Below are 57,671 nucleotides of genomic sequence, written 5' to 3' on the forward strand. Positions count from 1 at the left end.
TGGATCATCCGTCCGCCGCCGAGGTAGAGACCGACGTGGTGAATGTCGCCGCCGATCTTCCCGTAGAAGATCAGGTCGCCGGGTTGGGCCCGGTTCAGCGGCACCCGCGCTGTCTCGGCCCACTGGTAGTTCGTCTGGTGGGTCAGTCGCACCCCGGCTTGGGCCCAGGCCATCTTGGTCAGTCCGGAGCAGTCGTACCCGTGGGGTCCTTCGCCTCCCCAGACGTAGGTCTTGCCGAGTTGTCGGGAGGCGTAGCTCAGCGCGGCGGCTGCGCCGCGGTGGGCTACGGGGATCGGCCCGTTCGCTCCGCTGGCCTGCCGGATGGCCTGTTCGATCGCGGCTCGGCTGGCGTTCTGTTGCTGGACGAGACGGCGTTGGGTCTCGGCTTCGACGGTGCTGTTCTGCGCGGCGGCCAGTTCGGCGAGGAGTGCGCTCTGTCGGGCGACGATCTCGGCCCGGGCCGCTTTGGCGGCTTTCAGTTCGTTCTCCGCCGCGGTGGCCGATTCGGTGGCCCGGGCGGCTGCGGCTTCCTGTTTCACCTTGGCGGCGGCGGCTTTTCGATGGGCTTCGGCCGCCGTCGCGGAGGCTTTCTTCGCGTCGTCGAGCACTGAACCGCGGTAGGAGGTCAGGAGGTCCAGCCCGGCGGCTCGGTCGGCGACCTTGGTGCTGCCTTTGTCGTCGAGGAGTACTTCGAGACCGTCGAGGGATCCGCCGGACATCCACAGTCGGGCGGCGAGCCCGTTGACGTCCTGGTGGGCCCGTTGGGCTTCGGCGCGGGCGCTCTCCTCGGCCTGCTGGGCCTTCTGCGCCTCGGCGGTGATTTTCTGCAGTTCGACGCGCGCGGCGTTGGCACGTTCGGCGGCGATGCCGGCCTTGGTGTTCAGTTCGTCGAGCCGTTTGTCGGCGGCGTCGAGGGCGGCGTTGATCTCGGTGACCTTGCGGCCGACCTCGGCGGTGCCATTCCGGCCGTTGCCTCGGTCATCGGGAGCGGCCTGGGCCGGGGGTGCGAAGGCGATGGTGGCCCCGCAGGCGAGTGCGAGGGCGTAGGAGAGGGTTGCGCGCAGCCGACGGCCCGGGCTGTGCGGGTGGGAGTCGGAAGAATCGTGGACTCGGTGTTCCGGAGAGGTCACGCAGACGACCTTTCGAGGAGTTCTCGACATGGGACCTGGGCGTTACTGTCACTCGCTGCCCCTTCACTGCAACGATGACGCAATTCCACTCCGATAGCTAGCATCCCAAGCTGATAGGCGTGGTCAGATTCGGCAGACCCAGGATCTGTCGTCCTCTTCGGCGGCCTGCCGGACAGGTTGAGCAGGTGTTCTGCGTCGGCACCGGGATTCCGCGGGCAGCACCGGCCGTCCTCCGCCCGGGGTGGTCGGCGCGGGTCGTCGCCCGGCTCCCGGGCGGAGAGCGGAGTGGTTCCCTGGTGGGATCAGGGCAGGTCGATCCCGACCGGTCCGGCGGCCCGTTCCCGGACCCACTGCCGGTGGAAGGGGGATCCGGCCGCCAGTTCGTCACGCCGGTCGGTTCTGCCGGTGACTGCGGCTCTGACGTCCACGTCGCTGCTGATCCGGTGGGTGCGCGGTGTCACCGGCAGTTCCTGTCCGGCGAAACCGGCCAGGACCTCCGCGACCGGTTTGCGCCGGTGGTCGGTGGTGAACAGGCCCAGGTCGTACTCCCGTTCGGGGAAGTCGGCCAGGCTGCGGGAGATGTCGTGGGAGCTCCACCAGGTCACTCCGAAGAGGCGGGGTTCGTCGACGACCCTGCGGAGGACCTCGTCGGCGAAGAGGGCGGCCCGGTCGGCCGGCACGTCCGGGCCGGGGGCGCCGACTTCCTGCAGCCAGACCGGACGGGTGGGGTCGGGGGACGCGGCCAGGGCGAGTTGCATCAGATAGTCCGCCCAGCTCAAGCAGCTTTCGTCGTCGTAGGGGGCGAGGGCGCTGGGTCCGTTGAAGATCCAGGAGTGCACGGTGGTCCAGTCGCCGACGTCGACGGCTTCTGCGGGGGTGAAGGGGTGTCCGGAGACGGTCCAGGCGTCGGAGAAGACTGAATGCAGGGCGGCGGCTCGGGGTGCGGCGGAGCGGATGACCTCGGTCAGTTCCTGGGCCCAGGCGAGGGAGTCGCGGGCGGTGGTCTCATTGGTCGGCCAGAGGTTGTTGACCTCGTTGCCCGTGGTGACGGCGAAGAGGGCCGGGTGGTCGCCCAGCGCGGCGCACATCGTTTCGGCGTAGGCGGTCAGTCCGGCGCGGGCCTGCGGGTCGGTGAACAGGCTGCACCGGTGCCAGGTGGAGATCCATGAGGGGAGGAAGTCGAAGCTGGACAGGTGCCCTTGGATCAGGTCGAGGCAGACCTTCAGTCCGCGTTCGTGGGCTGCGTCGAGCACTGCAGTGACATCGGTGATCGCTTGGGGGCGCAGGTGTGTCCGGTTGGGTTGGATCCACGGCCAGATGGGGAAGAGGCGGATGTGGTCCAGTCCGAGTCCGGCGAGGTCGTCCAGGTCTCTGCGGGTCTCGTCGAGGTCGAGGTCGAGCCAGCTGTAGAACCAGGCTTGGCTGGGCACGTAGTTGGCACCTACCCGCAGGGTGCGGGTGTTGGGTGCGGGGGCGGCTTCCTGCGGGACGGTCATCGGTCCTCGGTTCTGCGGCCCTCCGTGGCCGCGGTGTGGACGGCCTCCACCAGGAAGCCGTCAATGGTTGATATCCGACATTTCACTGCAAAACCGGTTCAGAAAGTTGTAGAATATTTGGGGACGAAGTGCTCTCCCGCACGACCAGCTGAGGACGCTCCGCCATCACCGTCGGCGGCTCCCCCGACCCGGCGAGCCCCTCGCACAGGGTCCGCGCGGCGAGCTGCCCCAAGGCGAAGACATCACGATGCATGGCGGTCATCGCCGGGTGGATCGACCTGGCCAGCACCGAGTCCTCGAAGGAGACCAAGGAGAGCTCCGAGGGCACCGACACCCCCATCTCATGGGCCACCCCCAGACCGGCCACGGCCAGCAGATCGCTGTCGTAGACGATCGCGGTCGGCCGATCACCGTGTCGGCTCAGCAGCTCCCTGGTCGCATCAGCCCCCTGCACGTCGGAATAGTCGGTGGGCACCGACTCCACCCGCTCCAGCCCGAGCCTGACCCCGGCCTGCTCGACCGCGGACATCCGGCGACGGGTGTGCCTCAGCGCCCGCTCCCCGGCGACCAACGCGATCCGGCGGTGGCCGATCGCCGCCAGGTAGTCCATGATCCGAGCCATCGTGCCTTCGTCGTCCGCGCTGATCACCGCCATGCCAGGGCACTCACCGGGATCGGCACCGACGACGACCGAGGGCAGACCCAGCTCACGCACCGCCGACATCCGACCGTCACCGTCGTGCACGTCGACCAGGACGACACCGTCCACCCGCTGGGCCTGCCACCACCGCCGGTAGACCTCGATCTCGGCGTCATGACCGTCGACCACGGCCAGCTGCAAACCCATCGACCCCTCGCGGAGACCGTCCTGCAGCCCGGAGACGAACTGACCGAAGAAAGGCTCGGCACCCAAGGTCCGGGCCGGGCGGGAGAACACCAGGCCCACCATGTCGGCCCGGGCGTGCGAGAGCGCCCGGGCCGCGCTGTGCGGCTGCCAGTGCAGCTCCGCCGCGGCGGCGAGCACCCTCGCCCTGGTCTTCTCGGAAACTCCCGGTCGCCCGTTCAGCGCGAATGACGCGGAGCTCTTGGAGACCCCTGCCCTGCGAGCGACATCGTTGATCGTGACCCTCCCCATGAAAGAAATCGTGACATAGAGTCGAACCGCTTGACAGCGATAACCGCTAGGTCCATAGTCAAAAAACTGAACCGGTTTTCATGCCGGGTCGAAGGCGCCTGGAGAACCTCCCACAAAAGATGTATCCCTTCTCATAGGAGAGAAGACAAGGATGAGCAAGCGTTTCATCGCCCTGTCCCTGACGGCCGCCGTCGTCGGACTCACCGCAAGCTGTGGGCTCAGTGCGGAAAACCAGAGCCAATCGACCAAGAGCATCGACACCTCCGGAGAGCTGAGCGGAGAGGTCTCCTTCCAGAGCTGGTCGCTGAAGTCCAAGTTCAAGGACTACTTCGACGCCCTCATCAAGGACTTCGAGACCAAGAACCCCAAGGTCAAGATCAACTGGATCGACCAGCCCGGCGAAGGCTACGCCGACAAGATCACCAGCCAGATCACCTCGAACAATCTCCCCGACGTCGTCAACCTCCCCCCGGACATCGCCTACAGCGCGGCCAAGGCCGGCGCCCTGATCGACGTGAAGAGATCCATCCCGGACCTCGAGCAGACCTACCAGAAGTCAGGCCTGGACGCCTATACGTACCGCACCCCCGAGGGCACCTTCGGACTGCCCTGGTACCTGGGCACCGACGTCAGCTTCTTCAACAACGAACTGATGGCCAAGGCCGGGATCGACCCGAAGAGCCAGGCGCCCACCACCCTCGACGAACTGATCACACAGGCCGCGCAGGTCCACGAGAAGACCGGCGGCGAAGTCCTCCTGATGAGCCGCAAACCCAATATCGCCGATATCGCCAGCGCAGGCGTGTCGATCATGGACGACCAGCAGAAGAAGTTCGTCTTCAACACCCCGGAAGCCGCCGCGATCATCGACAAATATGCCAAGGCCTACCAGGCCGGCTACATGCCCAAGGGCATCCTGACCAACGAATACCTCGGCAACTCCGACATGTTCAAGAAAGAACAGGTCGCCTGGACCACCGCCGGTGGCAGCTTCATCGAGAACACCGCCCAGACCGACCCGCTCCTCGCGCCGAAGATGGTGCCCGCCCCCGCCGTCGGGGACCCCCAGCTGTACGCCCAGGCCCTGTCGGTGAACGCCAAGTCCAAGAACGCCAAGGCCGCCCTGGCCTTCGCGAAGTTCGTCACCAACGACGAGAACCAGATCAACTTCACCACGAAGACCGCGGCCAAGGGTTACTTCCCCGGTTCGAAGGGGAAGAGCAGCGACGAGACCTTCTCCCGCTCCGACGGAAGCGCCCACCAGGATGCCACCGTCATCGCGTGGAAATCGCTGGCGAAAGCGAAGATCCCGGCACCGCCGCTGTGGAGCAACCCGATGGAGAAGTACCTGGGCCAGCAGATCGCCGACGCGATGACCGGACGGATCACCGCCCAACAAGCCGTCGACAACGCTGTCCAGAAAGCGAACTCACTTCTCAACTACTGAGTTAGGCACCGACGCGCCACAACGAGGGAAGGACGCACGGATGCGTTTCCACCGCTGGTACGCCCCCTGGCTGATGGTCATACCTGCGCTGATCCTCCTGCTGGTCTTCAGTATCTTCCCCGCGATCAACACCGTCGTGCTCTCCTTCACGAATGTGAAATTGCTCGGTGGCGGCCAGTTCACCGGGCTGGCCAATTACGAACGGATGCTGAACGACGACCAACTGCTCAACGCGATCCTCAACAGCGTCATCTACATGCTGGTCTGTCTTCCCCTGTTGACGATCCTGCCGCTGTTGCTCGCGATGCTCGTCCAGAAGAACCTGCCGGGCATCGGCTTCTTCCGCACGGTCTTCTACTTCCCGGTCGTGGCCTCCGCCGTGGTGGTCGCCCTGATCTGGCAGTGGCTGCTCGACGACCGGGGCGTGATCAACGGACTCCTGAAGGCGGCTGATCTCATCTCCAGCCCGCTGCCCTTCCTGCAGGACCGTTGGCTGCTCATCTTCTCGGCGATCAGCCTCACCGTGTGGAAGGGCCTGGGCTGGTACATGGTGATCTACCTGGCCAACCTCGGCGCCATCGACCGGACCCTCTACGAGGCGGCCGCCGTCGACGGGGCAGGGTCGATCCGCCGATTCTTCACGGTGACCCTGCCCGGAGTGCGCCCCACGATGTTGCTCGTGTCGGTCATGATCACCGTGTCGGCCCTACGGGTTTTCACCGAACCACACATCCTCTCCGGCGGCCTCGGTGGCCCCGGCGGGCGAGCGTCCAGCGTGGTCATGCTGATCCAACAGAACGGCGCCGGAGTTCAAGGCCACCTCGGCTACGCCTGCGCCCTGTCGGTCCTGCTCTTCTTCATCTGCCTGGGGCCGCTGCTCCTCCTGGCCCGGATGCGGGAGAAGTGATGAACGGCCGGATCAAAGCACGCGAATACCTCTGGCGTTACACCCTGCTGGCCTTTCTCGCCGTCGTCTCGTTGGGGCCGATGATCTACCAGCTGTCGACTTCACTGAAGAGCAAGTACGAGAACGTCAACTCGGCCCGGCCCAGTCTCATCCCCGAACAGCCGACCTTCGAGAACTACGTCGAAGTCGCCAAGGTCATCCCCGTCTGGTCCTATATCGGCAACTCCCTGGTCATCGCCGTCATGGTCGTCGTCGGGAATGTCGTCGGCTGCACCCTCGCCGGATACGCCCTCTCCCGACTGGAGTTCCGCGGACGCAAGATCGTCCTCTGGCTCTTCCTGTCGACGCTGATCCTGCCCGGCGAAGCGACGATCATGAGCCAGTTCCAACTGATCAACAACATGGGACTGAGCAATACGCTCCACGGCGTGGCCCTGCCCGGTCTGATCGGCGCGGTCAACGTCCTGCTCATGTACAACGCCTTCGACCAGATCCCCATCGAACTGGACCAGGCCGCCGTCGTCGACGGCGCGAGCGTCTGGCAACGTCTGATCTACATCGGCATCCCCAATGTGACCGGGACGATCTCGATCATCGCCATCTTCAGCTTCATCGGCGCCTGGGACGACTTCCTGTGGCCGCTGCTGGTGCTCCAGGAACCGTCCATGATGACCCTGACCGTCGGGCTGGCCCACCTCAAGGGCAGCTTCGTGAACAACCCCCGGCTCATCGCCGCCGGAACGATGATCGCGTTGATCCCGATCGTCCTCTTCTTCGCTGCTCTGCACCGTTTCTTCTTCAAGGGCGTCTCGGAGGGCGCTGTAAAGGGATGATTCCAATGACTGCTGTTGCTCTGGCCTCTGCGCGTTCCACCTGGTGCTTCGTCAGCACCCCTGACGGGGCGGCACAGGTCGTCCAGGCCGAACTCGACGCCCCGGCCCCCGCCGCGGCCCGCCTGCAGGTCCGCGGGGAAGGAGTCTCCGGCGCCGTCGAGATCGCCGCCGGTGACGGCCCACGGATCGACATCCCGGTGGAGGTCGACAGCCGGTACGAGGTCGGCATGCGCGTCCCGGTCACCGTCACCCTGACCGCCGAGGACGCCCCGGAGGCCTACGACCCCGATCGCTCGGTCCAGGAGATCGACCTGGAGATCGCCGAACCGGGATGGACGATGACCCTGGTCAATCACTTCCACTACGACCCGGTGTGGTGGAACACCCAGTCGGCCTACACCGACACCGGTGAACTCCTCGGCGACGACGGGACGACCCGGCGGATCTGGGAGCACAACGGCATCGAACTCGTCCTGAACCACCTCGCCAAGGCCTGCGAAGACCCCGACTACTGCTTCGTCCTCGCCGAGGTCGACTACCTCAAACCCTTCTGGGACACCCACCCGGCCGAACGGGAGACCGTCCGCCGGCTGCTCGCCGAAGGCCGCCTGGAGATCATGGGCGGGACGTACAACGAACCGAGCACCAACCTGATCTCCTCGGAGACCACGATCCGTAACTTCGTCTACGGCCGCGGCTACCAGCGCGACATCATGGGCGCCACCCCGAACACCGCCTGGCAGTTGGACGTCTTCGGCCACGACCCGCAGTTCCCCGGACTGGCCGCCGATTCCGGCCTGACCAGCACCGCCTGGGCGCGCGGCCCGCACCACCAGTGGGGGCCGGGGTCGACCGGGTGGAAGACCGAGGACGGCGACATCCGCAATATGCAGTTCCCCGCCGAATTCGAATGGATCTCCCCCAGCGGTCGCGGCGTCACCACCCATTACATGCCGGCCCACTACTCCGCCGGCTGGTGGATGGACTCCTCGGCGACCCTGCAAGAGGCCGAGGACGAGTGCTACAAGATCTTCGTGGACCTGGCCTCGGTGGCCTCCACGAAACACACCATGCTGCCGGTCGGCACCGACTACACCCCACCCAACAAGTGGGTCACCGAGATCCACCGGGACTGGAACAGCCGTTACGTCTCACCGAAGTTCGTCTGCGGACTGCCCCGCGACTTCTTCGCCGCCGTCCAGGAGGAACTGGACAGCCGCGAGATCGCACCGACCCCGCAGACCCGGGACATGAACCCGATCTACACCGGCAAGGACGTCTCCTATATCGACACCAAGCAGGCGCAGCGGGCCACCGAGGTCGCCGCGACCGACGCGGAGAAACTGGCCACCTTCGCCGAATCACACGGGCTGGGCTCCTATCCGCACGCGGCGATGGACAAGGTATGGCGGCAGCTCGCCTACGGGTCGCACCACGACGCGATCACCGGCAGCGAATCCGACCAGGTGTACCTCGACCTGGTCCACGGATGGCGGGAAGCCCACGACCTGGCCTCCGACGTCCGTGACCAGGCCCTGCAGGTGCTGCTCGGCGCCGTGGACACCAGCGGTGAGGGCCAGGCCCTGGTCGTGGTGAACACCCTCGCCCACACCCGGACCGACCTCGCCCGGGTCACCCTGACCCTCCCGGAGGACACCGGCCTGCGCATCCTCGACGAGGAAGGTGCGGAGGTGCCCTTCGTCGTGGAATCCCGGGAGGAGAGCACCGGACAGACCGTCGTCGCCTTCGTCGCCCGGGATGTCCCCGGTATCGGGCATCGCACCTGGCGGATCGACCAGGTCCAGGCGCCGCTGCCCCGCTGGGCCGTCGCTGAGGACCGGACGTCCGGGCAGGACGCCGACGCCTCGACGCCGACGCTGCCGACGATCTCCTCGGAGATCTTCGAGATCGTCGCCGACCCACAGCAAGGTGGCGCGCTGACCAGCATCGTCGACCGGCGCACCGGGCGACGCATGTTGCAGGACGGCGGGTTGGGCGCGGAGCTGCGGCTCTACCGCGAATACGACGCCCACCCCCATTTCGGAGAGGGACCCTGGCATCTGCTGCCCACGGGGAATGTGACGTCCAGCGCGGAGCGACCGGCCGTGGTCCGGGTCGAGAGTTCCCCCGCCGGTGAGCGGTTGATCGCGACCGGTCGGGTCGGGACGGTCGACTACGAACAGACCACCACCTGCTGGCGTGGGCTGGACCGGGTCGACTTCAGCACCCGCGTCGTCCGTTTCGAGGGCCGTGACCAACTGCTCCGGGTCAAGTTCGCCGGTGACATCCCCGGCGGTCGCGCCTTCAGCGATATCGCCGGCGCCGTGGTCGGACGCCCGTTCGCCTTCCCCGAGGTGGACAGTGCCGAATCGCCGTGGACGCTGGACCATCCGGCGCACACCGTTTTCGGTCTGGGTTCGACGGCCAAGGTCGCCCTGCACGACCTGGAGGGTTCCCCGGTCGGTGACCTGTCGATCGCCATCGCCGAGGTCGTGACCCCCGACCTGGAACAGGCCGCCCCGGTGGCCCGCGACCTGGTGGTCGCCCTGGCCAGGGTCGGGGTGACCGCGACGACGACGGTCGCCGACGGGAACCGTTACGGCTGGTCCCACGCCGACTCGAATCTGCCCGATGTGCGGATCGTCCTGGGCGGGCCCGGGCGCAACTCGCTGGCCGCCCGGATCCTGGAGGGGCTCCCCGAGGCCGGCGAACTGGCCCGCCAGGTCGCCGAGCACGGCCACGGCCGGGTATTCGTCCCGGCAGAGGAATCGGTCGAGGACTCGTGGAAGCCCCGGGCGGATCTGCGTGGCCCGCGGGCCCTGCCGGTGGTGATCCTGGACGCGGACGGTGATCTCGCCGAGGCCCTGCGCGTGGAGACCGCCGAACTGGTGGCCGGTTTCGCCGCCGACGCCTCGATCGGGGTGCCCTGTCTGTCCGCGGGGTCGACGAAGCTGCTCGACGACCAGACGATGGCGATCGCCTCGTACGGCATCCCCGGATTCGCGGTCTCCCCCGAGGGGGGACTGCACCTGTCGTTGATGCGTTCCTGCTCGGGGTGGCCCGCCGGAGTATGGCTGGACCCGCCGGTGCGTCGGCTGCCCGACGGATCCTCCTTCCAGTTGCAGCATTGGACGCACGAATTCGACTACTGCCTGTTCGCCGGGGCCGGCGACTGGCGGACCGGACACATCGCCCACCGCGGACAGGAATGGTCGACGCCCTTCCTCACCCGGGTGGAGTCGGCGCACGACGGGTCGATCCCTGCACGGCACGCCTTCCTGTCCGTGGCACCCGAGGGCGCAGTGCACGTCCAGGCGGTGAAACCCCGCGGTAACGCCCTGGCCTGCGGAGCGGCCCGACCTTCCGGCGCCGAGGAGGGCATCACCGTCCGTTTGTCGGCCTTGTCCGGCGAACCCGTGGAGGCCACGGTACGTCTGGACCGCCCCTGGTCGCAGACCCTCGAGGTCGACCTGCACGAGGACCCGATCCCCGACTGCCCGGACCCCGGTCTCGCGGAGGACGGCCGGGTCGTCCGCCTGCCGATGGAAGGCTCCCAGATCCGGACGATCATGGGAATCCCCGCCCAGAGCGCCCCGATCTGCGACGACCTGCTGGGACCGGCGGGTGAACCGGTCCAACCGGTGTACGCGCGGTACTGGCTGCACAACCGCGGCGCCGCCCCGATGGGATTCCTGCCGGTCAGCCTGACCTGCACCCCGACCGTCCTGCGAGCCGAGGACGGCGGCCGGGTCACCACCGAACTCCGTCTGGCCAGCCAACTGGTCGACGCCTCCGTCGCCTCAACCGTCGAGGTCGGGCTCCCCGAGGGATGGTCGTGTCTCTCCGGCGAGGGCGCCGTCGACCTGCCCCCGGGCGGGCACCTGGTCCGGCCGTTGGAACTGGACGTTCCGGCGGACGCCCCCGCAGGCCTCCACCTCGTCGAGGTCCGGGCCCGGTTCGGCGAGGACGTCCTGGAGGAGATCCTGACCGTCGCCGTCGGAGACGTGGGCGAGCTGCTGCCGGCCCCGCCCGGCCCGGAGATCGACCATCAGATCCAGATCGAAGGTCTGCCCCGGACGACCGGACGTCCCACCGGGCTCACCGTGGTGAGCATGACCGAAGAGGTCGTGCTCCGCCCGGGCGATTCACGCTCGGTGGAGGTCGTGCTCCGCAACGATCTGCGGTCCGCCGTGCACGGCGAGGCCGTCCCGGTGAGCCCGTGGGGAACCTGGGGCCTGGTCGGGCCGGCCGCTCAGCCCTTCACCGTCGACCCCGGCGCCACGACGACCGTGCGCTTCGACGTCGACACCGATGCGCACTCCCGCAGCGGGAACTGGTGGATGACGGTGAAGCTGATGTGGGCCGGTCGCGTCCAGTACACCCGGGTGCTGCCGGTGGTCGTGGACGCCGGGTGATCCCGAGGAAAAAACGCTGATCCTGCGCTGTGCCCGGGCTGCGACGAGATCGTCCAATCTCCGCCGCGACCCGGGCACAGCGGGTCCTCCGATCTGATCGGAGACGACCGGGGACTCAGTCGGCCAGGCCTTTCGCCGCAGTGGCCTGGGAGGACCAGATCGAGACGATCGGGGCCGGTGCCCGCCGGGCCGCGCCCAGGTCTCGCCCCTCGTGGCTCCACGGCGGCGGATACGCGGTGATCCCCTGGTCGAGAGTGAGCCGGCGTACTTCGTCCTGCCAACCGCGCCACCGCATGTGCGCGGCGAAATCGTCCAGTCCGGTGGTCAACGCCCATTCGACGAAGGTGGCGTGCCCGGCCTCCAAGGGCACCCATTCCAGCGTGTCCGGGCCGAAGTAGGCGACCTCGCCCTGAGCGGCGGGCAGGGCCCCGGCGTTAACCCCGAAGAGCCCGCCCAGCACGTCATAGGCGACCACCAGCAGCCCTGGTGCGACAGCCTCCTGGCTGCTCTCCCCCAGACCGTTCATCTCCGCCAGGCTGGGCAGACCGGGCTCCGCACCGGCCGGCTGTCCTCCGCCCAGGAGCCGCAGCCAACCCTCGTCGACGACGATGCCCCCGCACCGGTAGGCCAGCGAGCCCAGCACCGAATGCGTGGTGACCTGCAGGGCGTGCAGGGTCTGCGTGCGACCCTCCGCATCGCCGGGCAGAATCCTCGCGTCTCGTGCCGCCGCCCACTGCTGTACCAGCGGCCAGGCCTCGTCCTGACTGATCAGGCTCTCGACGGGCTGTTCGCCGATCATCGTGTCCTTCGTCCTCTCGTTGGCATCGGCGCAGACCAGCCCAGGCCCCGGCCCGTACGACTCGCGTCCTTCCGCTGCGGCCCGGCGGTCCGTCGCTGGCCTATTCTTCCAGGGTGAGTGGCCCATCACGGCGACATCTCGCGCTCGCGGTGTATGCGCCGGTGGCGCTCAGCGGGATCGGGCTCGGTGCTGTTGCTCCGGTGCTCCCGCTGTCGGCGTTGGCCCTGGGTGCTTCGCCGGCGCAGGCGGCCATGGTGTTGACCTTGGAGACGGTCGGGTCGTTGGGGGCGTCCCTCCCGGCGTCGGTGTTCACCGCGCGGGTGGGCGAGCGGGTGGCGATGACCTCGTCGGCGCTGTTCAGCGCGGTGCTGTTGGCGTTGATGGCCGGATGTTCCCAGTTGTGGGCCCTGATGGTCCTGGTTCTGCTGCTCGGGGCGGGGATGGTCGTCTTCGGGTTGGCCCGTCAGACCTATCTGACGGAGGCCGTCCCGGCGTCTCATCGGGCGCGTGCCCTGTCGACCTTGAGCGGGGTGATGCGGGTCGGGATGTTCGTGGGGCCGTTGAGCGGTGCCGGATTGCTCGGGGTGGCCGGTCGTCCTGCGGTGTTCGCGTTGGCGGCGGGTTCGATGGCGGTGACGGCCGGTTTGTCCTGGTTGTTGCCTCCGCTGCCGGTCGGCGCCCGGTCGGTGTCCTCGTCGGCGGGGCCGGGTGCCGAGCCGGGAGAGGTGGCGGGATCGGGCGAGGGTCCGTCGGGTCGGGTGCGGATCGTCGAGGTGGTGCGTGACCACCGCTGGTTCTACGCCACGTCGGGGGTGGGCATCCTTCTGCTCGCCGCGGTGCGGAGTGCCCGCCAGTCGGTGGTGCCGTTGTGGGGTCACCATCTGGGTCTGCAGGACGCCGAGATCTCCTTGATCGTGGCTTTGTCCTGGGGTGTGGACACTTTGCTCTTCTATCCGGGCGGGTGGTTGATGGACCGTTACGGGCGGAGGGCGGCGGCGGTGCCGATGGCCGCGGTGATGACGGTCGCTTTCGCTTTGTTGCCTCTCGCGGACGGTTTCTCGACGTTGGTGGCGGCGGCTGCTCTGGTCGCGGTGGGCAACGGTCTGGGGTCGGGCATCGTGATGACGATCTCGGCGGATGCGTCGCCGGACCGTGGGCGCCCGCAGTTCCTGGGGGTCTGTCGTTTTCTCAGCGAGTTGGGCGCGGTGGGTGGGCCGGGTGCCGTCGCGGTGTCGACCGCGGTGGTCTCCTTGTCCGTGGGGATCTGGGTGGTGTCGGCTTTGGCGTTGGCCTGCGGGGTGGTCTTCGCGTTCTCGTTGTCCGGGCGGCGGGGCGGCGTGGTCGGCGGGCCGACGCGGGTCAGCCCATGAGGAGGCCGGGCACGCCCTTCGTGGTGGTGCCGACCGGTCTCAGGCCGGAGGGGACGGCGACGCCGACGCCGTAGGTGCCGCCGAGGACTGCGGCGGCTCCGCCGGAGCGGTGCACGATGAGTCCGCCGTTGTTGCTCACGCGTCCGTCGTTGCCCAGGCAGGTCATCCGGCTCAGGGCGGTGGCCTGGTTGAGGGCGGGTCGCGCTGCGGTCAGGGTGATGGGTGCATAGGGGAGTCCGTCCGAGCGGACGATCACTTGTTTGAGGGCGCCTCCGTGGACGAGGAGGACGCGGGTGGCGTCGGGGTCGGCGGCGGCGACGCCGTTCAGGTGGAGGGGGTCGACCTTCAGCGCGGTGACGCCGACGAGCCCGGTGGCGAGGGTGGTCGGTGCGGAGAGTCGGGGGGCTTCGGGTTTTCCGTGGAGGAGGTATCTCTGGAGTCGTCCGGCGGCGTCGACGGCGTAGATCTCGCCTCGTCCGTTGGTCGGCATCCAGGTGCGTCCGCCGAGGGCGGTGATTCCGGAGAATCCGTGTCCGATCAGGACCGGGGTGACCTCGGCTGCGGTGGATCTGCCGTTGCCGGGGCCGGTGACGGTGGAGCGCAGCAGGTGGAGTCGGCCTTGGGCGTCGGTGGCGACGAATTCCGAGATGCGGTTGCTGATGTCTCCGCCGCCGCCGGTGTAGGCGGCGCGGACGGGGCTGAAGGGGGCTCGGCCGAGGGAGAAGGCGTTTCCGACCGTGGTGTTGCGGATCTCGTGCCAGTTCAGGGAGCGTCCGTTCGCGGAGACGACATAGGAGGTGCAGCGGCCTGAGCCGAAGGAGGACTGTGCGGGGCGTGGGGCGTGCCGGGCCGGTTTGGCGATACGGCGCGGGCTGTTTTCGGCGCGTTCGCGGGAGTGCATCTCGTCCACGGGGGTGGGTGCCGGGGCCGGGGAGACGATCGGCGCGGAGACCACGGGGGACGGTGTAGGAGTGCCTGAGCTCGTCGCGGTCGGTGTGTCGCTGCTGCACCCGGAGCTGGCGACGACGAGTGCTCCGACGACGGTCAACAGGAATGCCGACGTGGCGCGCCTGTTGGCGTGTTTCTTTCGAGCCCACATGGTTGATGACTCCCCGTGGTCTGTCGGATGCCCTCCTGGCCGGCCGACATTCATGTGTTGCGGTCGGCAGACATGTCTGCGCTTTTCCGCAGGACCGTAATATCACACCGTGTCGGAGCGGCTTGACGAAGGTGTGGCCTATCTGTTCGTGACGACGTCGGGGAGATGAGAGCGGCCGGCTGGTTCGAGGCACCCTTCGGGCACGCCTTTCGAGGTCAGCGCGAAATTTTATGGCTGGCAACAGATCCCGGAGGCTTGCCTTGACCGGACGAGGAGTCTTCGAGTTCCGTCTCGCAGCCGGGTCGGCGGGTTTCTCGAGTCATATCGAGGGGCTGTCGCCGGTCGGGGACGCACGAATTATCAGCTTTTCCTCAGCGGAGGAAATATCCCCTTCCTTCATCCGACAAAGTGCCCTATTCAGCTCGTCGATCCTCTCGGATTTTTCGCATGTCACGGATTCTTCGGGCGGGGGTGGGGTTTTCGTATCCGTACGGTTCGGGCTCTTTTTCTCATGCGGAGCCCAGCTCTGGAGAGCCACGCCATCGCCTCTGTCCTGCCGGCGCCCCGGCCCACAGGTGCCGCGCTCCCGGTCCTTGTCAGGTCGGGCGGTCTTCTGCGCCATTTCCGGGCCTGCCCGAGAATCCCCCACCCGAGAGGATCTTCTTTTTTCACCTTTTCATCCGATATTTCCCGGCGCCGTGGTCGACATATTCCGAGCAGACACCCCGCGCGTCGACCTTGCCGACCGGGGCCGCGGTCATGCCGTGGTCGTCACGCCAGGGCATCCCGACCGGGCTGCCGCCGCAGCAGATCCAGACCCGGGATCGACGCCCCGACGGCGCATCCCGCGGGCACAGTCTGGCGGGGCACCCCATCCGGTCGCGTCACGAAGACCGCCGAGATCCGGCCATCTGAGCAGGCACATATCAGCAAAAGCCCCTACTTCGGATAAAAGGAGCATAACAAGATGGAGGGGTCAAAATTTTGTAACATTTATTACAAGAATATGTAAAAAATATGGTCATTCCGACGGAATTCCCAGAGTATTGCCAACGGGCTCACAGAAGAGCTCACATACCCCTCCTGACAGGAGTGATCGCCTTGACTCGCCGTTTGTTGCGCGTGGCCTCGGGGGCTGCCGTTCTCGCTGCTGCAGTCACCTTCGTCCCGCTCAGCGCCGCACATGCCGCCTCACCGGCTGCGCCGTCCGCCGTGGCTCCGGCCTCGTCGGAAGCACCGTCCAGCACCACCAACCCCGGGGGGATACTCGGGGTGAAGAACGTCAAACTTCCTGTGGTCCAGGAAAACCGACGCCACCCGGTGCGCCACAACATTCTCAACCCCTCGCCGGTCTGCAATGCCTGGCAGGACACCCGCATCACCATCACCAAGGTCCACGCCCACTTCAAGCCCTCGGGCGCCATCGAGACCACCAACAACACCACCGGTCCGCTGCCGCTCACCCAGAACCTGACCAAGACCAAGACCTTCAATGCGTCGATCTCGGGAAGCTTCGGCTTCGACGTGTTCTCCGCGGTCAAGGCCACCATCAGCCCCGGGCTGTCGTTCAGCATGGCCTGGAATGTCGGGCAGACCATCGGCCCGTACCAGGTCCCCCCGGGCAAGACCGCCCGCGCCAGCTACGGCTTCAACACCATCTCCTTCGAAGGCACCCGGCAGGGCTGCAATCTCGACGGGACATGGGCCAAGCCGACCTACACCAGGGGCACCGCTCCCGTGGCCAGCAATGTCCACGTGCAGTTCTACGACAACCCGGCCGATGTGATGGCGACGCGCTCGGCGGAGAAGGTGCCCACCACCGTCGTCCCGGCAGCCAAGCCTCAGGGCTGACCCACTGCCGACCCGCCCGAACCCGGTGCGCGACCGATCGGCCGTAGGTCGACCGCACCGCCGAGGGTGACACTGCTGAGGCCTCAGCCGACGAGAGCCGGTTGGCGACGTGACGACGTCGCCGACCGGCTCTCGTCATGCCGTGAACAGGTTTTCCCCTTTCCGTCCCGTTCGATCAGGACGGCCTGGTCCGGGTAAATGGAGCATAATCGGACCAAAAGGTCAACGATTGATAACATTTATCAAAAGAATATGTAAAAAATATGGTCAGGTGATGCGTGGGTCACGGAATGTTGCCGGGGATCTCGCAGATGAGACCCCTTCAGCTCTCCATACAGGAGTGATCGCCTTGACTCGCCGTCTGTTGCGCATGGTCTCGGGTGCCGCAGCGCTCGCTGCCACCATCACCTTCATCCCCTTCACCACCGCACACGCCGCCTCACCGGCCAGTGCCCCCGCATCGCACCCGACCTCCACCGCCTCCAGCATGAGCAATCCCCACGGGATCCTCGGCGTGAAAGAGGTCGCCCTGCCCTTCGTCCAGGAGAACCGGCGCAAGCCCCAGAAGCGCAACATCCTGAACCCCCGGCCCGTCTGCAACGCCTGGCAGGACACCCGCATCACCATCACCAAGGTCCACGCCTACTTCAAACCCTCCGGGGCCATCGAGACCACCAACAACACCACCGAACCACTGCCGCTCACCCAGAGCCTGTCCAAGACCAAGACCTTCCGCGCCTCGGTCTCCGGAAGCTTCGGATTCGACCTGTTCTCCGTGATCAAAGCCACGATCACCCCCACCCTCGAACACTCGATGTCCTGGAACGTCGGCCAGACCATCGGCCCGTACAAGGTGCCGCCGGGCAAGACCGCCCGCGCCAGCTACGGCTTCAACGTCATCTCCTACGAAGGCACCCGGCAGGGCTGCAATCTCAACGGAACCTGGTCGAGGCCCCGCGCCACCAGCGGCACCGCACCGCTGACGAATGCCGTCAAGGTCCAGTTCTACGACAACCCCACCGACGTACTGGCCACCCGGGAAGCCGAGAAGGTGCCCACCACCGTCGTCCCGGCCACCGCAGCCGCAGCGCACCGGGCCGGCGCCGCCGCTCCGACCACGCCGAAACCCGGCGCAGTCAAGCCCGTCACGCCCCCGGCCGTCGCACCTGCCCTCACACCGGCAGCGCCGAAACCTGCCGTCCCGGCTGCCCCCGCACCGGCAGTGCCCGCGCCGAAACCCGCAGCCCCCGCACCGTCCGCGGCAGCCTCCCCGGCGGCGTCGGCACGACCGGCCGCTCCCGCGACATCATCCGCGCCGGTGACACCGCGCACCTCGGCCCCGGCCACACCGTCCGCCGACAAGCCGATACCCGCCGCGCCGGGATGGTCGTCCGGTTCTGCCCGACCGTGACCCGGCACCAGAGCTGATCCTCGCCGGCGACAGAACCGGCCCTCGCGCTGCTCGGAGATGCGGACCACCCCGCACCTCCGAGCAGCGCCCACAGCACTCCGAGAGCCCGCTGAGCTCACTTCATCCCCAATGAGATCGGGCGGCGACGCAGCCACCATTCGTTGACCCACGAACAGTGGAGCACCGTCGCCACGACCACACCGATCCGCATCCACGGCCCGTCGGCCACCGCGAGCGCACCCGCCACCGCCCCGCAGAAGACCGTCACCTTCACCGGATAGCCGTGGACCCGCACCGCCCGGGACAGCGAACAGCGCAAAGCCCACCAGACGATCAGCGCCCCGGTGGCGATACAGCAGAAACCGACGACCGGTGACTGCGCGAAGACCGGACTGTCCGGGCCGTATCCCGCTGCGAAGACCGTCAGGACGAAGACCGACCAGGCCGCCTCGGGCAGCCCCTCGACGACATGTGGCCGGTCGGGTGCTCTTCTACGCCGCGGCATCCTTTCGTCCACCGGCGTCCACCTCCTGAGCGTCCTCGCCACAGCCGTCGCGAGGCAGACCTATCAGGAAGGCGACATCGCTCCAAGCACGACACGGCAGAAGAGCGGAATTCCCCGCCGGTCCGAGCGTGATCGCTGGTGATGCGGGCCTCCGCGCTCGGGGCAGACCCTCGGAGAGATGGTGGTCGGGAAGCCTGTGGTCGAGGAAGCTACGCGACTGGGGGCCTGTTCTGCTCACTGAATGCCGTAACTGATGCGGCATTCAGTGAGCAGAACAGGCCCCCAGTGACGAAAGTACGGGCGGACGCGAGGTCACCGGTGTGAGGAGCAGGCCGCTGCGAGCGCCTCGACCACTCCGGGCACGGAATCCTCCACGATGACTTCATCGAGGACCGCCGGCGCGAGGAATCCCTGGCCTTCGATGTGTTTCATCGCGGAGAGAAAAGGCCGCCAGAAGCCGTCCGCGTCCAGGAAGGCCACCGGTTTGTGGTGGTAGCCCAACCGCTGCCATGTCCACACCTCGACGATCTCCTCCAAGGTGCCCAGGCCGCCGGGGAGGGCCAGGAAGGCCTGCGCGCGCCGCGCCATCGACGCCTTACGTTCGTGCATGCCCTCGACGATCTCGCATTCGGTCAGGTCGTCGCGTCCCCATTCCCATTCGACCATCGACCGGGGGATGACGCCGACCACCTGGCCGCCGGCGTCCAGCGCCCCTTGTGCGAGCGCGCCCATCACTCCCTTGCCGCCTGCGCCGTAGACCACCTGGATCTCTCGTCCGGCCAGGAAAGAACCCACTTCGTATCCGAGACGTTCGTACGCGGGGTCGGCTCCTGGCGACGAACCGCAGAACACGGCGATGCTGCTCAACGACATGTCGTCCAGACTGACACGCCGTGTCACCGGCGCCTCCTCCCGGTCGGCCCGGTGGCGGTTACTCTTCGACTCACGCGGCCGGCCCAGGGACGGAACCGACCATCGGACATCGGCACCCCGTAGCCCGCCAGGACGGGTCGTCCGACTCGGGGGTTCTCGAGTGCGACCCGGGCGTCGGGGCAGCCAGGCTCGACGAGGAGCACGCCATGGCGTCTCAGGCCCGCCCCACGGACCATCAATACGAAAATTATTGCGGCAGAGGTGGATACGATCGAACAACATCGTCTGCCCGCAGACTCTCCCGACGGCGCGCAACCGTGGCCGTAGCCCTCGCCGCGGCCCTCATGTTCCCGCTGTCCGCCGCCTCCGCACCCGCCGGTGCGACACCCGCCCCGGAGACCACCACCAGCCGGAGCACCTTCCTGGTAGGCCGCGGACTGGCCGACATCACCGGCGAACCCGCAGAGAACGGGATGGCCGGTTACGGCGACGGCAAACAGCTGACCTCCGGGATCCACATGCGCCAACACGCCCGGGCCTTCGTCATCGCCGACCCTGCCAGTGGGAAACGGCTGCTGTACATCCTCGGCGACATCCTCACCGGGGAATCCAAGATGCGCCGAGAAGTCCTCGCCCGGCTCGCCGCCGTCTACGGCGACCGGTACGGAGAGACCAATGTGATGATCGGCGGCACCCACACCCACGCCACCCCCGGCGGCACCGGCGAGTACAGCCTGTACAACGTCACCACCATGGGCACCCACCGGGACACCTTCACCGCGCTCACCGACGGGATCCTCGCCGCGGTCGCCCGGGCCGAAGCCGACCTGGCCCCGACCAGCATCCACCAGAGCACCGCCACCCTCACCGACGCCTCAGCAAACCGCAGTCGACTCGCTCACGAACTGAATCCGCCCGCGGTGAAAGCAGAACTCCCCGGTGGAATCGACCCCCGGTCGGACACCCTCACCTTCGTCCGGGACGGCCGGACCGTCGGCGCGCTCAACTGGTTCGCCGTCCACTCCACCAGCCTCACCGCGCAGAACACGTTGATCTCCACGGACAACAAGGGTTACGCCCAATGGTTGTGGGAGCGGCGCACCGCCGGAGTGGACTACGAAGCCGTCGCCCAGGGCGCTTCCCCGGCGATGGTCGCCGGCTTCGCGATGAGCAACGGCGGTGACGCCACGGCGAACCTGAAGCTCACGCCGGGCAACGGCCCCACCGACGACCCCTTCGAGAACGTGAAGATCATCGGCGAGCGCCAGTTCCGGGCCGCGCACGACCCGGCTCAGAAGGAAAGACGCGCCGTGACCGGCAGCATCGACGCCCGCATCGTCTATCTCGACATGCAACATCAGGACGCGTCGTCGGCCCACACCCGTAGCGGCCGCGACGAACACACCTGCGAGGCGATCCTCGGGGCGTCCTTCGGCGCCGGCAGCACCGAGGACGGCAGCGGCGGCCCGTCCTTCCTCACCGAAGGCCCCGACGGCAACAGGCCCTTCGAGTCGCAGACGAACACCGCTTATGCCTTGGATCCCGCTTTGGCCCGCTGCCAAGCGCCGAAGAAGTTCCTCTTCCGGTCCGGGCTGATCGACGGCGTGCAGACTGTCCTGCCCGTGCAGATCTTCCGTATCGGCGACATCGTCCTGCTCGGCATGCCCGGCGAACCGACCGCTGCCGCGGGAGTCCGCCTGCGTCACGCCCTGGCCCGCGCAGCCAAGGTCACTCCTGACCGGGTGTTCCTGCAAGCTGTCACCAATGCGTACGGGCACTACTTCACCACCCCGGAGGAGTACACCCGACAGGATTACGAAGGGGGCGCGACAGTTTTCGGCCGGTGGACGGTGCCCGTCTTCGAGGGAGTGGTCACCCACTTGGCCAGTGCGCTGCGGAAAGGCACGCCGGTGACGGCCGGAGCCCCGCCCGCGCCTCAGGTCACCGTCGAAAGCACCGCCGGGAAGGTCCTCCACGACACCCCCATCACCGGGAATGCCTTCGGAGAGCAGCTGACCGGCCCGGGCCTCGAAGGACACCCCTCGCACCTCTCCCCCGGTTCGACCGTGCAGGTCGACTTCGTCGGCGCACACCCGAACAACAGCGTCCGGCAACGCACCAGCCTGATGCGGGTCGAACGACGAACCTCTGCCGGGTGGGAACGCGTCGCCGATGACAACGACCCCGACACCCGGTTCAGCTGGGCCCGGGTCGGTGTCTCCGCCTCGAAGGTCACCCTGCGCTGGGATATCCCGGCAGGCACGCCGTCCGGGGAGTACCGGTTCGTCTACACCGGTGAGGTGAAGGTCGTCGCGGACCGGGTCGAAGCGATCACCGGGGAGAGTCGGCCTTTCCGGGTGGGAACGTGAAAATGGTCCGGAGCTCTAGAGTCGTGCCCTACGGACGCCCCAGGAGGACACGATGTACGAGTACAAGGTGGTCGAGCTGCGCGAGGGCTTGATCGGCGGCAAGTTGAGCGGCGCGAAGCTGGAGCGGGTGTTGAATGATCACGCTCGGGAGGGTTGGCAGGTCAAAGCGATCACGTCGGGCGATGTGAAGGGCCGGATCGGGCCTGGCGGCGTGGAAGGGTTGCTGGTCACTTTCGAACGCCTTGCTCAGTGATATAGCAGGCCTTTCGAGGGGCCTCCGGCGGCCGGGGCGGGGGCGTCAGCCCTGGTGAAGGCCGACGGGTGCGCCCCGGCCGGGGCGTGGTGGTTCAGGCTTTCTCGGCTTCGGTTTTGAAGCGTTCCAGCGCTTGTTCGATGTAGTCGCCGAGTTGCTGGTCGAGGCGCAGCACAGCTGACAGGAATTTACTGAGCAGGGTCTTCGGTTTGCCGATGAAGGTCCAGGTCAGGTCGGTTCCGCCGTCGACAGGCGTGATGTCCAGGCGCAGGTCGTGGGTGGATCCGCTCGGCTGGGTCATGGCGAACAGCAGGTCGACTCGGCCGGGTTCGCTGGCGACGATCTCCATCCGCCCTTCACCTGCGGAGGAGTCACCGGCCCAGGTGTAGACGGCACCGACGCCGCTGGTCGCACCCGGGTAGGTGTGTTGCACTTCGGGATCGAGTTGTTCCCACGGGGTCCACGATTCCCAGTGGCGCAGGTCTTCCACGACCTGCTGCACCCGCTCCGGGGTGGCGTCGATGTGCACGGACCGGGTGATGGTGAAGTTCGCCATGGTCAGTGAGTCTACGAATCGGTTTCTGCGGCGAAAACGCAGGTCGGAGTAAGCGGGAGGAACACCGTGTGCTGCGCGGCCCGTTTGTCGGGCAAATCGGGGATCGCGGGTCGAACGACGAGGCGTATCGGCCGGACCGGGCGGGACTCGACCGACACGCCTCGCGGGGGGGGTGTTCCCGGTCAGGCGTGCCCGTCGGGTTTGCCGGTGCCGGGCTGGACGGTCCATGCCGGGGGCTCGTCGTTGCCGGAGTCTTCGTCGGCTTCTGAGTCGGCCTGGGTGGCGTGGATCTTGCCCTGCGCGTGGTGGACGGGTGCGTAGACGGCGTAGAGCCGCATGGGTTCGTCGCCGATGTTGGTGACGTTGTGCCACATGCCGGCGGGGACGAAGATGGCGTGCCCGTCTTCAACCTCACGTTCGAAGTCGAGCTGGTCTTCGGCGGGGCCCATCTGGACGCGGCCGCGGCCGCCGTCGAGGCGGAGGAACTGGTCGGTCTCGGGGTGCACTTCGAGGCCGATGTCTTCACCGACGGGGATCGACATGAGGGTCAGTTGGAGGTATTTCCCCGTCCAGGCGACCTGTCGGTAGTGGTCGTTCTCGAGGGTGGCGTTTTCCAGGTCGAAGACCTGGGGTGCGGGTCCGATGTCGGTGATGTCCACGACGACCTTCCTTCCGGGTGGCGGTCTGTTCATCCTTGCATCGACCACTGACAGGCGGCTGGGTTCTCGGTGGGGAATGACCGGTCTGCCCGGTCGAATCCGCCAATCGCTGCGATAGCGAATTACTTTGCCGTTCCTCTTTTTTCGTCGACTTTTCGGCAGATTTGCCGGGTGACCTGGGCGTCTTCCGGAAGGTCCCGGTCAGGCGAATCGCCCTTTAGGTTAGGCTTTCCTTGCTTTTGTGAACTTTCCAACAGGACAGGACTCCCGTGAAGCTCAAACCGGCCCTCGCGGTGGGACTCATCTCCACCTCATTCCTCCTCACCGCCTGTGACAATGCCACCGGAAACGGTTCCGCCGCCGGTAAAGGCACCGCTGTCACCGTCACCGACGCGGCCGGCCGCACGGTCACCTTCGACAAACAACCGCAACGCGTCATCTTCGGCGAACAACGCCAGGCCTACGCCAGCATGGTTCTCAACAAGGAGAACCCGATCGACAAGGTCGTCGCCTGGGGTGCCGACATGGAACGCGCCGCACCCGACATGTACCAGCGCCTCCTCAAGACGACGCCCAAGGCCGCCGAGGTGCCCAAGATCGGTGCCGTCCGCTCCAGCGACCTCTCCGTCGAAGCCCTCCTGGCCCACAAACCCGACGTCTACGTGATGACCCTGGACTCGATGCGCGCCGCCAAACAATCCGGCCTGCTCGACCAGTTCGACAAGGCCGGACTCAAGTACGTCGTCACCGACTTCCGCGTCGACCCGACGAAGAACACCGAGGTCACGATGCGCGCCCTCGGGAAGATCCTCGACCGCAACCAGCAGGCCGAAGACTTCCTCACCTACTACAAGAGCGCCGTCGAACCGATCATCAAGAAAGCCGAAGGCGCCACCAACAAGCCGACCACCCTGATGTGGCGGGCCCCCGGCCTGAAGCCCTGCTGCTCCACCTGGAAGGGCAGCAACTTCGGCCTCATGCTCACCCAGGTCGGCGGCACCAACCTGGCCGATGCGATCCTCACCGGTGAAGAAGGCGATGTCACCCCCGAGCAGATCATCGCCGACCAGCCCAAACTGGTCATCGCCACCGGCGGTGCCTGGGCGAAGCAGAAGATCGACGAGAAATCGAAGACCACCTTCGTCGACATCGGCTACGACACCCCCAAGGAGAAGGCGGTCGCCTCGTTGAAGGCCCTGCAGCAGCAGCCCGGCTTCGAGCACCTCAACGCATTCAAAGAGGGTGCCGTTCACGGCATCTACCACCAGTTCTACGACGCGCCGTACAACTTCGTCGCCTACCAGGCCTTCGCGAAGTGGCAGCAGCCCGAACTCTTCACCGACCTCGACCCGGAGAAGAACTGGCAGGAGTTCTCCGAGAAGTTCATGCCCTTCCCCGCCGAGGGAACCGTCATCGCGTCGGTGAACTGACCGGCGATGACGCACCGGTCCACGACGGCCGAGACCCAGGCGGCGGGAAACAGCGAGATGCTTCCCGCCGCCTGCGGTGACTCCGCCGCACCTACCGCCGCCCCTGACACCGCCACGCCTGACACCCCAGCAGCCGACGCCGGCGCCCAGGAACAACTCCGTATCGTCCGACGACGAGCCGTACGACGCTCGCTCACCCTGATCGCCCTGGCCGCCCTGGTCGTCCTGACCTTCCTCACCGGGATCGCGCTGGGCCCGCTCGGGTACACCCTGCTCGACGTCCTCCGCGCGATCGTCACCCCGGACGCCGTCGACGCCCAGACCAGCACCGTCGTCTGGAACCTACGACTCCCCCCGGCCCTGCTGGCCGTGCTGGTCGGCGCGGCGCTCTCCCTGGGCGGCCTGCAGATGCAGACCATCCTCGACAATCCCCTCGCCGAACCGTTCACCCTCGGGGTCTCCGCCGCTGCCGCCTTCGGCGCGGCCTTCGCCATCGTGGCCGGGCTGACCGTGCCCTTCCTGGAGGACCACACCCTGACCGTCTTCGCCGGGGTGATGGCATTGACCGCCGCCGCAGTGATCTCCGCCGTGTCGATGTGGCGGGGCGCCAGCACCGAGACCGTGGTCCTCTTCGGCATCGCGATGGTCTTCCTCTTCCAGGCGCTGTCGGCGCTCATGCAGTACAACGCCAGCACCGAGAGCCTGCAGCAGATCGTCTTCTGGAGCATGGGGTCGATGCAGCGGGCGACCTGGCCGGCGATCACCGTCGTCGGGGTGGCCTTGGCGCTCGCCGTGCCGGGTTTCGCGGCGAACGGGTGGAAGCTGACCGCGATGCGTTTCGGTGACGCCCGGGCTGCGGCCTTGGGTGTGGACGTCCGTCGGGTGCGGATCGTGTCGCTGCTGGCGGTGTCGCTGCTGGCGGCGGTGTCGGTGTCCTTCGTGGGGATCATCGGTTTCATCGGCCTGGTCGGTCCGCACGTGGCGCGGGTGCTCGTCGGGGAGGACCAGCGGTATCTGCTGCCGGCGTCGCTGTTGACCGGGTCGGCGCTGTTGTCGTCGGCGCATGCGCTCAGCCTGGTGATCGTGCCGGGTGTGGCGGTGCCGGTGGGCATTCTCACCGCGACGGTCGGGGTGCCGGTGTTCGTGCTGATCATCATGACTCGCCGCCGTAATTCCTTCGGAGGTGCCCGATGAGGCTGTCATTGCAGGATGTCCGGTTCTCCTACGGGCGCCGGGTCGCCTTGGCCGGGGTGTCCATGCCGGTCACGGGCGGGGTGGTCGGCGTGCTCGGACCGAACGGGTCGGGCAAGTCGACCTTGATGAAGTTGATCGCCGGGATCCACCACGGCGAGGGCCGGATCTCGGTGTGCGATGCCGATGGTGGCGAGTTGTCGGCACGGCGGCGCCGGGACGTCCTGGGTTATGTGCCACAGGATCCGCCGGGTGATGTGGCGTTGACGGTGCTCGAGTCGGTGTTGGTCGGTTTGCGGCGCAGGTCGTCCTGGCGGACCAGCGCGGAGGAGATCACGGCGGCTCATTCCTGTCTGGACGAGCTGGGCATCGCCCATCTGGCGAACCGTTATCTCAACGAACTGTCCGGTGGGCAGCGGCAGTTGGCGGGTATCGCGCAGATGACGGTACGTCGTCCGCAGGTGATGTTGCTGGACGAGCCGACGTCCGCGCTGGATCTGCACCACCAGATCAACGTGCTGGGTTATGTCCGGGCGCGGACCGCTGCCGTGGACGGGGTGTCCTTGGTGCCGATGCACGATCTGAACCTCGCGGCGCGGTTCTGCGACCAGCTGTTGATCATGCGGGACGGGACGAGTGTGGCCTTCGGTGCGCCGTCGGAGGTGTTGACCTCGGAGACGCTCTCCGCGACCTATCGGGTGGAGGCGAAGGTGCTCTCCGACGGGGGCGTGCCGGTGATCGCCCCGGTGGCGTCGAGTTGATCTTCGCCCGGGCCTGGGCGCGGTAGGGGGACGCCCAGGCCCGGGACGGATCGCCGGTTCCGCCGTGCGGGGGCCAGGTCAGCGGCGGGAGGCGTCGTAGGCGGCGAGTTGGCTCTTCAGCATGGTTTCCAGGTCGTCGTCCGGGCTCTGTCCGATGCCGGCGCCGAGCGAGCGGACGATGCCGGGCCCTGATCTGACCAGGTGGGCGGTGGAGTCGAGTCCTTTCGTGGAGCTGAGGTGCACTCCGGCGCTCTGGTCGCCGAGGTGGGGTACCGGCGTGGTCGTGACGGTCCATCGACGTCCGTCCTCGTCGGTCCATTCGGTGCAGCGGGTGAGGTTCTTGGTGATCTCGTCCCAGGCGGCTTTCGCGTGATGGTCGTCGACGTAATGGGACATCTGGATCTGCATCATGGTCAGCCCGAGACCGCCACTTTTCGCGAATCTCCTCCCGGTGGAGGCGCTTTCTTTGGTGGCGAGATTCTCCAGCCCGCACATGGTGTTGTCGACGGTGCCGGTGGTGGTGGCGGCAGGTGCCGGGCGCTGTGCGGTGCTCCATCCGGGTGGGAGGTCTTCGGCGTTCAGGAGGACGGCGTCGAGATCGTCGGCGGTGAGTGTTCGGGAGGCGACGGCGGGTGGGGTGGGCTCGGGTGTTGCCCCGACCACTGTCTGGCCGGCGCCGGGGTCTCCGCAGCTGCTGAGCACCGCCAGGAGGAGGGTGGGGACGGCAGCGGCGGGGAGGAGAGGTCGACGGGTGCCCATAGCCCGGATCTTGGTCACCTGCGTTGTGGGCTTCCTTGCCCCCGCAGGCATGTCGGCTTTTGTGACCGGAATGTGATGAAGGTGCTTGATGTCCTCGCATCAGGCTGTGGCTGTGGCTGTGGCTGTGGCTGTGGCTGTGAAAGCCTACGGCCGGGAAAAGTGCGGCCTCAGTTCCAGATGGCCATCCCCATGGAGAGGTCGCGGCGTTCGCTGAAACCGTGCCTGGCGTAGAGCGGGCGCCCGGGCGGGTCTGCCATGAGGGAGATGAACGCGCCGGGTGGCGCTTCTTCCCGGATGCGGGTGAGCAGCCAGGTGAGGATGGCGTCGCCGAGGCCGCGGCGCTGATGGTCTGGCAGGACGGCCATGTCGACGATGTGGAAGTACCAGCCGCCGTCGCCGATGACTCGTCCCATCGCGACGGCCGGCCCGTCGCCGTAGGCGGTGACATGGCAGGCCGCCCAGCTTCCAGGCAGTCCGGCTTCAGCCTGTGTGACGGTGCGGGGTGTCAGCCCGGAGTCGCGGCGCAGTTTCAAGTAGTCCTCGAGGTCGGGCGGGCCGGAGTGGAGGGTGTAACCGTCAGGGATCGGCATATCGCGATGCTGCCACGGATACAGGTACTTTTTGGTCGTTCTTCCACTCCGATGGCGGCGGGCCGGTCAAGACGAAGGCCGACCCGCCGACCGGTTTCAGGCTGCGCCCCAGCGAGCTCGCCCATCCTTGGGGGAAATCCTGCAGATCATGGCTCTTCCTTTGGCGCTCACTCCCATCGAACCTTCAGGGCTGCAGAAGGAACCGGAACGAACATGGTTTGCCGGGGCCGGAGCTGGAGCTGGCGCTGGCTCCACAGGAGCAGGTGGAGGAGGGGCTGGAGCTGGAGGAACAGGCGGAATTGGCGCTGGCACTGCAGGTACAGGTTCGGGCACCACTGGGGCGGGAGCTGGTGGCAGGACCTCTGTCGGAGCAGTGGGCGCTTCTGTTACAGAAGCACTTTCGGTGGGGCGAGAAGTGGTGGGCGATGCAGAAGGCGTTGTACTCGTGGAGATGGGCGGGGGCGCGGCGGGCTTGTTCTCTGATGGTTTCGGTTGCGGCTCGATCATCAGTCCACCGAGAACGAACAGGACCATCGCCCCCAGCGCCAAGGGCACGGAAAGTCTTCGATAGCGCCACTTGTGTGTCCACGGGACCCCTTTGAATATGAGCACCATGACAGCGAACGCGAATAAAGAAAGGGACTGGAGAATAAATAAAATACCTATGAGAGACATGTCCGATATATTACGACTCTCTCAATATTTCTCCGACCCCAAGGAGATCCATGTAGATAGCCCCAATAATCACTTATATTTGAAATGACCTAAATAGGACTTTTTTCCTAATCGAGAAATTGGTCGATCGTCAGACGCAGTCGGGTGGACATGCTGGCAGCTGGCGGGCTGGGGCACTCGGATTCGGCCCGTCAATGCCCGACCGGGACCGCGGCGAGGCCTGCCAGGTCACCACTCCGACGATGCGCGGACTAAAGATGCCCAACGCGGCCATTCCGAGCAGCTGTCACCGCATGCGAGCTGGAAGAGCGCCCGGCAGCACGATCGGGGCGATGAGACTTGTGCGCCCAGACGCCGAGGATCTATCCCATGAGCACGCGGAAGACGATTCAGCTCCCAGGAAGTCCAGCTTCGGCCTGTGTGACGGTGCGGGGTGTCAGCCCGGAGTCGCGGCGCAGTTTCAAGTAGTCCTCGAGGTCGGGCGGGCCGGAGTGGAGGGTGTAACCGTCAGGGATCGGCATATCGCAATGCTGCCACGGATCAACTGGCAGCTCAGCCCTTTTCGTGGGATAGACATGGCGGGAGCCGAGCAGCGCGTCGGGTCGAGCCCACCATGTTGGTTGTGCGCAACTTAATTGCACGCAATACTTAGCGTGTCCATCCCCTCGCACCGAAGGACAACCACCATGGCCTCCCTGCACGACTTCACCGCCACCACACTCACCGGAGACACCAAGAACCTGTCCGACTACGCCGGGCAGGTCGTCCTCGTCGTCAACACCGCCTCCCGGTGCGGCCTGACACCCCAACTCGAAGGCCTCCAGAAACTCCACGAGGAATACCACGACCGCGGCCTGGCCGTCCTGGGCTTCCCCTGCAACCAGTTCGCCGGCCAAGAACCGGGCGACGCCGACGAGATCGGTGAATTCTGCACCAAGAACTACGGAGTCGACTTCCCCATGTTCGACAAGATCGACGTCAACGGCGCCGACGCCCACCCTCTCTTCGTCTGGCTGCGCTCGCAGAAACGGGGCTTCCTCGCCGACGCCGTCAAATGGAATTTCACGAAATTCCTGGTCGGGCGGGACGGGCAGGTCATCAAGCGTTACGCCCCGACCACCACACCGGAGAGCCTGCGCGCCGACATCGAAGCAGCGCTCGCCTAGGTGGCATTCCCTGGCTGGACTGTCGCCGACATGACCGCTGTGAGCCTGTTCTGTTCACTGTCCGCCGGTTTTTACGCGGCTCGCAGTGCGCAGAACAGGCTCACAGCGGGGTGAACGTGCTGGCAGTCGGCAGGCCGGGGCGCTCGGGGTCGGTCCGCCGGCGCCCGGTCAGGGTCGGGTTGAGGTCTGCCAGCTGGTCACTCCGACGACGCGCGGGTAATAGATGACCAGCGCGGTCAGCGCGATGGTCAGGACGCTCTGGTAGATCACACCGGCTGCGGACACGTCGTCGGAGATCCCCCCGGCGCCGAAGCAGATCGGCAGCAGCGCGGTCATATTGCTGACGGCGTGCATCACCATCGGGATCTCCAGTCCGCCGGTGACCCAGGCCAGGATGCCCATGCAGATCGAGAAGATGCCCAGCGCGACCATTCCGAGCCAGTTGTAGCCGTGCGCGAGCAGGAAGAACACCACCGGCAGCACGATCGGGCCGATGGGGCTGCGCATCCAGGCGCCGAGGATCTGCCCCATGAGCCCGCGGAAGACGATCTCTTCGGCCGAGGCCTGCAACGGGATGAGGATGATGACGAGCACCATGCCGATCAGGGCGGTGCCGGACACGCTGTAGGTGTGGTCGAAGAAGAACAGGGGGATGACGGTGGACACCAGGTAGATCGGGAGGATCAGCTGGGTCGTCTTCCACAGCAGCTGTCGGCGGATCGTCCCTTCGACGGAGAACAGGTGCCCGACCTCGCGTCGACCGCCGAAGCGCACGGCCCACACCGCGGCCGGGATGAGGATGATCAATGACAGCGTGATCAGAGCGAAGTCGATCGGTTTCAGCGGGCTGACGCTGGACTGGGTGATCAACCGCTCCAGGAAATGGGTGTGTTCCGGCGCGATGGCTTTGAAGCCCATGGCCAGGGGAACCAGCGCCAACACCAGCAGCACGTACAGCGCACCGCAGACGGCGGCTTCCACTAGGGGGCGCCACCAGCGATGACGCGGTGATCTCGCGGCCAGTCGGAAGTAGTCGGTGCCCCAGCTACCGATCTGCCCTGCGCGAGATTCTGCACTCCCGGTGGGGTCAGCAGGGTGGTGACGCAGGTCCGACGCGGGCATGAAGGTGCCTTTCCGCTCTGAAGGGGACGTTGTGGGCGACGGCCGGTCGGCATGCTGCCCGGCCTGGCCCCGCCGGAGCCAGGTTCCCATCTGATCCAGGAAAGATGCTGCATCGGAGCTGGATAACCGAAGAGAGGTGACAGTCGGTCGCTGGAGGCGAGGAGCGTCCTCGAGACGGTCTGCGGGGCGGCGGGCGTTCGGTGAGGGATCAGCTCGGTGGTCCCGTCCGCGGTGGGGAAATGTTCGAGGTCGACATGAAAGTCCCGATTGTGGTGGCGCTCTGCCGTTATCTCTGGAGATATGTTGGCAAGCAATGTTCTGCGATATTTCCGACGGCGGGAGCATTCGAGATGGTTCTTGGAAAACGCCGAATATTGCGGTCTCGTGCCAGCTTGGGGCGTCCTTTTTCGACTCATCTGTCTGTGGTGGGCCTCGCCAACCTGGCGGATGGGGTGCTGCAAGCTGGCTTGCCGCTCCTGGCGATCACGCTGACCCAGTCGCCGATCCATCTCGGGCTTCTCGCGGCCTCTGTTTGGCTCCCGTGGCTGATCTTGGGTTTGATAGCAGGAACGATGCTCGACCGGTGGGATCGTCGCAAGACGATGCTGGTCGCACTTTCGCTTCGGGCTGTACTTCTAGGGGTCGGTGCGCTCCTCATGCACGGCGACCGGATGACGATCCAGCTCCTGCTGGTCATCGCGCTTCTCTACGGCGTGACGGAAGTTTTCACAGATATTTCGGCGGGGGCGCAGGTTCCTGCGCTCGTGGGAAAAGCACCCAAGAAGGTACGACTGGCGAGTTCGAGACTCCTCGCGGTGGAGCAGATCGTCAACGGATTTGTCGGAAAACCGGTGTCTGGTCTCTTGGTCGCGGCCGCTGCCACCTGGGTATTCGCAGGACCAGCTGCGTCTGTTGTCCTCGCGGTTTTTCTTCTGGCGGTGTTCTTGCGCGGGCCATTTTCTCCGTCTCCAGATGCCCTACCGGCCGACCGTAGTTCTCTTTTCGCCGAGCTCTCGCAAGGTCTTGACGTGATGTGGAAACATCCCGTCCTCCGCCCCACCGTCCTGGCCTGCGCGCTCTGGAATCTCGCATCATCTGCCTTTGGGGCGGTGATCGTCCTCTGGATGGTCGGGGCGTCATCTGTGGGGCAATTGACCGAGCCTCAATGGGGTCTGGTCCTTGTTGCCCTGTCAGCAGGGGCCGTTGCCGGGAGCTGGGCGACCCGGCTCTTCGTCGAACGCTGGTCTGAAATTCGAGTGCTGGCCGTGGCATGGACCGGCAATGCCTTGATTCACTTCACGCCAGTGTTTTCTCAAGAGTTTGTCACGTTCACGATGTTCTTCCTCCTGGTCGGCTTCTTCGGCGCCATCGGCAATGTCATCTCGGGCTCGTTCCGCGCTCGCATGATTCCCACTTCTCTCCTAGGAAGAGTGGGCGGCGCTTCCCGGACGATCGGGTATGGGTCGCTGCCACTTGGCGCGCTTACCGGCGGATATCTGGGAGATGCCTTCGGGATCTCAGCAGTGCTTGCAGGGGTCCCTATCGTCATGCTTGCCGCCACCCTCGTGATCAGCGCCGCTATCTCGCAATCCTTAATCGAAGAATGCGAATCCAGCAAACCGTGCGACACACCCACTACCCAACAAAAAGAGGCTGTTTGATCACGGCAGTACGCTCTCGGGGCTTGGGTGTCATAATCCATATATAGATCCAGGCTGGATGTCCTTAGCGTTGTAAGTCTCGTAGTAACCATCGTTCTGACAGCCGTCTGGCGACTGGGCAAAATTTGGAAGGATGACACGGGCCACGTCTTACGTGGGATCGAAATCGCCGTGCACCAGGTTGCCGAAGCCGTAGCTGAACGGCGCTAAGTAGCGATCGAGTCAGACACCACACCCGAGACCCAACCCGCAGAAGAGCTGCCGACCAAGAGCAACGCAGGAGCGGAACAAGCCGAAGATCAGTTACCTGGTAAACCGATAGCACAAACGTACCCTCCGGATATCTTAGGATATGTTGAGGAGCTGAGATCACGAAAAATTCCCCTTAATCTAGACGCTCTCAGCTGGTCGAAGAAGACCAAATGTGGAACCAGTGAGAGGCTCGGGAATCTTGAGTGGTTCGTTAGCGACAGCGGAGTCAAGCGATATTTCAGCCACCGTGGTAAGGGCGTGGTGGTACGGGAAGCAATTCCCAGGAGATACCTGGATGCTTGGTGCGCCGAAACGGACTTACACCCGTGTGAGATTGAACTCGACTACAAGCTGGATCCGGAAGCTGAAACCACGCTTGGTACATCCGCACCTACGGAGGCAGAACTTGGCAGATTACCGCAGGCGGAAAAGGAAAGGAAACTTTGACCATACGTGAAGAGCTGGGCTGACCTCAAGAGTCCAGTCGGCGGTGCGTGCAGAGGCCGAGACACGATGTACCGGAGGCCAGAGCGCAGGATCCTGTTGTCTACCCCCGACCAGAGAGCTGCCAACCCACCACCGGCACCCTCTGCCCCGGGGCAGTAGCCGTAGTAATCGCGTGCAACGCGTATTGGAATGAGCATCGCAACCAATCCGTCCCGGCCAAAAGGGATTCCCGGTTTATCCCATCCTCTCAAAATCACCGACTGCGCTCCGTCAGGGAGCGCGGTCAACGACAGCAGCCGAGCGCGAAAAAGGCTGGAAACCGCAGGTCCGGCGCCTCTCCCGGTGAAGGTATGCATTCGGCGGCGGAGCCGATCGGTATCGGCCAGCGCCCGAGCTCACTTCACACCCTTTCTCCAATGCACATGAACATAGAGCCGACCACTCAGCAGGCCGGCTATCATTATCATGCCACCCCCAACTATGTAAGCAATTCGATATCCCGACTGGGCCATAAATTCCCCATCTATGCGTGTTGCCAGCCATGCATAGGTAGCCCAGATGCCGAGCCCCACAGTCGAAACCCCTTGAAACACGGCACTAAACGCCGCAGAGACGCGACCGACCAACTCTGGCGGAGTGAATTGCATCTTGGCAGTCTGAAACAGACCAGAAAGTAGCCCAAGAGAAAGCCCCTCACCTACTGAGGTCAAGAGAACCAAGGGCCATGATTGCATGAAACCTTTCGCAGCAAAACAGACCCCGAACATGAAATAGCACGCACTGGGCCACCGCGCCCACGAAATTCGTGTCCTCGTCCACCCCACGAGAAATGCCCCTAATGTCAGCCCTGCGGACAGTGCCGCCGCCAGGATACCGATGTCCGCAGGAGTCCGACCAAGGGTCTGAGTCACGAAATACACGTCAAACGACTCGCGGGCACGATTCCCCAGCGCCTCGACCGTCATCAGGGTGAGCATGATCCCGATATGCCGGACAGAACCTAGAGATGCAATCCCTGCAGGACCTTTTTGGGAGGACGGATTACTGTCAACTTGAGCTCCAGATTCACAGTGATGTCGGACATACTTGCTGTTCAACCAAAGTCGCCTCTTGGTTGAGTTCGATGAAATTCGCCCCCCGTAATCCGCTAGTTCCAGCTTTCGATACCGCGGCATTAATAGGACCACCAGGCTTGTCATCGCAAAAAGGCTCGCTACCCCCAACCCCAGATAGACAGATCTCTGCACAGCCTGCGCCGCAAGGATGGGCGCGGCGAATATTGCAATAAGCCCATATTTGAATTCCAATGAATAGTATTCAGCGCGCAGTCTCTCAGGAACCACACATGAGATGAAGACGTTCATCGCACTGACATACGTGGACGTCCGGGCCGAAATCACAAGGTTCAGCACATACAAGAGCCCGAGAACAACCCATGGTCGACTTGGGCTGGACCAATAAATCACTGCAGCTATCGCTGGCAGGGTGGCGATATTCAACACCTGGGTGCTGACGAACAGTCCATGCGGTTTGTAGCGATCGGCCGTGGCGCCGACCTTCCTAGCTACGAGGAACATCGAGAGGGAACACACGGCCATGAACGCAGTGGATGTTGCGGAGGGAACAAGGTCTGTGCGAGGGAGATAGTCGCTGGTCAACCAAATAAATGAAGCCATCGTGGCGAAGTTCGCAGCGAAGGATTCCAACAGACCGATCAGAATGATCGACTTAGCCTCGGCCGGAATTTTGAGCTCTTGTATCCCACCGTCTTTGATGACCATCAGTTCAGCTCACTCATGATGGATCCCAGCCGCAGACCAGGTTCGGCCCGTCGCTCATCCAGGTTGAATTTCCATGGAGGCGGAAGATTTTTCCCTCACGGACTGCCCGAATCACACCACCAACGCCTTCCTATACCTAAGGTCAGCAGCCGTAGTAATTTCGCACAAAAGAGCGCCGAAATGAGCACCGCCAACAAGGCAATCCAAGCAACACGGCTCTCTCGTGAGCCTACCCCTTCAAAAGCACCGACTGTGCTCATTCACGCAGCACAATGACGGCGTGCCTGGGTAGCTTCGACCGGCAGCCGCCGCTAAGGAAGAGGTAAGTAAATGACAGCAGCGCTGACCAGAACGTTCGTCATCCCCACGGCATCACAGGCACACTGAAGGCGGCATTCAGGGCTGCCACTCATAGTCAGGAACAGAAGGCTCGCTGCGCAAGCGCGCTCATGGCCTGCTTCGGCACGGAGGTTATATCTACCCATTCCCACCCGGCCGTATCAGACGATTCGAGTTCGTCGATAACCAGGTTATCCAGGAGATCGACCTCACAAACTTCACCCTCGTGCACGAAATCGATTGCACGACCGCCGGAGTCGCTTGTCACGTGAAGACCCAGCCGCACGAACTCACCCAGAGACACCCTGGATGCCCCTAGCTCCTCCGCCAGTTCCCGCCGGAGGGCGTCGATTCGAGACTCTCCGGGCTCTGGCCGTCCACCCGGGAGATCCAGCAACCCCGCGTATGGTCCACGGGTCTTGCGCACAAGCAGGACTTCCCGTCCGCGTCTTATCTTTGCGTACACACCGAAGTGGTACCGCGGCAGCGGTTCACTGAAACGTGTCGACTTCTCGCCAGCACCATCCCCCTCCTCTGTGAGTCGATGTGTGAGACCACGCAGTACGTCGTTTCTGTCGCGACCGAGCACCAGCCGCGCGCAGAACACCTTCGTGAAGTCCATATCGCTAGCGAAATTCGCGCTCCCTCCCGCTTCCTCCGTCAGCAGGGGACTCCCCGGGTGACTCGACAGCCCTAGCCAGTCAGGGTGATTCGAGTCGACGCTAATAGCGTGCCGCCGAAAGAGATCGGTCTTTTCCGCAGCATCCTCACATTCTCGTAGCTCCGAGGATCGACTGTTGATGCTAAGCGATACTCCCACAACGGCTGCGAGACTGCCTCCCTCGCTGAACTCGTACCCGAACAGGCACCGCAATTCCTCAGGGACCAGCCGGATCTTAAAGGTTCGCGAAGAGGAACCATCTATGGAGAGATCCTCTGCTAAGGGCAGATTCTGCAACAGGTAAGAAACTCCACCACCCTTGAGATGCATATCTGGCCCGGCATATCCCGCTAAACCGACATCGCTAAGGCTTCCGACCGCCGCGTTTACCACACTCGGCCACGCCGTCACAGCAGGATTTCCATCCCCTGACACCAGAACTTTGTCATCGCTGACGCCCCTTAGGCCCGGCATCCCTGCCGATAGGCAGCTCAGCAGCGAAGTAGTTTTACCGGACCCCTTATCGCCAATAAAACAGACCACCTTGCCGTTTCGTTCAACAGCTGAAGCATGCAACATGCTCGCTCCGGAGTGCACGGCAGCCGCGGCGTGTAGGCCACGAATCGATTTGTACAGATCGATAAACAATCCCCGAGAATCCCGCCCCACGGCGCAGATCTTGCTCTCCGTGTAATCCACTACAATCAGCGTGCGGGTATCCTCGATCGCAATCAGTCGGCGCCCATGCTCATCATCCATGATCAGGCCCAACTCGCCATAGTCCATAACGGGTGCCCACCCGTCACCCAAAAGCGGAGCAAGTTGATTCCAAAGAAGAGTGTCAACGACGCCGCTCACACTCCACAGCTGAGCCTCGGGCGATCCCTTGTCGGCGTAGTACACATGGCTACGCAATAGCGGGTAGAGGGCTGGCAAAGTGTGCACCTCAACTGTCAAGGCATCAGTCGCAAAAACTTGACAGCTTCCCAACCCTGATTCATTTACACACTGGACAACACGGTCTAAAAGACCCCACGCTGCCGATTCTTCCGGCATCACTCACTCCCAAGTCCTGTAGTGAACGGCTCGTAGCCCATGCCTATCCCACCAGCGAACTGCGCCTGGTGATGGACAACTTCCCCGCATGCAGGAGGTGCCCTCAGCCGCATACAAATAGATCGAGGTGCGTAAGTGGCTCGCGACCTACCCCGCATCGACGTCCACTTCACCCCGAAATCCGCCACCTGGCTCGACCTGGTCGAGGTCTGACGTTCGACTTCATCGACCGATAGCCAATCCACCGCGACAGCTTCGGGTCAGTCAAAGACCTCGACGCCAAGGTCCGAGCCTTCATCGACGGCTGGAACAACCGCTGCCACCCCTTCGTGTAGACAAAAACCGCCGACGACATCCTCAAGAAGGCCAACAGTCAAACAACTTCAAACGCGCCCCACTCGAGGCGTCGCAAGACGAGCCTCTTCACCAGTCGGATGCATTAACCACATGCACTGGCGGCCGCGATGCTAAGTGGAGGAAGGCGAGGCAGATGTCTGTAGTCTCGCATGGAAACCGAAGAAGCAGGTTATCCTTGCCCGGGGCCCCTGACCCCGAACAGGGAATGAGAGAGTTCGGATGAAATCAGCACTCGCCTGCGTGTACCTTGGCTCAAGGACGATTGTGACGCTTCCGCGGGCTCTAGTGGTTGATATTCTTTTCGCAGGGCTGGGGATTGTCATCACGGCGAGTCTCCTGCTCGCATTCATACCCGCCCGGGAGGACGCTCTTCGTCACCAGACTCTGATATACGTGATTTGTGTGATGGGGATTGGGATTGGAACGCCACTGAACCGAGTTCCAGATTTCACAACGAGTCTTACGGATGGCTCCTTCGTTCGCTTTCACGTCAGGCCCCAGCCGCTTTTTTACAATTTTATTTCTTTGAGTTGGGGGTCATGCTTACCCGTTCCCTGCCAACGGGCGTGCTCATCCTGTGCGCGGCATTTCTAGACAATCCCCCAGGAAGCCTTCTCCGGGCAGCTTCTGGTTTCATCAGTGTGCTCTCAGGCGGGGCTCTAGCTGCATCTATTGTGGTTACGTTCTACATCTTGACAGTATTTACTAAACGGGATTCTGGCCCCCGGGCCATACTCCAGGGATTCTCCGCTCTTCTGAGTGGTCAACTAGTTCCGCTCGCGTTCTGGCCAGCCAGCCTAACCTGGGTTTCGCATCAGCCGTTCGCCTATGTCGCGGACCAGCCAGCAAGGGTGTTCATCGGAAGTGCGGCGATGACGAGCGTGGTCATAACGCAGATGCTGTGGACAGCGTTCTTTTGCTTAATCGGGAGCATAGCCGCGGAGCGGCATTTTCGACTCCGTGAGGCGGTGGGAGCTTAGGTCATGTGGTGGCTGACATCGTATCGGCTCGACCTGAAGTCCCAGGCATCTTATAGGCTGGACTTTGCTATTCAGATCGCCATCTGGATGGTGTACGCATCGCTTCCGCTAGTGGCAGTTGGCGTTCTGGTGAGCAAGTTTCCGAACTCAGGGATGAGCGTAGCGGAGGTGGCGCTTGTTTACTGCGCCGTTCAGCTTGGCTATGAGGGCTCGCGCATGTTTGGGCGAGCCTTAGATGACTTCCACACGGAGACATCCAAAGGAAACCTGGACCGCTTGCTGATTCACCCCAAGCCTTTACTGCCGCTTGTGGTCGCCAGCCGCATATTTCCTCGACGTATAGCAGGGATTGCTGCAGGACTTATGGGCGGCGCCATGGGCCTGACCGGAACTTCTCAGCCGACTACTGCGCTTGTCATGCTGCTTATCGCAACTGCGTCTTCTGTCCTCATATTCAGCGGGCTGCTGACGATTTATGCCGCGATATGCTTTTGGACAATAACTCGCAACCTCTTTGCCGATATCGTCACAGGTTCTCTGGTCACGCTCTCTTTGGCCCCCATCGAGAATTTCGCGTGGCCGCTCAGGATGCTCGTCACGCATCTCATCCCGATTTACCCTGGAATCCAGCGTCCCATTAGGTCGTTGTCTAGCTCGGGGGGCGCCATTAACCTCGTCGACTTCTTTTTTCCCATAGCTGCTGGAGCAGGATTCTATGCAGTCTCGGTGGCCATGTTTTATGTCGGCCGACGCGTCTATCAGAGTCCGGGGTCATAGAGATGTCAATTACAGTGAAAAATCTTGAATATTCATTCCCCAGAACGCGCAAAGCCAGAAAGCTGAGCAGTGGCGCCCTGGTCGTGCATGAGCTCGCGATTTCTCAAGGGTCCTGGATTCATCTCACAGGAGATAATGGTTCTGGAAAGTCCACCCTTATCAAACTGATTCTCGGGATACTGAGACCAGACTCGGGCAGCATCCTCGTTTTAGGCCAAGATGCCTACCGGAAGCGGCGCAAACTAATGCGGGACACGGGGGTGGTCTGGGGTCATCGATCCACACTGTGGTGGGATGCAAGTACTGAAGACGCCTTGAGGGCACTGAACGCGATGTACCGCAGTTCAGATGCCCATGCACTTCATCTCCAGCAGGAATTGGTCCAGCGGCTAGGCACTCAGGATTTCATGTCTCGGCCGATTCGAACTCTGAGCCTTGGTCAGCGACAAAGGGTCGAGATTCTTGCAGCCCTCTCGCATGCACCGAGTAGGATTTTCCTTGATGAGCCGTTCGTCGGCCTCGACAAGAGTGGCGTTGAGAGCGTCAAGGCAACTTTGGAGGAATTGTTTGCAGATGCCACGGTAATAATTGTCGACCATGAAGCAAGCGTCCCGACCAGATGTAACCGAGTGGACATGTCGGACCTGGCAATTAGATCGACCGGAGAAGGGCGACTAGCATGATGTCTGCCCCAAAAAGAGACGATCTGTGTCCAGCCGTCCTGCGCCACTTCGCATGCTTTTCCTGAAGCTCCCGCGGAACGACGGCGCTGCATCGTGAAGAAAGTCCGGACGGCCCGCCATGCCTCATTGCGGCACTCGCCCTCTTCGCGCTCACCTTGGCCAGTTCTGCCCTGGCCAACAGAACTGCCCCCAACGGGCTGGAGGGCAGTTTCTCATCCGCTTGTCGGAATCGAACCGACGACCTATTCATTACGAGGCTCTCCACGAGCTTCTCACGGTGACGCATAGGGCATTGACCTTCGGCAACCGTACGAACTTGGGGTCGTGGCGGTGGTTGGTTGAATCTGTTTGGTGCCATTTTGGTGACACGACTGGGTCATGCGCCCTCTCCGACCAAAGAGAACCGCCGGCCCGATAGCGGAGCACGAGAGCACGGCGGAGGCGACGAATCAAGGGTGACACCGCAGGCCATCGCGCAGCGCCCTTGATGCGGAGCCGGAGACGGGCGGATGCTCAGCGCCGGGTCGTCTGCGCTAACGCAGATCAGGGCCAGGCCGTCAGAGCTCCGGTGTCGTGTAGGGCGGGTGATTCGGAGCCGTCCCTGTCGCAGCGAGCGCAGCGTCCATGTCGTCGAGGGCCGCAAGGTATTGCCTGCGGTCGAAGATGAGCGGCTCGTCCAGCGTGGCCAGTGGCTTGACCGGACTTCGGAGTTCCGCCCATTCCACGGACGATTCACTCACTTCGATGCGGGCGAGGAGGGGCAGCAGCCTGCTTCGCCACACTCGCACCAGAGGAGTGAGACTCCAGTGACGCTATCTGATGCATCTCGCCCCATGAAGTGATCCCTGAGACTGCCCAGCTTGTAGTTGGACGGGACGACGGGGGCGTAGGTCTGCTCATCGGAGATCAGCTCGATCAGCGGCACGCCATCCACTGACGGCATGATCTCGCAGTGCTTGCCGTAGCTGGTTTCTACGACGTTGACCTTGAAGGAGACCGTCCGCATGCGCTCATTGTGCCAAGCGGCGGGGTTGGCGGAGACCGAAGCACAGCGCCGCAGGCCGTAGCCGGGACCCAGTCGCTCGAGCCAGTAAGGATATTCCGCACGCTGTGCCGAGTGAAGTTTCACACCGGGGCTGATACGTCGAGAGACTGGGAGCAGTGAGTCATGGTGGTGACGCCGACGCGGCGAGGGAGTTAGCGCCTGGGCTGGTTGGCGAGATGGGTCCTCGCGGGGATCGATCACCCCGTCGGTCCGGTTCCGAGCACCTTCGGATGGCCACGCGCAGTTGGCCGAAGAACAGGGCATTTACGCCGGCTTCTTGGCCGTCCGAGGTCAGACGGCGGGGTGGCGCATCGGCCGTTGCGGCCGCGGCAAGCGGTGACGACTCAGCGGAGCGTCGTCACGCGCGGAGCCCCCGCCGCGGAGGTCAGCAGGCGGGGGCTCGGTGTGTGATGACGCGTGCGAGGTGGTGGATGTTACGAGCAGTTCGCCTCGTAGGCGTGGTAATCGGTGCCGGTGGTGGGGCCCGGGCAGATAAACGCGTTGTAGCGGGTGTCGTCGAGGAGGAACCGCCCGAGCCATGCCATCGTCATTTCGCTGATGCGGGGATCGGGTGTCTCTACGAGCGTGTGGTGTGCGTTGCTGACATGGGCGAATGCTTTGTCCGACGTGCCGGTGATCCCCTTGTAGATCGGAATCGCGAACCACTCGGGGACCGCTACGCCGTCGCCCTGGCCTGCGAGTACCAGTGTCGGCGCAGACAGGGAGGGGAAGGTTTTGCGGGTGTTCCAGGGGAAGGCGGCTACGACCGCTTTCACTGGCACGGTCGGGGCGGATGCGGTGTCGATGACCCCGCCGCCGCCCATGGAGAAGCCGAAGAGGGCCACACGTTTCTGGTCGATGCGTGGGGCGAGGGGGCTCTCCGAGATCAGCCACGGCAGTGCCGTACGGAGAGCCTTGGCCCGGGCGGCCGGCCCGTCGATGCGGGTGGGTGGTTCGATGAGCGCCACCGCGTAGCCGTGGCTGGCCAGCCGCTTGACCAGCCAATTCAGGGTCTTGGGTTCACCGACGAAGCCAGGCATGAGCACGACCGTGGGTCGGGGACCGTCGGGGACGCCGACCGGCCATGTGAACTGCGCCTCCGCGAAACCTGACGGGGTCTGCGATCCGGTCATCGACTGCGTCTCGACGGTGTACGGGCCGTCGGCTCGCAGGGATTCTTTGGTCGGGGCGGGGGTGCCCAGCCGGGTCTTTCCATCAGGTGCGGATGTCGCTGGCGTCTGGACGACCGTCGATTCGATGGCCGATGCCGGTGCAGTGATCGCTCCGAGAGCTAGAGCGACGCTCAGCCCCAACGCGACGGCGGCACGCCGGCCCCTGCTGACGCGTCCCCGATTCGCGGTGTTTCTCACCGCGGGGCCGGTCATCGTTGAACGTCCAGGCCGAGGCCTCCGGCATGGGCGGGGCTTCGGCGTAGGCCGTCGTAGATGACGTGCTTGACGTGTCCGGGGCGGTGGATGTCCCAGGACGTATCGCTGATGCCTCCGCACAGCCGCGTGACGTCTTCTGTTGTCGCACTTCGAATTTCGGCGCAGTTCTCATCTATTTTTGTCACATCGCCAGTATCACCTTGTCTATATGTCACTACTAACTATCCTCGTGAAATAGTGGGTCTTTCCCGTGGCAGCCGTCGACGGCCGCCGCCTGCTGTGGGCGTCCGCCGAGGCAGCCGCCCCCACAGTTCATGGCACGGCCAGGAGCTCCCGCGCCCCGAGGAGCAGCGCCGCGACACAGACCAGCCAGAACACCCCGATCCAGAACGCTGCGGGCAAGTGTGTGAGGCGCGCGAGCTGATCGGCATCGCCGCTGCGCACGCCCCGGGAACGCTCCCGCTGCGATTCGACCACCGAGCGCGGGGCGGCGAGCAGGAGCACCCACACGACGGCGTACGCCGCGCCTGACACGACGTGCGGCGGCGCCGACCACGACAGCGCTGCGACGCTCACGCCTGTGACGGCGATCGTCCACAGGCCGTATAGGTTGCGGATGAGCAGCAGCATGAGCGCGCACGTGACGACGAGACCCCACAGGAGGGCGACCGCGTAGCCGGTCCGCAGGACGAATGCGCCCGCGAGCCCGACGAGCGCCGGTGCAGGGTACCCGGCGAGGACGGTGGCGATCATGCCCGGGCCGCGGGGTCTGCCGCGGGAGACGGTGACACCGGAGCTGTCCGAGTGCAGCCGGATCCCGGTGAGTTGCCGCCCGACAGCCGCGGCGACGATCGCATGCCCCGCCTCGTGCACGAGCGTGACGAGGTGCCGCACGACGTGATAGCCGGCGGGGATCCACGTGAGGACCCACGTGAGGACCCCGAGCAGCGCCGCCGCCTGCCACGGCAGCGGAGGCTGCGTCGACGTGACCCGGGACCAAAGATCGAGGAGCATGCGCACAGCTTCGCAGCCCCGGCTGCGCGGCCGAGCTCCGGGTGTTGGCGCGGGAGCGGAGGCTCGAGGCAGCCGCGACTTAGGCTCGTGGACACCGCGACCCGCCGCGGTGCATGACGACGCCTTGACCACGCCCCAGCTGGCGGCGCTTCTGCGAGCCATTCTCCTGACGCTGATGACGTTTGCCGCATCGGCTCTGAGCAGCAGGAAAGCCCTCCGCTTATGCGAGGGGCTTTCCTGAACCGCTTGTCGGAATCGAACCGACGACCTATTCATTACGAGCGTTGCCGGGGGCGGCAAGGCGCCGTTTGGGCCCCCTCCCGCCGCGTCAATCGCACCAACCGGGCCTGGCGGCGACGGCGAAAGGAGGTGAGAGTGCGGCGAGAATACGGCCACGTTGGCGGATGGCCAGTCCGTCGCGGTCCGCGCCACTACCTCGATACCGTGGTGTCGACTCGCACGCGTGCGTGGACCGTGACGGGTCGCGAGTCGGGGCTGCGAAGCCCGGTGGAGAGGGAGCGTCGCATGGATGAGCAGCTGATGACGAGCGTCCTGGGCTATCCCTGGATAGCGGGGTCACCGTTCGATCCGGAGCCGCTCAGCGACCGCAGACTTCTTGGCTTGCTCTGGACGGTGGGCTCCTACATGCAGAGGGACCAGTCCTCCTGGGTTTCGGATCGTTGCTCGCAACTAGACCGGCTTTTTGCCACCCGGACGTGCACCGCCGCCACACTAGGTTCCGACGGACGGTTTCATCTGTTGGATGTGACCCAGGGCGGGCGTTGCGGCCAGCGCCGCTCATCCCGCGGTGACGTGTTCTCAATTGTGCTCACTCCCAGGACGCAACGCGGAGCGGGAGTACCGTGAGGTTCGTTGGCGAGCCAGGCCCACCGAGACGTCCAAGAGCATCTTCGACGTGACTCGGGCTCAGCAGTGCCCCTGCGCTCAGCCGTGCTGGCCCGCTACAGGGGCCAGCACCGCGACGCGCCGGCTGGCTGCCCGGCTTCGTGAGGACCTAGAAACCAGTACAGAAAGTTCTCACGGGCGACAAGAGCTGAGTGCCGGTAGCCCTGCGCGACACGACGGGCTCTAGCCACGGTGCCCGCGACCGTGGCGCCAGCCTTCGGTGTGGTGGGCGGGGCTGGAGTTGGCCCTTCTTTGACCCGGTGCTCAGCACGTCCTTCTACGGGCGAGTGCCATTTGCGAGTATGGTCGGCATGCCCCTAACGCCAGCGCGGCCACATCGAGGTGCCACACCCATGCCAGAGCCAGAAGACAAGCTACCCATGCGGCCGCCGTTTCCGGTCAAGGCTGTCAACTTGGTAGATCTCGACCTTGACCTCCGGAACTCGCGTTTCCCGCGCGATGCGCAGTCTCAGGCCGACGCCTTCCATCTCATGATGACGACGGCAGGCGAGGACTGCCTTCAACTGTTTCGAGATATCACGCGTAAAGGCCAGTTGAGCAGTTCAGATCTAGCCATAGCGGTCGAAAAAGACGGTCGGTTCATTGTTCTTGAAGGCAATCGGCGCCTCACCTGCTTACAAATCTGGAACAACCCGGACCTTTTGGCCACTGACGATGAAATCGAGCGTACATACCTCGCCAGGTTTCAGCGACTGATCACTGATAGTCCATACATGGCACCAACGTCTATCACCGTCGCCATCGCACCTTCCGAGGAAGTTGCCGACCCCGTTGTCGAGCGCAAACACGCAGGCGGTGCTGGCGGAGCCGGAACCGTCGAATGGGGCGCCGCCATGAAGGATCGACGCAGGGCTCGGAACAATCCTGCAGCCGCGTCGCGGGCGATGGCGTTCATTCAGCTTGTTTCAACCGAGCTCGAAGACGACCAGGAAGTCCAAGCCGACCTAGAGACAGTTCGCACGAAGCGGTATACGATGATCCAACGGTTTGTGGATCGTGGCGTGGTTAGGGATCGCCTGGGCCTTAAGTTTGCCGATGGTGAAATGACTTTCCTTTACGGACCTGAGGCAACGGTTGATATTGTGCGGGCGGTGCTTCACGACTTCGCTCAACCAAAGGCCAAGAGTGGCAAGACATGGGCGAGGGAGCTAGATACGGTTAGGGACTTCTCGGATTACTTGGAAGGATATGAGAGGTTACTCCCCAACGCAGCCAGACTCGCGGATCCAGACTCTGCGACGAGTGAGACTGGCGGCACGTCGACTCACTCCAGTAATGGCAGCACCCCAACCCCTGACCCCGGGACAAATATTCCACAAACGAAGGGGGATCCAGGCGTCAGCACACAAAAGGGTTACGAAGGCGAAGACGGCCGTCCGCCACGACCCGCGTCGCCTCAGTCGCACATTTTCCGAGGCTTGGTCTTGGATCAATTTACGAATCGGATCCAGGAAGTTGTGCGCCAGACATCGATGCTAAACGTTCAGCGCCAAACGGAGGTTGCATCTGTCCTGCTGCGCGTGATACTTGAACTGGCCACCTACCAGTACTTGAAATCTCACGGCATAGAGGTCGAGCGCTACCTAGACAGGAGTTTACGTACTGCCATTAAGCACATGGAACCATCCGCCTCCGACTCGCTAGGACAAGCAGAAGACACCTCGCCTTTGCAGAAGGCCTTCCATGAGACCACGTCGGACAGCATCAGACTCGTCCAGTACGCAGTCCATGATGTCCACAGTGGACGCACGCCTAACGAGGTCCTGATCCTGGCGGCGAGATACCAGCCAGTCCTAATCTCGATGAACAAGCACATGGGGAACACTTCGCTCACATGAGATACCTGTCGCCACTACGTTACCCCGGAGGCAAGGCGCGACTAGCACCCTATCTCCGGCGGCTCATTGAAGCCCAGAAACCGCGCCCACACCGGTATGCGGAGCCTTTCGCTGGCGGCGGTGGCGCAGCCTTGCACCTATTGCGGGATCGAACGGTCGAGGCCGTCCACCTCAACGACTTAAATCCCGGGATCGCCGCATTTTGGCGCGCCTCGCTCGATTATCCGAACCATTTCTGCCGGATGATTCAGAGTATTCCCTTGACTATCGACGAGTGGTTCACACAAAGGGACATTTATGCGCACCCAGCAAACCATGGTGATGTCGAGCTAGGTTTTGCGACCTTCTACCTGAACCGCACAAACAGATCTGGCATTTTGGATGCAAGACCAATCGGGGGATTCGACCAGACCGGCAGATGGAAGATTGACGCTCGATTCAACCGGGACGGCTTGTGCACTCGAATCCAAACGGTAGCGGACATGCGGCATCGGATCCATGTAACCGAAATGGAGGGGCTGGACTTCCTCGCGACACTCCAGGACATCGCCGATGACGTTTTTGTCTACGCTGACCCGCCTTATCTTGTTCAAGGTGACGGCTTGTATCTGCACGCCTTCGACGCTGAGGACCACGTCGCGCTAGCACGGCAACTCACGGACGCGAAGTTTCCTTGGATACTGACGTACGACGATGATCCCCGAATCACACAGCGCCTTTACGCCGGCGGCCGTTGCGCCACCTTCGATATCGCGCACACTGCTCACCGGCAGCATGTCGGCAAGGAAGCGGTGATCTACTCGGCGAAACTCGACGTACCCGATCTTGGAATCACTCGCGGGCGCGTAGCCACTTGGATCGAAGCTTCCTAAGGGGCCTCCCGGCAGGGGAGCTTGACGCTCGGCAATCAGAGCGACGTGACGGTCTGGCGATGACGCATACTTGCGGAACTACTCGCGGAATTCGGGCGGCATCCTAACGATGATCTGCGCACCTGGGTCCTCGAGCCAGGTGCGGACGGCATCAGCGACCTGCTGGAGCACCTCCGCAAGGCGCTTGGCCTGGGTGAAGACGCCGGGCATCTCGGGGACCTTCGATGGCCCACCACTCACCGGAGCGGCGAACTACTGCCGCCACCTCGGTGACGCGGTCGAGGCCATCGTGCGGTGGGGTCATGCCGAAAAATCGTAGCGGGCGGTGAACTTAGCGGCATCGAGCGTCAGATAGGCGACTTCGACGGAAGTGCCCTTGTCGTAGCGGGACGTTCGGGTGATACGGATGACCAGCGTTCCCGGCTCCATCTGCAGAGTGGACACCTCGTCCGGTGTCGGCATCGCTGCCGTCAGGTCCTCGCGGAACTGAGCCGGCCCGTAGCCGGACATGATCAGCTCGGCGTATATGCTGCGGTCGAAGTCGACCTGCGCCAGACGGGTCGCTGACGTGACGCGGTCCGGGAGGTAGCTGGTGACGAGCATGGCGGGCCGGTCGTCCCGGAAATAGAGCCGCGACCGAACGGTGACGGTGTCTCCAGGGTCGAGGCTGAGAAGCCCCGCGGCTCCACGCGAAGGGACCTCACCCTTGCGTGCTTCCAGCACCTTCTGCCCGAGGTCTTGGGCGTAGTCACCGGTGTCGTGGGCGGCTCGTCCGGCGCTGAGCTGACGGAACTTCGCCCCGCCAATGGCGTTGCGGACGATGGGGCGAGCCGTGCGGACGAAGACGCCGACGCCGCGCCGGGTGGTGGTCAGGCCTTCGTCTCGCAGGCTTGCCAGAGCGGCGCGTGCGGTCATGCGCGCTACCCCGTGCTCAGCCATGAGCGCTTCTCCCCGGGCAGCTTGTCGCCGGGGCGGTACGTCCCCTGCTGGATGGCGTCGCGAAGCCCCGCTGCGATCACTGCAGCGCGAGATGACGGCGAGGACGACGGCGCTTCTCTAGACACGTCACCAGCGTAACGCTCACCCATTCGGCGGCCCTTAGCTCCCATCATCCTTGTCATCTCTAGAGATGTACCTACTGTGGGTCTTGTCAGCATCTCTAGAGATGTTCCGAGTGGGGGAGAGCACGTCTGGCCATTCAGCGTCGTTTCCCGGTCTCGATGGAGCTGGTGTTCCCCCAGGGGGTCTTCCTGGTGGGGCCGGTCGAGCCGGTCACGGACTTCAACGCAGCGGTGCGGGCTGATGGGTCGCGCCCGCAGCAGACGGACAAGGACACCGGGCTGCCGGTGTGGCAGGTGCAGGTGGTGGACGCCGACGCCGATTCCACGAAGGCGCAGCGGACTCTGTCGGTGAAGATCCCCGCGCGAGTCCAGCTGGTCCCCCCGGAGAACAAGACGGGCTTCCCGTTCACGCCGGTGGCGTTCACTGGCCTGCCGGCTCTGCCCTACGTGGAGGAGACGGGCAACGGTCGAGCCCGCATCGCCTGGTCCTTCCGCGCGGAGGGCATCGAGACTCCGGGCTCGGCGGTCAAGCCGACTCAGGGTCGTCCTTCGGGTGAGCCGGGCAAGGACGCCGTGTGATGACGTCCCGCCTCGGTTGGGCCCGCGCCGCCGTCGGCATCTCGTTGGCGGCGGCGCGGCGGTCCTGGCGCCACCGCCGTTGGGTGACCTTCGTGGTGATGCTGTCCGTCCTCGGGTGGTTCTTCACCGGGGACACGAGGCCGGTGTGGCTGTTCGCGATGGGCGCCTGGCTGGCCCCGGCGCTGCGGTCTGCCTCGTGGGCGTTCGTCTCGCCGTGGTCGTACGAGCAGCGCTGGGCGGGCCCGTGGCGTCGGCTGCGGTGGCGATCCCGGGTGCGCAAGCGGTGGGTGCCCTTGGGTGTGGCTGCCGGCTGGGCTCGACCGGTCAAGCGGGGAGACCGTACGGTCCACGCCGTGCCGCGCCTGCGCCAGGTGCGGACGCGCGACCACCGGCTGCTGCTCGTGGTGCGGGCATGTTCGGGTCAGACGCTGGAGGACCTCGAGGCTGGGGCGCCTCGTCTGGCATCCACCCTGGCCGCGGTCTCGTACCGCTGCTATCCCTCCGGCGCTGGCCTGGATGCGCTCACTATCGAGCTGGTCATGGTCGACGTGCTCGGCACCCCGTGCGAGGCCGTCGGCGTCCGGGAGCCCGTCAAGCCGGCCAGGTCTGGTCTTGACCTGGGCCGGACCCAGAGCGGTGAACGGTGGCTGCTGTGTCTGACCGACCGGCACACCTTGGTCGTCAGTGCCTCGGGCGCAGGAAAGGGCTCGGTGCTGTGAGGCATCTGCTGCGGCCTGGCCCGGCGGTCGCGACAGACGCGGTCAGGTTGTGGGGCGTGGACCTCAAGCGAGGGGTCGAGCTCGCCATGGGTGCGGGCCTGTTCAGCGCCCACGCCTACACCCCGACGGACGCCCTGGCTGTGCTGCGGCAGCTACGCGACGTGATCGACGAGCGCGCGCCGCGCATGGCCGGCCGCACCCGCACTCACTCCCCCCGGGGACCCGCTGCACGTCCTCGTGGTCGACGAGCTGTCCGCGCTGACCGCCTACAGCGACACCTCGGTGAAGAAGGAAGCCGACCGGCTCCTCGGCGAGATACTGGCTCAGGGACGCGCTCTGGGCGTCGTCGTGGTCGCCTGCGTCCAGGACCCCCGCAAGGAGGTCGCCTCCCTCCGGAACTTGTTCACGCAGGTCATCACCCTACGCCTGCAGTCCGCGTCTGAGTCCATCATGGTCCTGGGGGACCTCGCTAGCCGCGCCCCGGCGCACACCCTGCGCAGAGGACATCCCGGCATGGACTGGGTCATCGACGCCGCCAGCCGCACCGACCGTGTCCGCGCCGACTACTGGCCCGACGACCTGATCCGGCAGGCCGCCTCAGTCTGGCCCACCCGCGTGTATGTCTCGCTCGAACCAGTAAGGATATTCCTCACGTGCGGCGCGGAAAGCACCGTGAAGACTGAAGTGTCGCGGCGTTGGCTCCGAGGTGGGGCAAGCTCACCGGGGGTTGCAGGAGCGTGTCGGACCCTCCTTGCACCCGAAAGAACGCGGGCTGTGCTCTGATGATCGTACGCTCAGCTGCGGCTGGAGGGCCGGCTTTGATCTCGAGCGTATGTCTGTCAGGAGGTTACGTTGCCTCAGATCGCCGAGGTTGTACGCAAGGTAGACGTCGCCCTATTATCGCTTGACCTGAACAATTACCGCTTCGCTGCCGAACAGCCGAGTGAGGTAATGGCCTTCAACTACCTGTTCGACAAAGAAGACGTAATGTCTGTCGCCAACTCGCTACTACGAGAAGGCTATCGCACTAACGAGGTTCCTCTTGTAGTGGAGGAGAATGACCGATACGTGGTGCTGGAGGCGAACCGTCGAGTAAGTGCTCTGCGAGCTTTACGCGACCCAAGCCTGGTACCGAATCAACACGAAGCACTTAAGAAGCTCATCAAGCGCCATCAAACGGACGCGGATGACCTGCCTGACGAGATTTATGTAACCGTCTACCCTGACCGTGCGAGTGCCGCTCCCGTGCTGGCGCGGCAGCACATTGGCGAAGACAAGAAGCGCTGGGGGCTCGACGAGCAAGCGAAGTTCGTCCTCGCCCAGTTGACAGGGGACGTTGACGTCAAGACGCTGCGGGCCACACTCACGGGCATCAAGAACATCGTGCGCGTCGTCAAAATGGGCCGCGTTCGGCAGAGCTTGAAGGAGATCACATACAATGATTCCACGCTGCTCGATTATGTATCCAGCACGGACCTTAAGATGTCCGCTTTTGAATACGCTTACCGCGACCGACAGATCCGCCCTCTGCTAGGTTTTGAGTTCGACAGTGAGGGAGACATCACTTCGTGTCCACAGGGCCCAGGAGAAATAGCGGTTCTGGAACGGCTGTTGCACGGATTCCGTAGTGGAGAGCTTAGTACGCGCAAAGTCTTGAACGATAAGAACGGGGAGGCTTACAGTACCCTGGTCGCCGAGTTGCGGACACTATCAGGAATAAGCGAGACCTCCTCGGCCAAAGCTGCGGCGCCTCCCCCGGCGTCCGCGGGGGCGCCTTCCCAGCCGAACGCATTGGAGGGCGGCTCGGGAGGCGAATCGGCAACTTCCGGGGCCGCGGAAGATAACACTGCCAATAAAGTCGGCCCTAACAGTCCAGACTCCAAGAACAAATTAGTAATCACGCTGGACTATACAAAGACGCCCGTGGGGCTGCAGAAACGATTCATTGAACTTCGGAGCATCGACCTCGGGGTCCACCCCGTGGCCGGGTCGGTGCTTCTCCGCTCTGTAGTTGAGTCCACGATTAAGTTACATTACTCAAAGCGAGGAAATCACGCCGTCAAGGGGATGCTGGGTCAAGTTGTTCCCCACTTAGCGACAGACTACGGGAATGTGGGATCCATAAGCCAGTCGATCCGTCTTCTGCAGAACGCCATCGCACCTCAGCAGCGACCCGGCTCCGGCAATTGGTTTAACTCGGCAAGCCATGACCCGGCCGCCGTAATCAATGCTCAGCAGGTACGAGATGCCTGGCAAGAGTTGGAACCCCTACTACTGTTCTTGCTCCAGGATAGTCCCGCGTTTGGTTAAGGCATTCGCCACAGCATCCGACGCTATAATGAGTTCTTCGGTGAAACCCGGGTGTCGAGCGGAGTAGTTGAGTTCATACCGACTCTGGAAGTGGTCCGCGTACAATTTCTCGATTAGCGGTGACACATCATAAGTCATGAGCCAATGGGCGCGGTCAACTTCATTGACAATGCGGGCGAGCGCCCGGTGATCCTGCGCATCGAAGGCGTTCAAGTAAAGCCTGGATCCCGCCTGGACATAGGGAGGATCGATATACATGAACACCGATGGGTCCTGGGCGTGCTTGCGGATTACCGTACGCCCATCCAAGTCCGAGACCGTGATCTGGTTGGAGAGACTGCCTACTGCGAGAATGCGATCGACAAGAGTCTCTCGGTTGAACCGTGCATCGATCTTGTAGCGACCCTGTTGATCGAGGCCACCGATGACGCCGCCGCGAAGTACGCCCGAGCGGTTAGTTCTATTGAGGTATAGAAATGCGAAGCCAAGCTTGAGAATGTCACTCTCGTCACCATCACGGTAAATTGCCCTCTGGCGCTTCCATTCACTTATGGTCAGCGGAGTGGAGCGCACAAGTTCAACAAGATCGCTATTGTATTGCGTCATCGAGCGCCAGAAAGCGTGGACTGCTGGGTCGAAATCGTTGATGACCAGGCCACCTAATAGGCCTTGGCGGAGGAGTGCAATTCCGGCTCCTGCACCACCAGCATAGGGCTCCACGTAAATTGGTCGGCACAAACCTATGTCGCTGATGAGATCCTCAAAGAGGCCAGCTAGTGCCGCCTTGCCGCCCGGGTAACGTAGTGGCGAAAGCGTTCCATATCTGCGCGAGGCTCTGATATTCAGGTGCTGCATCACATATTCCTCCTGAACACCCGTGCGCGCGGTACATTTCGTGAGCTTTGAGGGGTTATGGCAAGTCCTAGCTATTCATAGTTAGGTTTGAGCTTCAGCCAAGCACCTGATGCCACGACTCAATCAAGAGAGTGGGTCCCACTCTCGTAACGTCGGCGGCGTGTCGCTCGTCGACTGCGTAACCGACGAATGCGGCTTCACCCGCGCGTGCCGCCTCGGCATCTGAAGCATGGTCTCCGATGAGAATGCACGCCGATGGCTCCGCTCCTGCGGCCGAGGCGGCCATGAGCACCAGGTGAGGTGAGGGTTTCATCAGGTCGGGCCGCCCGGCCGGGCGTCCGCAAACGCGGACACGCTTGCCGACGTCGCCGAGACAGTCCAGGAAGGCTTGGACAGCTTCGGCGGCGTTGTTGGTGACGACGATGGTCTTGCCTGCGTACCGGGCGAGTAGGTCAACCAGGCCATCTGTTGGCGGGGAGGTCTGAGCGGCTTCGACCTCGCTAGCTATGGCGGCTTGTTCAACGGCGTCGAGGTAATCAGGGGCGTTGGTAGCCGTGAACCGGAGCACCTGTAGGTGGTCCTTGCTGGTCTCGATCTCCTGGGGGAGCACGATCCCAGCGTCGACGAGCGGGCGTCGAGCCGCCCGGGTGATCTCTTCGTTCTTCGGGGGCGGTAGGTGCCGGGTCATGGGCCCGTCGAAGTCGAGGAGCAGTGCAGCGCAGTTCTCGATGAGGGCGGCGGCTTCGGGATTCACGGCTGGTACTCCGTGGCGACGGTGGTCCACACGCTGTCGAACCAGAGTCGCGTTTGTTGGATGAACACGGCGGCGGCCGAGTCAGGGTCGTTTTCGGCGGCGTAGTGCATGAGCACCGCGTCTTTGCCCATCAGGTCGTACGCGGCCAACGGTTTGCCCTCGATCGTCGCGTCGTGGATGGTCACCGGGTAGTAGCCGAAGAAGACCTCGGCGCCATTGATGATGTACGCCTTGAACAGTGGCGCCGCCTCGATCGTGCGAATCTTCACGATCGCCGACGCGACGAGGCCGAGGTCTTGCAGCTCGGTCACTGAATCGCGCACAGCCAGAGCGTGCCGCTCGGTCAGCCGCTTGGTCCGCCGTGAGATCGTCGCCACGCCCTTATCCGTGGCGTCGACGGGGGCGGGCATTGACAGAGCGTGAGGGTGTGCCAGCAACAGCCGGACCTCTATGGACAACGGGCTGACGCGTCCGTCTCTGATTCGGTCGAGCGGCTCTTGCATGACGTTGTGCAGGGTTTCGGAGGTGAACCCAGCGAAGTCGAGCGTGACATGCGGCACCGAGAACGCGGCATCGATATGCGGGCGCAGCTCTGCCGGTCGTATCGACCGCTCACGTACGAACACGCCCGCCCCTTGGCGGGAGACGGTGAGTCCTTCGTCCTTGAGGATCCGTAGGGCCTGTTGCGCGGTCACGCGCGCGACGCCGTAGCGCTGGCTCAGCTCAGCCTGTGAAGGGAGCCGCTCCCCCGGCGTGAGCTTGCGGGTCAGGATCGCGGCGCGAAGCTGAGCAGCCACCTGCTGGTAGGGCGGCCGTGGATCTTCCGGATCCATTGTCATAACACCAGATTACAGCTGTTGACCAGCCAGGCTAGACAAATCTTGTCCAGGGTATTGACATGACTAGCCAAGCTAGGGCAGTGCGACCGTAGCCAGTACATGACTGGCCAACCTAGACAGTTTGGAGTCCCGCTCATGGCGATGCAGAAGCGGTTCTCGGTGGCGATGGGTGATGTGTTCCCGGCTGGGGGCGTACCTGAAGGGCGTGGTAGAGCCGGTGACGGATTTCCAGGCTGAGAAGCGTCCCGATGGCGGGTACCTGCGTAACGGGAACTGGCGGCATCGCTCGGGCGGTCGCAGGCCGTGGCCAACCTCGGGCTGGCCGGGGTGACGCCGCATGACCTGCGCCGTACGTTCGGCAGCCTAGCTCGTTCGGCGGGTACCGACCTGCGGTGGATTCAGAAGGCCATGGGGGTGACCTGATCGCAGCAGTCGACGGTACTAGCATCACTTCACCGCCTGGCGCAGAAGGCCCTGCGCAGCAGAAACGCCCCCGACTGGTGTCGAGGGCGGTTTCTGAGCCGCTTGTCGGAATCGAACCGACGACCTATTCATTACGAGTGAATCGCTCTGGCCGACTGAGCTAAAGCGGCAGATGCTCCACGTTCGCGTCGACGAACGAAGATGCGGCTCCCCAGTATACGTAAGGGGGGAGCCAGCTCCAAAGCGTCCGGGATGGTGGGCTCGGCGCCCTGCTCACCTGCGGTGGCAGGACACTCGGCCGGTCACCCCGGCGGTCAACACTTCACGTCCTGGTCGGGCACCTTGCCGTGCAGGAAGTAGTCGTCGACGGCCTGGTGCACGCACCGGTTGCTCCGCATGTACGCGGTGTGCCCGTCACCGTCGTAGGTGACCAGGCGGCTGCTCTTCAACTGCTTGGCCAGCCGCTCCGACCAGGCATACGGAGTCGCCGGGTCGCGGGTCGTACCGACCACCATGATCGGGTTCGCGCCATCCGCGGCGATCTTGCGCGGCTTGCCGTCAGGCTGAGCCGGCCAGTGCGCACACGTGTACGACGTGCCCGCCATGTACGAACCCCAGGTCGGGGCGATCTTCTTCGCCTCGGCGATCCGCGCCTCCCGCTGCTCCTTCGACAACTTCTCCGCCGGATGATCCAAGCAGTTCACCGCCGAGATGACCTGCATCAGGTTGCCGGTGTACCGGCCGCTCTTGTCACGGTCGACATAGCTCGACGCCAAGGTGAACATGTCGGTGCCATCGCCGGCCTTGACCCCACGCAGAGCCTTCGTCAACTCGGGCCACTTCTGCTCGGCGTACATCGCCGACGCCAACCCGATGGACGCCCACCCCTCGGTCAACTGCTTGACCCGTTCGTCGTTCTTCACCGGCACCGGCTGACTGTCGAGACGCTTCAACATGTCCCGCAACGACTGCATACCCTCGTCGACGCTGCCGCCCAACGGGCACGACCCCTTCTTCACACAGTCGGCAACATAGGCGCGGGTCGCGGTCTCGAAACCCTCGGCCTGCCCGAAGGTCAGCTCCTTCTCGGTCAGATCGGGAGCGATCGCCCCGTCGAGCACGAAACGACCCACCTGCTTCGGGAACTGCTCCGCGTACAAAGCCCCGATGAACGTGCCGTACGACTTACCCATGTACGTCATCTGACGTTGCCCCAGAGCCGCCCGGGCAATATCCATGTCCTTGACGACATTGTTCGTCGACAGATGCGGCAACAGATTCGGGTACTTGCTCTGACAGGCCTGCCCGAACTGTTTCGCGATGCCCTCGGCCTGCGCGGTCTCGGCCGGGTCGTCCGGCGTCGGATCGAAAGCGAACATCTCGTCGGCCTGCTGGTCGTCGAGACAGACGATCGGATTCGACTTGCCGACCCCTCTCGGGTCGACACCCACCACGTCATAAGCCTGACGGACGTGCGGGGAGACGATGTACGTCGCCAACTTCGCATAATCGGTGGCCGACGCACCCGGACCACCCGGGTTGACGAAGAGCGCCCCCTTCGGCTCGCCCTGCGCCGGCACCCGCAGCATCCGCAACTTCAAGGTCTCGCCGTCAGGTTTCTCGTAATCCACCGGGACGGTCAACCAGGCACACTTCGCGGCCTCGCAGTCCTCCCACTGGACGGACTGCTTGTAGAACTTGGCGAGTTTCTCCCGACCCTCCGGCGGCCTCGAAGCGTCACTGACACTGCCCGCCGGAGTCGATGTCGCCTGTTTACTTCCCAACGGTCCGCCCGAACAAGCCGAACAGAGCATGGCCACGCTCACGGCCAGGACCACAGGTATGTGGCGCCTCCGGCCGGCACGGCCTTCCTGTGCTCCGGTGTGCATCACGTGTCCTACTCCTGTCGCCCGGATCTGTCGTCCGAGACTACCTATAGAACATGGGCAGTTCGTGATCGCCCATGCCGATCTGCGCTCGTCAACGCCCGTCGGGCGTCTGCAAAGAGATCGCCATCGCCTCCAGAGCCAACAGCGGAGGGACGTTCGCCGTGATCCGCTCCCGCGCCTGACCGACGGCATCCACCGCGACGAGTGCCCCTTCGGGAGTGAGCGCCCCGGCCAGATATTCGATCTCGGGCCGGAAGTCTTCGTTCATCAGCGGGACGGCCTGCCCGAAATGTTCGGTCAGGACATCCCGGTAGACGGAGAGCAGATCGACCAGGGCACGATCGACGACATCCCGGGAGTGTCGGGTGGCTCGAGCCTTCTGTTCCTTCTCCAACGCAGCCAATTGCGCGCGCACATGCGGAGGTTGGGTGCGGGCGCTCGGGTCGACCCCGAGAGTTTCCATCAGGCGAGTGCGTTCCTGGGCGTTACGGTCGGTCGCGGTCGATCCGGTCTCTTCGGCGGTGACAGCGATGATCTCCGCGGCGGCGGCCACCGCGTCGGGGACGCTGTGGATGCGGCCGGTCAATCGGATGATCTGCCGGCGGCGTTCCCGGGCGTCTTCGTCGAGGGCGAACCGGCAGGCTGCGTCGATATGTCCGTGGGAGGCGCGGGCTGCGGCCAGGGCGAGTTCGGCGTCGACGCCGTGTCGGCGGCGGACGAGTTCGGCGACTCCGTCGATCGGTGGCGTGCGTAGCCGTAGATGCCGGGATCGGCTGCGGATGGTGACGATGACATCTTGCGGGGAAGGCGCGCAGAGCACCCACACGGTGCGGGCCGCCGGCTCTTCCAGGGCCTTCAGGAGGGCGTCGGCGGCTCGTTCGGTGAGCCGGTCGGCGTCTTCGACCACGAGTACCCGCCACGGGCCCACTGAAGGCCTGAGCGCTGCGGTGGCAGCCAATGCGCGGGCCTGTTCGACTCTGATGGAGAGCCCTTCGGTGGTGAGGATCTCGACATCGGCGTGTGTGCCGTCGACGGCTGTGCGACAGTCACGGCAGGTTCCGCAGCCGTGGTGCGGGCATTCGAGGGCGGCGGCGAAGGCTCGAGCGGCGGTGGTGACGCCTGACCCGGGCGGGCCGGTGATCAGCCAGGCGTGGGTCATCGCTGCGGGGTCGGTGGCCGCCTGGGTGAGGGTGTCGATGACATGGCCTTGGCCGACCAGGTCGTCCCAGACGGTCATGTGGTCGCCGTTCCGAACCAGCCGGTCGCTTCGAGTCGCGTGGTGACGACGGTGGCGATCTCGTCGGAGGATGCGGACCCGTCGACGACGAGATAACGGTCCGGGTCGGCCTGTGCCAGCGCGAG

Annotated in this window: 50 protein-coding genes and 1 tRNA gene (1 of these 51 running past the window's edge); 23 read left to right on the top strand and 28 right to left on the bottom strand. The window is 64.3% G+C overall.

Annotated features, from left to right (window positions below):
- The 3 genes from AUCHE_RS02625 to AUCHE_RS02635 form a co-directional block, all read right to left on the bottom strand.
- Positions 1–1,130: C40 family peptidase (locus tag AUCHE_RS02625; protein WP_006501713.1), on the bottom strand; the 1,130-nt coding region annotated here is incomplete at its 3' end.
- Between the two features lie 302 nt (positions 1,131–1,432).
- On the bottom strand, positions 1,433–2,626 hold the full coding sequence (locus AUCHE_RS02630) for a glycoside hydrolase 5 family protein (RefSeq protein WP_006501714.1): 1,194 nt from the start codon (positions 2,624–2,626) through the stop codon (positions 1,433–1,435).
- Between the two features lie 82 nt (positions 2,627–2,708).
- Positions 2,709–3,761: a LacI family DNA-binding transcriptional regulator gene (locus tag AUCHE_RS02635; protein ID WP_006501715.1), complete on the bottom strand. Its 1,053-nt coding sequence runs from the start codon at positions 3,759–3,761 to the stop codon at positions 2,709–2,711.
- A gap of 151 nt (positions 3,762–3,912) precedes the next feature.
- On the opposite strand from AUCHE_RS02635, the gene AUCHE_RS02640 reads away from it, so the two are divergent.
- From AUCHE_RS02640 to AUCHE_RS02655, 4 genes are read left to right on the top strand one after another with little or no spacing between them, the layout of a single operon-like run.
- Positions 3,913–5,208 carry an extracellular solute-binding protein gene (locus tag AUCHE_RS02640; RefSeq protein WP_006501716.1) on the top strand — a complete coding sequence of 432 codons (1,296 nt, stop codon included), beginning with the start codon at positions 3,913–3,915 and terminating at the stop codon, positions 5,206–5,208.
- Between the two features lie 40 nt (positions 5,209–5,248).
- Positions 5,249–6,115: a carbohydrate ABC transporter permease gene (locus AUCHE_RS02645; protein ID WP_006501717.1), complete on the top strand. Its 867-nt coding sequence runs from the start codon at positions 5,249–5,251 to the stop codon at positions 6,113–6,115.
- Positions 6,115–6,948: a carbohydrate ABC transporter permease gene (locus AUCHE_RS02650; protein WP_006501718.1), complete on the top strand. Its 834-nt coding sequence runs from the start codon at positions 6,115–6,117 to the stop codon at positions 6,946–6,948. The genes AUCHE_RS02645 and AUCHE_RS02650 overlap by 1 nt, the downstream gene beginning before the upstream one ends.
- A gap of 5 nt (positions 6,949–6,953) precedes the next feature.
- Positions 6,954–11,363 carry a glycoside hydrolase family 38 N-terminal domain-containing protein gene (locus tag AUCHE_RS02655; protein ID WP_006501719.1) on the top strand — a complete coding sequence of 1,470 codons (4,410 nt, stop codon included), beginning with the start codon at positions 6,954–6,956 and terminating at the stop codon, positions 11,361–11,363.
- A gap of 115 nt (positions 11,364–11,478) precedes the next feature.
- On the opposite strand, the gene AUCHE_RS02660 is transcribed toward AUCHE_RS02655, so the two are convergent.
- Entirely contained in the window at positions 11,479–12,162 is a 684-nt protein-coding gene (locus AUCHE_RS02660) for a DUF2625 family protein (protein WP_006501720.1), read from the bottom strand.
- A 113-nt stretch (positions 12,163–12,275) separates the two neighbouring features.
- Between AUCHE_RS02660 and AUCHE_RS02665 the strand changes: the two genes are divergently transcribed.
- Positions 12,276–13,532 carry an MFS transporter gene (locus AUCHE_RS02665; RefSeq protein ID WP_162137214.1) on the top strand — a complete coding sequence of 419 codons (1,257 nt, stop codon included), beginning with the start codon at positions 12,276–12,278 and terminating at the stop codon, positions 13,530–13,532.
- Here the strand turns inward: AUCHE_RS02665 and AUCHE_RS02670 are convergent.
- Positions 13,522–14,631 (bottom strand): RAD23 family protein, encoded by a 1,110-nt coding sequence (locus tag AUCHE_RS02670; protein WP_006501722.1) that lies wholly within the window; start codon positions 14,629–14,631, stop codon positions 13,522–13,524. The two genes, AUCHE_RS02665 and AUCHE_RS02670, sit on opposite strands and share 11 nt — an antisense overlap.
- 668 nt (positions 14,632–15,299) lie before the next feature.
- Positions 15,300–15,506, bottom strand: a complete 207-nt coding sequence (locus AUCHE_RS16885; RefSeq protein WP_143115130.1) for a hypothetical protein — start codon at positions 15,504–15,506, stop codon at positions 15,300–15,302.
- A 226-nt stretch (positions 15,507–15,732) separates the two neighbouring features.
- On the opposite strand from AUCHE_RS16885, the gene AUCHE_RS02675 reads away from it, so the two are divergent.
- Entirely contained in the window at positions 15,733–16,482 is a 750-nt protein-coding gene (locus AUCHE_RS02675) for a hypothetical protein (RefSeq protein ID WP_006501724.1), read from the top strand.
- 349 nt (positions 16,483–16,831) lie between these two features.
- A complete protein-coding gene (locus tag AUCHE_RS17135; protein ID WP_006501725.1) occupies positions 16,832–17,893 on the top strand; it encodes a hypothetical protein in 1,062 nt (353 codons plus the stop codon).
- 115 nt (positions 17,894–18,008) lie between these two features.
- Here the strand turns inward: AUCHE_RS17135 and AUCHE_RS02685 are convergent, their stop codons facing one another.
- Both AUCHE_RS02685 and AUCHE_RS02690 read right to left on the bottom strand, forming a co-directional pair.
- Positions 18,009–18,410, bottom strand: coding sequence for a hypothetical protein (locus AUCHE_RS02685; RefSeq protein ID WP_006501726.1), 402 nt, complete (start codon positions 18,408–18,410; stop codon positions 18,009–18,011).
- A gap of 300 nt (positions 18,411–18,710) precedes the next feature.
- Entirely contained in the window at positions 18,711–19,298 is a 588-nt protein-coding gene (locus tag AUCHE_RS02690; protein WP_006501727.1) for an LOG family protein, read from the bottom strand.
- A gap of 290 nt (positions 19,299–19,588) precedes the next feature.
- On the opposite strand from AUCHE_RS02690, the gene AUCHE_RS02695 reads away from it, so the two are divergent.
- Entirely contained in the window at positions 19,589–21,640 is a 2,052-nt protein-coding gene (locus AUCHE_RS02695) for a neutral/alkaline non-lysosomal ceramidase N-terminal domain-containing protein (RefSeq protein ID WP_006501728.1), read from the top strand.
- A 52-nt stretch (positions 21,641–21,692) separates the two neighbouring features.
- Positions 21,693–21,893 (top strand): DUF4177 domain-containing protein, encoded by a 201-nt coding sequence (locus tag AUCHE_RS02700; RefSeq protein ID WP_006501729.1) that lies wholly within the window; start codon positions 21,693–21,695, stop codon positions 21,891–21,893.
- A 94-nt stretch (positions 21,894–21,987) separates the two neighbouring features.
- Here AUCHE_RS02700 and AUCHE_RS02705 read toward each other — a convergent pair whose 3' ends face one another.
- Together AUCHE_RS02705 and AUCHE_RS02710 are read right to left on the bottom strand one after the other, a co-directional pair.
- Complete coding sequence (locus AUCHE_RS02705) at positions 21,988–22,449, bottom strand: SRPBCC family protein (RefSeq protein WP_006501730.1); 462 nt, start codon at positions 22,447–22,449, stop codon at positions 21,988–21,990.
- 182 nt (positions 22,450–22,631) lie between these two features.
- The gene (locus tag AUCHE_RS02710; protein ID WP_006501731.1) at positions 22,632–23,108 is read right to left on the bottom strand and encodes a cupin domain-containing protein; all 477 of its coding nucleotides are present in this window, start codon (positions 23,106–23,108) and stop codon (positions 22,632–22,634) included.
- Between the two features lie 269 nt (positions 23,109–23,377).
- Between AUCHE_RS02710 and AUCHE_RS02715 the strand changes: the two genes are divergently transcribed.
- From AUCHE_RS02715 to AUCHE_RS02725, 3 genes are read left to right on the top strand one after another with little or no spacing between them, the layout of a single operon-like run.
- Positions 23,378–24,538, top strand: a complete 1,161-nt coding sequence (locus tag AUCHE_RS02715; RefSeq protein ID WP_006501732.1) for an ABC transporter substrate-binding protein — start codon at positions 23,378–23,380, stop codon at positions 24,536–24,538.
- 6 nt (positions 24,539–24,544) lie between these two features.
- Positions 24,545–25,732: a FecCD family ABC transporter permease gene (locus tag AUCHE_RS02720; protein WP_006501733.1), complete on the top strand. Its 1,188-nt coding sequence runs from the start codon at positions 24,545–24,547 to the stop codon at positions 25,730–25,732.
- A complete protein-coding gene (locus tag AUCHE_RS02725) occupies positions 25,729–26,490 on the top strand; it encodes an ABC transporter ATP-binding protein (RefSeq protein WP_006501734.1) in 762 nt (253 codons plus the stop codon). The genes AUCHE_RS02720 and AUCHE_RS02725 overlap by 4 nt, the downstream gene beginning before the upstream one ends.
- A gap of 78 nt (positions 26,491–26,568) precedes the next feature.
- Here AUCHE_RS02725 and AUCHE_RS02730 read toward each other — a convergent pair whose 3' ends face one another.
- From AUCHE_RS02730 to AUCHE_RS17675, 3 genes are all read right to left on the bottom strand, one after another.
- Positions 26,569–27,267: a hypothetical protein gene (locus AUCHE_RS02730; RefSeq protein WP_006501735.1), complete on the bottom strand. Its 699-nt coding sequence runs from the start codon at positions 27,265–27,267 to the stop codon at positions 26,569–26,571.
- A 149-nt stretch (positions 27,268–27,416) separates the two neighbouring features.
- Complete coding sequence (locus AUCHE_RS02735) at positions 27,417–27,839, bottom strand: GNAT family N-acetyltransferase (protein WP_006501736.1); 423 nt, start codon at positions 27,837–27,839, stop codon at positions 27,417–27,419.
- Between the two features lie 1,064 nt (positions 27,840–28,903).
- Positions 28,904–29,035 carry a hypothetical protein gene (locus AUCHE_RS17675; protein WP_281242638.1) on the bottom strand — a complete coding sequence of 44 codons (132 nt, stop codon included), beginning with the start codon at positions 29,033–29,035 and terminating at the stop codon, positions 28,904–28,906.
- 165 nt (positions 29,036–29,200) lie between these two features.
- On the opposite strand from AUCHE_RS17675, the gene AUCHE_RS02740 reads away from it, so the two are divergent.
- Positions 29,201–29,680, top strand: a complete 480-nt coding sequence (locus AUCHE_RS02740; RefSeq protein ID WP_006501737.1) for a glutathione peroxidase — start codon at positions 29,201–29,203, stop codon at positions 29,678–29,680.
- Between the two features lie 168 nt (positions 29,681–29,848).
- Here AUCHE_RS02740 and AUCHE_RS02745 read toward each other — a convergent pair whose 3' ends face one another.
- The gene (locus tag AUCHE_RS02745) at positions 29,849–30,802 is read right to left on the bottom strand and encodes a CPBP family intramembrane glutamic endopeptidase (RefSeq protein ID WP_162137215.1); all 954 of its coding nucleotides are present in this window, start codon (positions 30,800–30,802) and stop codon (positions 29,849–29,851) included.
- A gap of 239 nt (positions 30,803–31,041) precedes the next feature.
- Between AUCHE_RS02745 and AUCHE_RS02750 the strand changes: the two genes are divergently transcribed.
- Positions 31,042–32,463 carry an MFS transporter gene (locus tag AUCHE_RS02750; RefSeq protein ID WP_245706847.1) on the top strand — a complete coding sequence of 474 codons (1,422 nt, stop codon included), beginning with the start codon at positions 31,042–31,044 and terminating at the stop codon, positions 32,461–32,463.
- A gap of 1,094 nt (positions 32,464–33,557) precedes the next feature.
- Here AUCHE_RS02750 and AUCHE_RS02755 read toward each other — a convergent pair.
- Together AUCHE_RS02755 and AUCHE_RS17375 are read right to left on the bottom strand one after the other, a co-directional pair.
- On the bottom strand, positions 33,558–34,943 hold the full coding sequence (locus AUCHE_RS02755; protein ID WP_006501740.1) for an MFS transporter: 1,386 nt from the start codon (positions 34,941–34,943) through the stop codon (positions 33,558–33,560).
- A gap of 415 nt (positions 34,944–35,358) precedes the next feature.
- Positions 35,359–36,846, bottom strand: coding sequence for an NUDIX domain-containing protein (locus tag AUCHE_RS17375; protein ID WP_245706848.1), 1,488 nt, complete (start codon positions 36,844–36,846; stop codon positions 35,359–35,361).
- A 1,049-nt stretch (positions 36,847–37,895) separates the two neighbouring features.
- Here AUCHE_RS17375 and AUCHE_RS17875 point away from each other — a divergent pair.
- The 3 genes from AUCHE_RS17875 to AUCHE_RS17880 are packed head-to-tail and all read left to right on the top strand — an operon-like array spanning position 37,896 to position 39,796.
- The gene (locus AUCHE_RS17875) at positions 37,896–38,336 is read left to right on the top strand and encodes an ABC-2 family transporter protein (RefSeq protein ID WP_074788493.1); all 441 of its coding nucleotides are present in this window, start codon (positions 37,896–37,898) and stop codon (positions 38,334–38,336) included.
- Positions 38,337–38,339: 3 nt separating this feature from the next.
- Positions 38,340–39,113, top strand: a complete 774-nt coding sequence (locus AUCHE_RS02770; protein WP_006501742.1) for an ABC-2 family transporter protein — start codon at positions 38,340–38,342, stop codon at positions 39,111–39,113.
- Between the two features lie 2 nt (positions 39,114–39,115).
- A complete protein-coding gene (locus tag AUCHE_RS17880) occupies positions 39,116–39,796 on the top strand; it encodes an ATP-binding cassette domain-containing protein (RefSeq protein ID WP_006501743.1) in 681 nt (226 codons plus the stop codon).
- Between the two features lie 736 nt (positions 39,797–40,532).
- Here the strand turns inward: AUCHE_RS17880 and AUCHE_RS02775 are convergent.
- The 3 genes from AUCHE_RS02775 to AUCHE_RS02785 form a co-directional block, all read right to left on the bottom strand.
- The gene (locus tag AUCHE_RS02775) at positions 40,533–40,925 is read right to left on the bottom strand and encodes a hypothetical protein (protein ID WP_006501744.1); all 393 of its coding nucleotides are present in this window, start codon (positions 40,923–40,925) and stop codon (positions 40,533–40,535) included.
- A 350-nt stretch (positions 40,926–41,275) separates the two neighbouring features.
- A complete protein-coding gene (locus AUCHE_RS02780) occupies positions 41,276–42,226 on the bottom strand; it encodes an alpha/beta hydrolase family protein (protein ID WP_006501745.1) in 951 nt (316 codons plus the stop codon).
- Positions 42,227–42,541: 315 nt separating this feature from the next.
- On the bottom strand, positions 42,542–43,243 hold the full coding sequence (locus tag AUCHE_RS02785) for a M50 family metallopeptidase (RefSeq protein ID WP_006501746.1): 702 nt from the start codon (positions 43,241–43,243) through the stop codon (positions 42,542–42,544).
- Positions 43,244–44,502: 1,259 nt separating this feature from the next.
- Here AUCHE_RS02785 and AUCHE_RS02795 point away from each other — a divergent pair.
- Both AUCHE_RS02795 and AUCHE_RS02800 read left to right on the top strand, forming a co-directional pair.
- A complete protein-coding gene (locus tag AUCHE_RS02795) occupies positions 44,503–46,008 on the top strand; it encodes a hypothetical protein (RefSeq protein ID WP_040321323.1) in 1,506 nt (501 codons plus the stop codon).
- On the top strand, positions 46,005–46,880 hold the full coding sequence (locus AUCHE_RS02800) for a DNA adenine methylase (RefSeq protein WP_006501749.1): 876 nt from the start codon (positions 46,005–46,007) through the stop codon (positions 46,878–46,880). Before AUCHE_RS02795 ends, AUCHE_RS02800 begins: the two co-directional genes overlap by 4 nt.
- A 78-nt stretch (positions 46,881–46,958) precedes the next feature.
- Here AUCHE_RS02800 and AUCHE_RS17230 read toward each other — a convergent pair whose 3' ends face one another.
- Positions 46,959–47,120: a type II toxin-antitoxin system HicB family antitoxin gene (locus AUCHE_RS17230; protein ID WP_217994338.1), complete on the bottom strand. Its 162-nt coding sequence runs from the start codon at positions 47,118–47,120 to the stop codon at positions 46,959–46,961.
- Positions 47,121–47,180: 60 nt separating this feature from the next.
- Positions 47,181–47,819 carry a GntR family transcriptional regulator gene (locus AUCHE_RS02805; RefSeq protein WP_006501750.1) on the bottom strand — a complete coding sequence of 213 codons (639 nt, stop codon included), beginning with the start codon at positions 47,817–47,819 and terminating at the stop codon, positions 47,181–47,183.
- 281 nt (positions 47,820–48,100) lie between these two features.
- Here AUCHE_RS02805 and AUCHE_RS02810 point away from each other — a divergent pair, with 281 nt between their 5' ends.
- The 4 genes from AUCHE_RS02810 (at position 48,101) to AUCHE_RS02820 (ending at position 51,549) form a co-directional block, all read left to right on the top strand.
- On the top strand, positions 48,101–48,520 hold the full coding sequence (locus tag AUCHE_RS02810) for a hypothetical protein (protein WP_006501752.1): 420 nt from the start codon (positions 48,101–48,103) through the stop codon (positions 48,518–48,520).
- Entirely contained in the window at positions 48,520–49,239 is a 720-nt protein-coding gene (locus AUCHE_RS15445) for a hypothetical protein (RefSeq protein ID WP_006501753.1), read from the top strand. Before AUCHE_RS02810 ends, AUCHE_RS15445 begins: the two co-directional genes overlap by 1 nt.
- Positions 49,240–49,476: 237 nt before the next feature.
- Complete coding sequence (locus AUCHE_RS15450) at positions 49,477–50,022, top strand: hypothetical protein (protein WP_006501754.1); 546 nt, start codon at positions 49,477–49,479, stop codon at positions 50,020–50,022.
- Between the two features lie 69 nt (positions 50,023–50,091).
- The gene (locus tag AUCHE_RS02820) at positions 50,092–51,549 is read left to right on the top strand and encodes a hypothetical protein (RefSeq protein WP_006501755.1); all 1,458 of its coding nucleotides are present in this window, start codon (positions 50,092–50,094) and stop codon (positions 51,547–51,549) included.
- On the opposite strand, the gene AUCHE_RS16065 is transcribed toward AUCHE_RS02820, so the two are convergent.
- The 7 genes from AUCHE_RS16065 to tmk form a co-directional block, all read right to left on the bottom strand.
- Entirely contained in the window at positions 51,511–52,404 is an 894-nt protein-coding gene (locus AUCHE_RS16065; protein WP_006501756.1) for a DNA adenine methylase, read from the bottom strand. The two genes, AUCHE_RS02820 and AUCHE_RS16065, sit on opposite strands and share 39 nt — an antisense overlap.
- Positions 52,405–52,498: 94 nt before the next feature.
- On the bottom strand, positions 52,499–53,158 hold the full coding sequence (locus AUCHE_RS02830) for an HAD family hydrolase (protein ID WP_006501757.1): 660 nt from the start codon (positions 53,156–53,158) through the stop codon (positions 52,499–52,501).
- The gene (locus tag AUCHE_RS02835; RefSeq protein WP_040321326.1) at positions 53,155–53,997 is read right to left on the bottom strand and encodes a GntR family transcriptional regulator; all 843 of its coding nucleotides are present in this window, start codon (positions 53,995–53,997) and stop codon (positions 53,155–53,157) included. Before AUCHE_RS02835 ends, AUCHE_RS02830 begins: the two co-directional genes overlap by 4 nt.
- Positions 53,998–54,516: 519 nt before the next feature.
- Positions 54,517–54,590: transfer RNA gene (locus AUCHE_RS02840), tRNA-Thr, on the bottom strand.
- A gap of 144 nt (positions 54,591–54,734) precedes the next feature.
- Entirely contained in the window at positions 54,735–56,309 is a 1,575-nt protein-coding gene (locus AUCHE_RS02845; protein ID WP_006501759.1) for an alpha/beta hydrolase, read from the bottom strand.
- Between the two features lie 91 nt (positions 56,310–56,400).
- Positions 56,401–57,546 (bottom strand): DNA polymerase III subunit delta', encoded by a 1,146-nt coding sequence (locus AUCHE_RS02850; protein WP_006501760.1) that lies wholly within the window; start codon positions 57,544–57,546, stop codon positions 56,401–56,403.
- Positions 57,543–57,671: the 3' portion of a dTMP kinase gene (gene tmk, locus AUCHE_RS02855; RefSeq protein WP_006501761.1), read on the bottom strand. It continues 576 nt past the right edge of the window; 129 of the gene's 705 nt are visible here — the last part of the coding sequence; its start codon lies beyond the right edge, outside the window — the gene reads right to left on this strand; the stop codon is at positions 57,543–57,545. Before tmk ends, AUCHE_RS02850 begins: the two co-directional genes overlap by 4 nt.

This window comes from Austwickia chelonae NBRC 105200 (assembly GCF_000298175.1).
In the GTDB taxonomy this organism is placed as follows: domain Bacteria; phylum Actinomycetota; class Actinomycetes; order Actinomycetales; family Dermatophilaceae; genus Austwickia; species Austwickia chelonae.

Coding starts and splice junctions, on each gene's coding strand:
- AUCHE_RS02800 (WP_006501749.1), top strand. CDS start 46,005: ATGAGATACCTGTCGCCACTACGTTACCCCGGAGGCAAGGCGCGACTA.
- AUCHE_RS02650 (WP_006501718.1), top strand. CDS start 6,115: ATGAACGGCCGGATCAAAGCACGCGAATACCTCTGGCGTTACACCCTG.
- AUCHE_RS02770 (WP_006501742.1), top strand. CDS start 38,340: ATGTGGTGGCTGACATCGTATCGGCTCGACCTGAAGTCCCAGGCATCT.
- AUCHE_RS02750 (WP_245706847.1), top strand. CDS start 31,042: ATGTTCGAGGTCGACATGAAAGTCCCGATTGTGGTGGCGCTCTGCCGT.
- AUCHE_RS02740 (WP_006501737.1), top strand. CDS start 29,201: ATGGCCTCCCTGCACGACTTCACCGCCACCACACTCACCGGAGACACC.
- AUCHE_RS02780 (WP_006501745.1), bottom strand. CDS start 42,226: ATGACCGGCCCCGCGGTGAGAAACACCGCGAATCGGGGACGCGTCAGC.
- AUCHE_RS02795 (WP_040321323.1), top strand. CDS start 44,503: ATGCCAGAGCCAGAAGACAAGCTACCCATGCGGCCGCCGTTTCCGGTC.
- AUCHE_RS15445 (WP_006501753.1), top strand. CDS start 48,520: ATGACGTCCCGCCTCGGTTGGGCCCGCGCCGCCGTCGGCATCTCGTTG.
- AUCHE_RS02630 (WP_006501714.1), bottom strand. CDS start 2,626: ATGACCGTCCCGCAGGAAGCCGCCCCCGCACCCAACACCCGCACCCTG.
- AUCHE_RS02635 (WP_006501715.1), bottom strand. CDS start 3,761: ATGGGGAGGGTCACGATCAACGATGTCGCTCGCAGGGCAGGGGTCTCC.
- AUCHE_RS02785 (WP_006501746.1), bottom strand. CDS start 43,243: ATGCTCCTCGATCTTTGGTCCCGGGTCACGTCGACGCAGCCTCCGCTG.
- AUCHE_RS16065 (WP_006501756.1), bottom strand. CDS start 52,404: ATGCAGCACCTGAATATCAGAGCCTCGCGCAGATATGGAACGCTTTCG.
- AUCHE_RS02835 (WP_040321326.1), bottom strand. CDS start 53,997: ATGACAATGGATCCGGAAGATCCACGGCCGCCCTACCAGCAGGTGGCT.
- AUCHE_RS02735 (WP_006501736.1), bottom strand. CDS start 27,839: ATGCCGATCCCTGACGGTTACACCCTCCACTCCGGCCCGCCCGACCTC.
- AUCHE_RS02850 (WP_006501760.1), bottom strand. CDS start 57,546: ATGACCGTCTGGGACGACCTGGTCGGCCAAGGCCATGTCATCGACACC.
- AUCHE_RS02670 (WP_006501722.1), bottom strand. CDS start 14,631: ATGTGGGCTCGAAAGAAACACGCCAACAGGCGCGCCACGTCGGCATTC.
- AUCHE_RS02725 (WP_006501734.1), top strand. CDS start 25,729: ATGAGGCTGTCATTGCAGGATGTCCGGTTCTCCTACGGGCGCCGGGTC.
- AUCHE_RS02745 (WP_162137215.1), bottom strand. CDS start 30,802: ATGCCCGCGTCGGACCTGCGTCACCACCCTGCTGACCCCACCGGGAGT.
- AUCHE_RS17880 (WP_006501743.1), top strand. CDS start 39,116: ATGTCAATTACAGTGAAAAATCTTGAATATTCATTCCCCAGAACGCGC.
- AUCHE_RS17875 (WP_074788493.1), top strand. CDS start 37,896: ATGCTTACCCGTTCCCTGCCAACGGGCGTGCTCATCCTGTGCGCGGCA.
- AUCHE_RS02705 (WP_006501730.1), bottom strand. CDS start 22,449: ATGGCGAACTTCACCATCACCCGGTCCGTGCACATCGACGCCACCCCG.
- AUCHE_RS02700 (WP_006501729.1), top strand. CDS start 21,693: ATGTACGAGTACAAGGTGGTCGAGCTGCGCGAGGGCTTGATCGGCGGC.
- AUCHE_RS02660 (WP_006501720.1), bottom strand. CDS start 12,162: ATGATCGGCGAACAGCCCGTCGAGAGCCTGATCAGTCAGGACGAGGCC.
- AUCHE_RS02720 (WP_006501733.1), top strand. CDS start 24,545: ATGACGCACCGGTCCACGACGGCCGAGACCCAGGCGGCGGGAAACAGC.
- AUCHE_RS02805 (WP_006501750.1), bottom strand. CDS start 47,819: ATGGCTGAGCACGGGGTAGCGCGCATGACCGCACGCGCCGCTCTGGCA.
- AUCHE_RS16885 (WP_143115130.1), bottom strand. CDS start 15,506: ATGGGGTGCCCCGCCAGACTGTGCCCGCGGGATGCGCCGTCGGGGCGT.
- AUCHE_RS02645 (WP_006501717.1), top strand. CDS start 5,249: ATGCGTTTCCACCGCTGGTACGCCCCCTGGCTGATGGTCATACCTGCG.
- AUCHE_RS02640 (WP_006501716.1), top strand. CDS start 3,913: ATGAGCAAGCGTTTCATCGCCCTGTCCCTGACGGCCGCCGTCGTCGGA.
- AUCHE_RS02755 (WP_006501740.1), bottom strand. CDS start 34,943: ATGGTCATCAAAGACGGTGGGATACAAGAGCTCAAAATTCCGGCCGAG.
- AUCHE_RS02810 (WP_006501752.1), top strand. CDS start 48,101: ATGGAGCTGGTGTTCCCCCAGGGGGTCTTCCTGGTGGGGCCGGTCGAG.
- AUCHE_RS02845 (WP_006501759.1), bottom strand. CDS start 56,309: ATGCACACCGGAGCACAGGAAGGCCGTGCCGGCCGGAGGCGCCACATA.
- AUCHE_RS17675 (WP_281242638.1), bottom strand. CDS start 29,035: ATGCCGATCCCTGACGGTTACACCCTCCACTCCGGCCCGCCCGACCTC.
- AUCHE_RS02655 (WP_006501719.1), top strand. CDS start 6,954: ATGACTGCTGTTGCTCTGGCCTCTGCGCGTTCCACCTGGTGCTTCGTC.